The following is a 57145-nucleotide window of genomic DNA, read 5'->3' as shown; positions in this document are numbered from 1 at the left end:
ACCCGACGCACCTTGTCTTCGGTCATGTCCATGCGCTCACCCAACTCTTCCGGGGTAGGCTCACGGCCTTTTTCATGCACCATCTGGCGGCTGATACGATTCAGCTTGTTGATGGTTTCGATCATGTGTACCGGGATACGGATAGTGCGTGCCTGGTCAGCAATCGAGCGGGTAATGGCCTGACGGATCCACCAGGTCGCATACGTGGAGAATTTGTAACCACGGCGGTATTCAAATTTGTCCACCGCCTTCATCAGGCCGATATTGCCTTCCTGAATCAGGTCCAGGAACTGCAGTCCGCGGTTGGTGTATTTCTTGGCAATGGAGATCACCAGACGCAGGTTAGCCTCGACCATTTCCTTTTTGGCGCGCCGTGACTTGGCTTCACCAATGGACATGCCGCGGTTGATCTCTTTGATTTCGGCGACGGTCAGTCCGCTTTCTTCTTCCATGGCCTGCAGCTTGCGCTGAGTGCGTAGTACTTCTTCGGCAACGTCCTGAAGACGCGTGGCCCACGGCTCTTTGCTCTTGGCAAACTGTTCAATCCACTTTTCATCCACTTCGCTGCCGGGGAAGGTGGTGACAAATATCTTGCGTGGCATGCCAGCATTGCGGATACATAGCGTCATAATGCCACGCTCGTGTCGACGGACACGGAAGAGCGCGACACGAGCCTGATTGACCAGGTGATCAAACAGCTTGGGGGTCAGTTTGAATGTTTTAAACAGATCGCCCAGCTTGTCCAGTTCCGCGAGGGATTTTTTGTGTCCACGGCCGTGCTTTTTGAGTGCAGCCTCAGTGGTCTGGTGTTGTTTGCTTAACTCCTCGAAACGCAGGCGGGCTTCTTCAGGATCAGGGCCCGAGGTGGTCTCTTCGTCGTCAGTCACGGCGACGGTATCATCGTCATCATCGGAGGAAGAGTTGCTGTCATCGCTTGAATCATCGCTGTCGGCGGAAGCGCTTGCGGCGGGTACTTCTTCGTCGACTTCCAGGTAGCCGGTAATGATATCGCTCAGGCGGCGCTCTTCGGAGGCGACCAGGCTGTACTCATTCAGTACATGCTCGATGGTGCCGGGGAAGCTGGCCATGGACTTCATCAGTTCGCGAAGGCCTTCTTCGATCCGCTTGGCGATGACAATCTCGCCTTCCCGGGTCAGCAGCTCAACGGTGCCCATTTCGCGCATATACATGCGCACCGGGTCGGTCGTCCGGCCAGCTTCGTTTTCAACAGCAGCCAGTGCGGCAGCGGCTTCGGCGGCGGCCAGCTCATCGGTGCCGCTTTCGCCATCGTCACCGTCGCCTAACAACAGGGCGTCGGCATCCGGTGCTGTTTCGAACACCTTGATGCCCATGTCGTTGATCATCTGGATGATGTCTTCAACCTGATCCGGGTCGGAAATGGTGTCTGGCAGGTGATCGTTGACCTCGGCATAGGTCAGATAACCCTGTTCCTTGCCTTTGGCGATGAGGGCTTTTAAGCCGGATTGAGCTGAGCTCGGGCGCGTATCAGACATAGCTTCCCATTCGGTTTGACTGGTGACGGATTAAAAATAAAAATCAGCCGGGCATTATAGCTCTGCAATAGCAATCATGCCAGACGCAAGCCCTAATTGCTGGCGTCGTTTTTAGCTGACCGTGCATGTGGTTTCAATCGTTCAAGCAGTTGTTTGTGTAAGGCCTGCTTGCGAGCCTCTTGTTGTAATGAATTGATTATAAAAGAAAATTCATGCGATCGGCCTGAGGCCGGGGTTATTTTTTCGGCTTTCAGCAATTGTGTCAGACGTTTGCCGGTCGGGGTGCCATAACAGTGCCCCAAAAGCGCATAGGTGTTTATATTGGGATGGCTGCGAGCAAATTCAAGCAAATCCAGTAACAGAAGGAGATCTGGGTCGTTCAGTTCACGCAAGGCATCAATATCGACCTCCGTGGACAGAGCCAGGTCGGGCTGATGCAGCAGAAGCTCAATAGCAGCCAGCGCGGCGGGTTTCTTCACGCGTTGCTGAGGTGCGGCCGTGCGCAAGGCTACCGCCGGCGGCAGCGGAATGTCGGGCGGTGGCGGCGCCTCTGCTTCTTCGTGACTCACGGATGTCTGGGTAGTTGGCGCGTTTTGCAGCAATTCATTGATGGTTTCGCGCTGGCTGTGAGTAATGCGGCTCAGTTCGTCGAGCATCAATTGCTGAAACAGCCCGCGTGGCAGTTGCTTGATCAATGGAATGGCCTTGCTGAACAGGCGTGCCCGGCCATCCATGCTGGTGGCGTCCAGGTCTTCTTGCAGGTGTTCAAAGAAGTAATCAGACAGCGAGCGGGCAGATGTCAGCCGGTTCAGAAATGCTTCGGCCCCTTCCTTGCGCACCAGCGTATCAGGATCTTCTCCTTCGGGCAGGAACAGGAAGCGAATCTGGCGGCCATCCTCCATGCAGCCCAGCGAGGCCTGCAGTGCGCGCCAGGCGGCTGTTCGACCGGCAGCGTCGCCGTCAAAGCAGAACACCACCTCAGGCACCATGCGAAACAGTCGGGTCAGATGGGTTGTGTTGGTAGCTGTGCCTAGCGTGGCCACGGCAAAATCAATACCGTGCTGAGCCAGCGCCACCACGTCCATGTAGCCTTCGACAATCAGGAATCGATCAGGTTTGCGGCGTGCCTGACGGGCCTCGTAAAGACCATAAAGTTCGCGGCCTTTGTGGTAGACCGGTGTTTCCGGTGAGTTCAGGTACTTGGGTTTGTCGTCACCCAGCACGCGCCCGCCAAAGGCGATCACGCGACCCCGCGCATCGCGGATCGGGAATATGATGCGGTCGCGAAAACGGTCATAGTGACTGTCAGTGTCAGATTTGCGCTTGTCGGTTTCGCGGGCAATGATCAGGCCGGCTTTCTCCTGTGTGCTACGGCTGATCTTGTAGTTTTCCAGGTGCTGCAGCAGGTTTTCCCAGCCAGGTGGCGCCAGGCCGATGCCGAAACGCTTGGCGATCTGACCGGTCAGGCCGCGTGATTTCAGATAATTGACGGCTCGCTCGCGCGACGGGTGCTGGCGCAGTTGCTGTTGATAATACAGACAGGCCTGTTCAAGTGCGGCCAGCAATTCATCGTGCTCGCCTTTGCGTTGGGTGTCACTGCCACCGCGCTGCTCCCTTGGCACATCCAGGCCGAGTTCGGCTGCCAGGCTCTCAACGGCTTCCGGAAAATCCTTGTGATCGAAATCCATCACAAAACCCAGGGCATTGCCGCCGGCGCCGCAGCCAAAGCAATAATAAAACTGCTTTTCAGGTTCGACACTGAAAGAGGGGGTTTTTTCCTGATGAAAAGGGCAGCAGGCCGAATAGTTTTTACCAGTCTTGCGCAGCTTGACCCGCTTGTCGATGACTTCAACGATGTCGACCCGGCTGAGCAGATCGTCGATGAAGTTCTGGGGAATCAGACCTGCCATGTCAGCCCCCGGAAGTCTGTCAGATGTTAGAGAGTCGGCTTTTGATCGTCTGGCTGATGGCGCCCATATCGGCGCGCCCCGCTACCTGAGGTTTAACCGCAGCCATCACCTTGCCCATATCCTGCATGCCTTTGGCATCGGTATCAGACAGTGCCTGCGTGATGATGGCGTCCAGTTCCTGTTCGCTCAGGGCGGCAGGCATAAACTCCTGCAGCACAGCGATTTCGGCCTGCTCGATGTCGGCCAGATCGGTACGGCCGGCCTCTTCGTACTGGCGCAGAGACTCCTTGCGCTGCTTGATCATTTTTTCAAGCAGTGACAACACCCGTGAATCATCTGGCTCGATGCGTTCGTCTACCTCGATCCTTTTGATCTCGGCAAGCGCCATCCGGACAGTGCCCAGGCGGGCCTTGTCTTTGGCGCGCATCGCGTCTTTCATCGCTTCAGTCAGCTGATTTTTCAACGCACTGTCGGCCATAACGGGATTCCGGTAGCAGAGTCTGGTGATTGCCTCTGGCGGTGATCAGTAGAGGCGCTTGGTTCGCTTGTTGTCGCGTGACAGCTTCTTCAGATGACGCTTGACCGCTGCAGCTGCTTTACGCTTGCGGGCAGCAGTGGGCTTTTCATAGAATTCCTTACGACGGACTTCCGCCAGAACGCCAGCTTTCTCGCATGAACGCTTGAAGCGGCGCAGAGCCACATCGAACGGCTCGTTTTCTTTCAGTTTTACCATTGGCATAGTGTGCAGACACCTTTCCATTCAATTTAAAGGGGCGCATATGTTAATGCGACTTCTCCTGAAATGCAAAAGCTAATTGCATTTACAGTGGCTCTGGCTGGCTAATCGGCGAGGGCTGCCGTATTATTCACGTCTTTTTTGATAAATCAATGAGTTTTTATGCGCGTTCTGGGTCTGGAAACCTCCTGTGACGAAACCGGCATTGCCATTTATGACAGTGAGCAGGGTCTGTTGGGCGATGCCCTTTACAGTCAGATCGAGATGCATGCCCGTTATGGCGGGGTGATTCCGGAGCTGGCGTCGCGCGATCATGTGCGCAAAACCCTGCCGATGATCCGGCAGTTGATGGCAGACAAAAACATCAGTGCCGCTTCCATCGATGGAGTGGCCTACACCGCTGGCCCTGGTCTGATCGGCGCATTACTGGTGGGTGCGGCACTGGGTCGTTCACTGGCGCTGGCCTGGAATGTCCCGGCGGTAGGGGTACATCACATGGAGGGGCACTTACTCGCCCCCATGCTCGAAGAACATCCCCCGCAGTTTCCATTTGTAGCGCTGCTGGTATCGGGCGGGCATACTCAACTGGTAGCCGTGAATGGTATTGGCGAGTACACCCTGTTGGGTGAGTCTCTGGATGATGCCGCCGGGGAAGCTTTTGACAAGGTGGCCAAGATGCTGGGCCTGTCTTATCCCGGCGGACCGAGGGTCGCCGCTCTCGCGCAACAGGGGCAGTCAGGACGATTTGAGTTTCCGCGGCCCATGGTCAACCGGCCAGGACTGGATTTCAGTTTCAGCGGTCTGAAAACTTATGTCCGCAATACACTGGCAGAGCTGGCCGCCCGGCCCGATGGCTTGACAGAACAAGACAAAGCAGATGTGGCGCTGGCCTTTGAAGAGGCCGTGGTGCAGACCCTGGTGATTAAGTGCCGCCGGGCGCTGGAGCATACTGGCCTCAAATCCCTTATTATTGCCGGTGGAGTGAGTGCCAACACCCGGCTTCGCGAAGGACTGCAGGCCATGGTTGAATCCCGGCGTGCCAGATTGTTTTATGCTCAGCCAAGGTTTTGCACTGATAACGGCGCCATGATTGCGTATGCCGGTTGCCAGCGCTTGATGGCCGGGCAGCGGGAAGGTCTGGCCATCCGGGCCAGAGCTCGCTGGCCCATGGATAAGCTGCCACCACTGAGCGCATTTAACACCCGGCTTGACCCTTCGCACGGCCTGTCCGTATTTCGCCCTGATACTGAGGCTTCCTGATGGATATTGTTTACATACGCGAGCTGGAAATTCAGACTGTGATTGGCATCTATGATTGGGAACGGAAAATTCGACAAACGGTCAGTCTCGATCTGGATATGGCGACTGATATTCGTGTGGCGGCGCAGACCGAAGATATCAACTTGACACTGGACTACAAAGCCGTCTCCAAGCGGTTGATTGCGTTTATTGAAGAAGCGGAATTCTTACTGATCGAAACCATGGCAGAGCGGGTTGCCGACATTGTGCTGAGTGAGTTTCCGGTGAACTGGTTGCGTCTGCGGTTGGGCAAACCAGGAGCGGTCACCGGTGCAAGGGATGTGGGCGTGATCATTGAGCGTGGCACACGCCCGGCGCAATTGCCGCTCTGAATCTTCGCGACTGCACGGAATCTTTTTTCATGACACAACTGACGCTGAGCCTTGGCAGTAACCAGAATGCCGACTATCACATTCGTCAGGCATTAACCGGATTGCAACGCCTTTTTGGGCCACTGACACTGTCTTCTGTGTTTGAAAGTGAGGCAGTTGGTTTCGATGGTAGTAACTTTCTCAATATGGTGGTCGCCGCTGACACCACTATGCCGTTGAAGGATATCAGTCATTCGATCAAGGCCCTGGAAGATGCCAACGGTCGCCGTCGCGATGTGCCGCGATTTTCAGCACGAACCCTGGACATTGATATTCTGACATTCGGTGATTTGCAGGGAGAACACTGTGGCATGACACTGCCGCGCCCAGAAATTACCCGTAACGCGTTTGTGCTTTGGCCGATGGCGCAAATCTGTGGCGATCGCACAGATCCGCATTCCGGAAAGACCTATCAAGGACTCTGGCAGGCCTACGATAAATCCTGTCAACGTCTTTGGCCCGTTGACTTCAGCTGGCAGGGACAGCAGATATCTGCTGCCACTGCCAGCTAAGTTATTAGACCCTTCAGTCCGGCGCGGCCTCCGCCGAGGTCGGTTCTTCAGGCGTCTGCTTTTTAACTGAGAATACATGCGGGCCAACAACGACCAGAATGGTTGCCAGGCCAGCCAGCAGGCCTGTCCATGGGTCAAACAATGCAAAGGCCATTGCGGTCAGCACCATGGCCCCACGCTCGGTGGTATCGGTCACGGTGGTCAACGCCAGGGTCGCGCAGGCAAAGCCGGTCAGCAACAGCGTCACCGCAAGCGCGATTGGTAACAGCGGTTGCAGCAGTGTGACAATCGGCAGCACGATAAACAGCACCGGAAAGCCGTACACGTAGTAAGCCGAGATGCCATCAAAGATGGAGTCCATCTTGTCACGACCGGAAGCCCAGCGCTTCAGCACGATTACCTGGATACCTGTCCACAATACCCCTTGAGTACCAAAAAACGGCGCCACAACGGCCATCGCGGCATTACGGATACCGGTGGACATGTGCAGGCGATTGCTGTTCACGTCCAGTTTTTCATCCGGGCGCATGGGCTGGGAGTTTTTGATCATCTCCTCGCCAGTCACTACATCCCCAAAAAACAGGATGTAAGTGATAAACGCCAAGGGCAGGGCGGCAAGGAACATAGACATGTCCGGCCAGCCGATCACCAGTGGTGACGCTTTATCCCACAGTGATGCAGCATGCGTCGGCACATCCAGCAAGCCGCTGCGGATGTTGAATTCCATTTCGCCGGTAAAATACCCGACGATACCTGCTACTACGAATGCAGGCAGTAGTCCCAGGCCAGCAATTTTGGCCAGCCAGGGCATCTGTGCGGCCTGGCGCTGAAAGGGCTTGGAGAAGGTCAGGAACATACACAGTGCCAGCGAGCTGACGGCTGCAATCGGGGTCAGATTGAGCGCACTGGCCGCATCATTCGGATCAAAGATACGAATAAACGCGGCCACCGCTGCGCCCAGAATGATGCCGCCTTTCAGGACATTTGGCACCCAGGCCACCAGTTTTGCTCCGAACCCCGTTATGCCCAGAATGATCAACAAGGCGGCAAAATTCAGCGACAGGGCAGTCATTAACTGAAACTGCTCTTCGGGTGAATTGCCTCCTCCCAGCACAAAGGCAAAGATGAAGGGAAGTGCCGGGGTCAGCCAGCCCGGTGCCACCGGGTCACCAAAAAATAACCAGGCACTGGCGATCAGCATGGTGTGGAACATGGCCATGGTGACGGCTTCTTCGAAGCTCAGGCCAAAGGACGCCGTCATAACGGGGACCAGTGCAAGACCGGTGGCACCGGCAACGCAAATTCCCTGCAGAAACTCAGGTAGTGCAAATCGGGCGTGAATGAAGGGAATACGAAATACGAAGGGGCCCCACTTGATACCGGGTTGGACTTCTCCCTCTCGGCGAACTGTCAGCATAATCAGAGTCTCTTGTTTGTTATAGTGTTGTAGATTCTTCGCCCCGATCTTAACCAACTGCCAGGGTCAGGGCAAAGACATTCGTCGTTAAATTGAACGTATTCAGCCTTTGCGGCATGCTGTTAAGATCAGTCATCAGTTTTTTTAGCCGGGATAGCGCTCATGGAACAAGATTCCGAGAAAAATCAACAGCACTCACCAAAGCAGCCGGCGGGTCAGCCGGGGCCGTTCGATTCGCAGACCTGGTTCTGGATGATGCTGGTTTTTATTGTGTACTACCTGTTTTTTGCAGTGTCGCAGCCAGCGCGTGAATCATTAAGCTATTCGGACTTTAAACAGGCTGTACGCCAGGGCGAAGTGTCAGAGGTCACTTTTCGTGGTGATCAGTTGCTGGGCACTTACCGGGGCAGTGATGGCAGTCAGACACGATTTATCAGCGTGCAGCCGGCCTCCGGTGATGAGCAATTGCTGCCTCTTCTGGAGCAGCAGAATGTACTGATCAGCGCTGAATCGGCGGAACAGCCGCTTTGGCTGCAGCTCTTGCTGGGATTTTTGCCCTGGCTGCTGATGATTGCTTTTTTTATCTATCTGAGCCGCATGATGCAGCGACGCATGGGTGGCAGTGGCCGCGATGGGCTGTTCGGGTTTTCGCGTTCAGGCGCCCGTCTGTTTGAGGTAACCGAGAACAGTGTCGGCTATGACGAGGTTGCTGGCGCCGATTCGGCCAAACAGGATCTGCAGGAAATCATCGATTTTCTTAAACAGCCGGAAAAATTCCGCAAAATAGGTGCGCACATGCCGCGTGGCATACTGCTGATGGGGCCACCCGGTACCGGCAAAACCTTGCTGGCCAAAGCGACAGCTCATGAGGCGGGGGTGCCTTTTTTCAGCATCAGCGGTTCCGAGTTTATCGAAATGTTTGTTGGGGTGGGGGCATCCCGGGTTCGTGACATGTTCAAAGAAGCCCGAAAACGGGCTCCAGCCCTTATTTTCATTGATGAGATCGACTCTGTGGGACGTATGCGTGGCACGGGTCTGGGCGGCGGTAACGATGAAAGAGAACAGACGCTTAATCAGGTGTTGGCTGAAATGGATGGTTTTTCGGCTCATGAAGCGGTGGTGGTGCTGGCAGCCACCAACAGACCGGATGTGCTGGACCCGGCCCTGTTAAGACCGGGTCGTTTTGATCGCAAGGTCACGCTGGAGTTGCCTCAGCAGGCCGCCCGCCTGGCCATATTAAAAGTCCATACACGCAAATTGCCACTGGCAGATGATGTGAACCTGGAAGAGATGGCTCGTATGACGGCAGGTTTCTCCGGCGCGGATCTGGCCAACCTGGCTAATGAGGCGGCACTGCTGGCGGCACGCCGTGACGCCGATGAAATTACGGCTGAGGATATGGGCAAGGCGCACGATCGGGTGGTCATGGGCAGTGAACGGCTGGATATGCTGAATCCGTCTGAGCGGCATCGCACCGCCGTGCACGAAAGTGGTCACGCATTGGTGGCCATGATGCTGCCCGATACTGACCCGGTACATAAGATGTCGATCATCCCCCGTGGTCGCGCGCTGGGGGTGACAGAGCAGTTGCCGGATGAGGATCGTCACAACTTCACAGAACCTTATGTCCTGTCAAGATTGTCAGTTTTGCTGGCAGGTCGCGGTGCCGAGCGCCTGATGCTCGGCAATATCAGCAGTGGTGCGGCCAATGATCTTGAACAGGCAACGCGCCTGGCGCGCATGATGGTGGCGCAGTGGGGCATGAGTGACAAGCTCGGGCCGGTACATTTCCATCTGGGTACTGAGCACCCGTTTTTGGGTTATGAGATGACACAGGAGCGCGATTACAGTGAGTTTACGGCCAGACGGATTGACGAGGAGGTCAGGCGTATCATCACTGAGGCTGAGCGGCGCACCGATGAGCTGCTCACGGCCAATAAAGAGGCTTTGCAGCGCCTGATTGATGGATTGCTGGCTAATGAAACGCTGGAGCGGGAAGAAATAAGCCGGTTACTGAAGGCAACCGGCTGAGAGTGTCTGATCAGGCCAGCGCCCGCCCGCCATCGACGCGAATATTCTCGCCAGTCATATAACTGCCTGATGTGGCGATAAAATAGACTGTCTCGGCAATGTCACGTTCAGTGCCCAGTTTGCCTGCGGGAATGCCAGCCAGTATTCTGGCCTGCTCTTCGGCTTGCTGCTGCGGATCGCCGTTGTGCTCTGGCCATAAGATAGCGCCGGGTGATACAGAATTAACACGCACCTCGGGTGCCAGCTCCTGCGCCAGAGAACGGGTCATGGCCATTAGTGCAGCCTTGGCCATGGTGTAGGGGGTAAAGTTCGCCATGCCGCGCTCCACATTGATATCCGTCAGATTGACGATGCTGCCCTGAGCTGTCCTCAGATTCCCGGCCAGTGCCTGACTCAGGAACAGAGGTGCACGCGCATTGCTGTTCATCAGTGCATCCCAGTGCGCCTGTGTGATACTTCCAACCGGCGTCGCGTAGAATGCGCTGGCATTGTTGACCAGCGCGTCAACGCGACCATAACAACCGACTGCATCGCAGGCCAGTGAGATGACCTGTACCGGATCGTTCAGGTCAGCCTGCAGCAACTTTGCACTATCGGCACGCTGCTGATTAAGTTGCTGCTGCAGCGCCCGCGCGTCACTTTCCGATGAGCGATAATGAATGATGACGTTGTAGCCGTTCTCATGAAACACCCTCACAATCTCGGCACCAATGCGGCGGGCCGCCCCGGTTACAAGTACCACGGGTGTTTGGGTCACTCTGTCAGTCATCAATGGCATTCTGTTTTCCTGAGTTGATCAGCTTGCGAATAGCCCGCAGGCGTGCATCCTGAAGACGCTCTCTGATCTGTTCGCCAGCCGCAGCTCCCTTGACCACCGGGTGTTGTTTGAGCAGCTCTGGAACACTGATGGCCTGGGCGACCTCAAATGCTTTGCGAAAAAGATCTGCCTGTGGATACGCTGAATCTTCGAAACCGGTTCTGCCGCGGGCATCAGCCTGGCAGGCCAGCAGAAATTTCTGCAGGCGTTGCGGACGACGAAACACGTCCAGCGCGTTCAGTGTTTTAAGCAGGGTTGACGGTTTCAGACCAAGGGCACTGTGGCAATGAGTGTGATACTGGCAGACCAGCAAAGCCAGGTCCTGGTACTCGTTAGGACTGCGCAGCCGCGTGCAGGCTTGTCTGATCAATTCGACGCCGCGCTGTTCATGGGCAATATGCCGGGGCCATTCGCTCTGTGGCGTCAGTCCCTTGCCGACATCATGCATCAGGCATGCGAAGCGAACCACCGGGTCGTCGCTCAGGCGACAGGCCTGTTGCAATGACAAAAGGGTGTGCAGTCCGGTATCAATTTCCGGATGCCATTGCGCTGGTTGAGGCACGCCAAACAGCGCGTTGACTTCGGGCAACAGAACTTTGAGTGCACCTGCTTCTCGCAGGGTCAGCACAAACGCGTCAGCATCTTTTTCCGACATGGCCGTCTGAATTTCCTGCCAGACGCGCTCTGCTGTCAATGCGGACAACTCGCCGCTGTCGGTCATTTTCGCCATTAACTGACGGGTTTCAGCCGCTATAGTGAAGCCCAGGTGTTTGAATCGTGCCATAAAGCGGGCTACCCGCAACACACGCAAGGGATCCTCACTGAAAGCCGGCGATACGTGCCGCAATTGCTTTTTGGCCAGGTCTTCAACGCCACCCCACGGATCAATCAAGGTGCCATTCTGATCCTGTGCCATGGCGTTGATGGTCAGATCGCGGCGTTGCAGATCCTGCTCCAGCGTGACATCCGGAGCGGCGTAGACGGTGAACCCTTTGTAGCCTGTACCGGACTTCCGTTCAGTACGGGCCAGGGCATATTCTTCATGAGTTTGCGGGTGCAGAAAGACCGGGAAGTCTTTGCCGACAGGCGTATAGCCAAGTTCGATCATCTGCGCTGGCGTGGCACCAACTACCACCCAGTCACGGTCGGCACCGTCCAGGCCCAGTAATGTGTCACGCACGGCACCGCCAACAAGGTAGATTTTCATGCGCTGCAGTCTATCAGACGCTGAACAGTTTGTGATCGTCCAGGCGCATCATGGTCAGTTCCCGTCCCCAGACACAGCCGGTATCCAGTGCGTAGACATGCGGCTTGCTGGTGACACCCTGCAGGGCGGCCCAGTGGCCGAACAGAATATTGGTCTGTGGGGTCAGTTGCTCATACTCGAACCAGGGCCGGAAACCTTCGGGTGCCTTACTGGCACCTTCCTTCATCTCAAAATCCATTTTTCCTTTGGCGTTACAGAAGCGCAGGCGGGTCAGATAGTTGGTGATCAGGCGCAGGCGCCGATAACCGGTGACTTCATCGCGCCAACGGGCCGGTTTGTTGCCGTACATTTTGCTCAGAAACTTGCGGAAATCGGGGCCCTGTAAGGTCAGTTCAACTTCGGCGGCCAGGTTAAGCGTTTTCTGCAGGGTCCATTGGGGCGCAACACCGGCATGCACCATCAAATAATGCTGAATGCCTTTCGATGTTTGCAGGCAGTCGTAGTGCACCAGTGGTTTGTGACGCAGCCAGTCGGCCAGATCACCACAGTCCGGCGCAGTCAGCAGTGCATCGAGCGTATGTCGCCCGATGCTGTCCGGCGCGCAGTCATAATACAGTGCCAGAAAGTGCAGGTCGTGATTGCCCAGCACGATTTCCGTGGCATCGTCGATATCGCGCAGGTAACGCAGGGTATCCAGCGACTTTGGTCCCCGGTTAATCAGATCGCCCACGCACCAGAGTGCATCCCTGCCAGGTTGAAAATCAACGCTTTTGAGGAGTTTTCGCAGCGGCTTGTAGCAGCCCTGTATGTCGCCTATGACGTAAGTGGACATCTATTCCTGAGTATTCTTTCGGGCTTCATAAAACGCATTGCTGAGTCCTGTATAGTCGGCCAGGCTCAGATTCTCGGGTCGCAGGCTCAGGTCGACTGGTAACTCTGTAGCGCCTGTTTCCTTAATCAGGGGTTTTAGCACATTACGCAAAGTTTTGCGGCGCTGTGAGAAAGCATCACGTACAACCCGCTGAAACAGCGCCTCATCCCTGGCAACATGTATTCGATCCCGCAGGGGCCGTAATCTGACTATCGCTGATGTGACTTTCGGTGCAGGCCGAAAGGCGCCGGGTGGCACATCAAACAGATGATCAACCTGGCAATGGTACTGAGCCATAATGCCCAGTCGGCCGTATTGAGGGTCGCCGCTGACTGCTGCCAGGCGCTGCACAACTTCCAGTTGCAGCATGAATAACATGTCGTCAATCAGAGGCGCATAACTGAGCAGATGAAAAATACAGGGCGTGGAAATATTGTATGGCAGGTTGCCGACAATTCGCAGGCTGCGGGGTTCTTCAGACAGAGTGCTGAGGTCGAATTTCAACACATCGCTTTGGTGTAGCCGGAAATTGCTGGCACTGGCAAAGTGGCTGCTCAGCCAGGCTGCCAGGTCACGATCCAGTTCGATAGCATCGACACGGGCACCACTTTCGACCAGAGGTGTTGTCAGTGCGGCCTGGCCTGGGCCGATTTCAACGATATGCTGACCTGCGGCGGGGTTGATGGCGCTGACAATGCGCTGAATGATGTTGGCGTCATGCAAAAAGTTCTGGCCAAAGCGCTTGCGTGCACGATGTTCGGTGGTGATTGATCCGGATGCACTGCTCATTTGCAGGAAACCTCAGCACGCGATTGTTGAGCCTTTACCATTTCACAGGCGGTATTGATCGCGGTGCGCAGGCTACCGTCATCAGCCTGGCCGCTGCCGGCCAGGTCCAGCGCGGTGCCGTGGTCCACTGATGTTCGGATGATGGGTAGCCCCAGGGTGATATTGCTGGCACGGCCGAAACCTTTGTACTTCAGCACCGGTAGTCCCTGATCATGGTACATGGCCAGCACGGCATCGGCGGTGTCCAGATACTTTGGTGTGAACAGGGTGTCGGCAGGCAGTGGTCCGCTCAGACGCATGCCTCGCTGTCGCAGATTGTGCAGCACAGGTTCGATGACGTCGATTTCTTCGCGCCCCAGGTGGCCACCTTCGCCCGCATGTGGATTCAGACCGCAGACCAGAATGTGTGGATCGGCAATATTGAACTTGATTTGCAGATCATGATGCAGAATCTCAATAATGCGGGTCAGACGCGCAGGAGTGATGGCTGCAGCGACATCTTTTAATGGCAGGTGAGTGGTTACCAGCGCGACTCGCAGGCCGTCGGTAGCCAGCATCATGACCGTTAACTCTGATTGGCAGAACTCGGCCAGAAACTCCGTATGGCCGGAAAAGGCAGTGCCTGCATCGTTGATGATGCCCTTGTGAACCGGTGCTGTCACCATGGCATGTGCCTGACCATTCAGACAGCATTGGGCGGCGGTTTGCAGGGTCTGCAGCACGTAGTCGGCATTGGCGGTATTCAGCTTGCCCGGCTCTTCACGCTGCGCCATGTTGACTGGCAGCACATTCAGCGTGCCACTGCGCGCCAGCGCGCCGTGGCCGGGACGCCAGTGATTCAATGTGACAGGCCGGGCAAGCCGGGCCGAGCGGGATTGCAGCAACAATGGGTCTGCGACGGCAATTAATTCCAGATCAGCCGGCAGGCGATCCGGCTGCTGCATGATGCTGATCACCAGATCAGGCCCGATGCCGGCCGGCTCGCCCGGCGTGATGAGCAGTCTCAAAGCCACTTCAGTTGATAAACTTGACGTAGGCTTCGTCGCGAATTTCCAGCAGCCAGTTTTCCAGTTCCAGGTCGAACTTGCGGGCGCGCAAAGCGTTCTGCGCCTGCTGGCGCTGGAAATCGCGGCTCAGATCCTGTTCGCGGCGGCCGGTGACCTCAGCAACGTGCCAGCCAAAGCTGGTCTGGAATGGTTCACTCAACTCACCCACTTCAAGATGCTGCACCTGGGCCGCAAACTCCGGCGGCATGCCGCCGTCACTGACCCAGCCCAGATCGCCCCCGGCGACCACCGACATAGTGTCATCGGAATACTGGCGTGCCAGAATATTGAATTCCTCTCCGTCGCGGATGCGCTGATGGATTTCGTTGATCAACCGCCGCGCCTGTTCCTCAGTGCGGATTTCGTTAGGAGCCACCAGGATATGGCGGGCCTGCGTTTGACTGACCAGGCGATTGGAGTCGCCACGCACATCGGACAATTTGACGATGTGCAGGCCATTGGAGCTGCGCACCGGTTCAGTCACTTCACCGGCCCTCATGTCAGGAACAAATTCGGCAAACAGGCTGGGGAGCTGCTCTGCCTTACGCCAGCCAAGCTCGCCACCGCTGACGGCAAAACCTTGTTGCTGTGCTGATTGCTGAGCAATCATGCGCAATTGTGCAAAGTCGTCACCGGCTGCCGCGCGCTCATATATCTGCTGTGCAAAGTCCTGCTTGGCGGCGGCCAGGCCGGGCGGGTCAGAGGCAGGTATTGGTACCAGTATCTGGTCGACCAGGTAGTCGGGCGACATAGCGGCCCGACCTGCCTCCGAATTCAGATAGTTTTCTATCTCCTGATCAGTGATATTGATGCGACGGTTCACGATGCCGCGCTGAACTTCGTTAATGGCCAGTTCCTTACGGATGCGCTCCCGGGTGCTCAGATATACGCCCTGCGACTCCAGCGCGCTCACATACTGATCAAAACTCATATTGTTGGACTGGGCCAGGTCGGCGATCACCCGGTTCAGGGTGTCATCGTCAAAGCGGATACCGACTCTTTCAGCCATCTGCAGCTGCAGGCTCTCCACAATCAGACTTTCCATCAACTGATTGCGCAGGTCGGCTTCCGGAGGCAGCGGCATACCCGTGTCAGCCGCCCGCTGCCGGATTTCTGCCATGCGCTCGTCAAATTCGCTTTGCAGGATCACACCATCGTCAACGATCGCGATCACCCTGTCGAGCATCTGACGCTCGGCATGCGCCGCAGTGGACAGCAACAGGGTCAGGACCAGGGAAATCAGTCCGGCGCGGCTGCAACGGCTCATGAAATATCGGGTTGTCTTAATCATTAACATCATACTCCTTAAAGCCGGGGATGCTGCGTGTGAGCAGGTTGCTCAGGCCGCCTCCGGTCAGATCGCCCAGTCCCAATAAGGTGAACTGGAAAAAGATGCCGCGATTCTGTCGGCTGTTCTGGTCGAAAAATTCGTATTCGTTAACCCAGTCGCGAGCGACAAGGCGCATGGTAGAGCAACAATTACTGTATTCGACCCCTGCAAAGGTTTCAAGGTTCCGGCTATTGCTGTGATCATAGTTCCAGCGACCGAAAACCCGCCAGTTATCGTTCACTGGCCAGACCACAGACATATCTGTCTGCCGGATAACCGGGTCCAGTAATGGAGGGGCCTGCAGGAAAACATCCGTGCGTTCCCGATATCGATAAGCCAGATTCAGCAGTTTTTCGCCGTTCAGGTTGAAGCGCAGTGCAAAGCTTCCTTCGTCAATATTGCCGTTCTCCTGGTCCCACTGCAGATCGGCGCGTAACTGCCAGTCGGTGGCCAGTTGATACACGCCATCGAGTACCAGGGCTGATCGATCTGTGTCCATGGGCTGCAGCAGAAGCCAGCTTTGCAGGGGACTGTCCAATGACACGCTGCGATCTTCAAAATGGAAAATCTGCCCGGCGCTGAGGCGTGCTCTTTCGCGGCCGTCCTCACTGATAAACCGGGTTGTCACTGCGGCGCTCAGCTGATTGGCGTCCCCGACACGATCCTGCCCACTGAAGCGGTCATAGCGAAACAACTGATTGAAGTTAAAGTTCAGTTGAGCCGTATCGAATGTTGGCAGATGTTGTTGCTCTTGTCTTTCGCTGTACAGGTAATAAAGACGTGGTTCCAGGGTCTGCGTCATCTGCAGGCCATTGGCCGATACCGGTCGCTCAAAGATCAGGCCGCTGTCCAGGCTGAAAACGCCGATGCCGCGATCCGGATTGTCCGGGGTGTCGAGCGCCTGATTGCTTAGCTGCCATTGCGCATAGCGGTAACGTGCGGTTGGCACCACAAAGAAGCCGGGCCGGCGCAGTGGCATACTGATCCAGGGCTCGGCCGAAAAGCGCTCGCCGGTCACCAGGGCGCCCTGATCGACCTGTTGCGCACTCAGAAGCTGGCGGCTCAGTGAGCGATCGAAGCGCACGTGGCTGCTGTCAATGCCGTATTGCAAACCGCTGTCTGTATAAAAATGACCACTCAGGGACAGTTCGGGCAGTCGGTCAAAGGGTTTGTTAATATCAATGGAAGCAACATACTGGTCCAGAATTTCAATGCGCTGTACCCGACTGCCGACCTGCCAGTTGTCGTTCTGCCAGGACAGTATGCCTTCTTTATTCAGGTGCGTGCGGCTTTCCACGTTCAGATCCCGACTGCCCAGGTCCCGAAAATAGTCCGCGTCGCTAACCGCGTTGAAATCGACATAGGTGCGCCAGCCGGCCCCAAGTTGGCCCTCATGTTCAAAGCCGGCAAACCAGCGTTGCGACACAGTCGGCGTATCAGCGCCAGGCACCGAGGCCAGTGCTTCATCATAGGTGTCATCCTTGGGCAGTAAGGCCAGGTTGACTGTGTTCATGGACCAGTCAGCCAGGTATCGGAACTCGCCGCTGAGCATGGCGCCACGCTTGCTGATGATCCGCGGTGTCAGTGTGGCGTCATAATGCGGCGCCAGATCGAAATAGTAAGGCACCGCCAGATCGATGCCGCCATCACGGCTGTTGCTCAGAGACGGAGGCAGTACACCTGAGACTCGCTGATCACCGATGGGGAATTGCAGAGTCCAGGGGTAGTAAAAAAGAGGAATGTCGCTGACCCGCAGAGTGACATCGGTGGCGTAACCGACGCCATTTTCGTTGTCCAGTCGCAGGTTCTGAGCCTGCATGACCCAGAATGGGTCCATGGGTTCGCAGCGACTGAATTGTCCGTTTTCAAGAGTCAGCATGCCGCTGTCGCTGTTGTAGCCCAGGCGCTGGGCGCTGCCATGAATCTGTGTTTCATGCATCACGTAAGCAGCGCTATCAATCTGGTTGTTGCCGTTATCCTGGTCCATAACGGCGCCCTGTCCGGTGACCAGAAAGCCCGGCTCACGAAAAACGACATCGCCGTTCAGGGTCAGAATATTGGTTGTTTCGTCCAGATGCATGCCGTCGCTGGCGATAAGGCTGCGATACCCTTGCTGTACCGTGACGGCACCATCTACATAAAACTGATTGGGCTCTGGCTGGCGAACATTGGTCTGGGTTTCTATCTCGGTGGGGGCCTGATCCGGGTCCAGGTCGATATACTCACCGCTCAGCGGCGGCTCCACAAATAAACCACAGCAGGCGCTGCGCAACTGGTTCAACAGCTCAATGGGCAGTTGATCCCGGCTGACCCAGTCCTGCATGATGCCTTCCTGCTGAGCCCACAGCGGAGCAGCCTGTGCCACTGTCAACAGACCAGTCGCCAGTGCGATCGGTCGAAGCCGTAATGCAACAGCGCGGCGGTGGGCGGGTTTTCGTGACATAGTGGCAGGTGTTCCGGTCGACAATAGAGTAGCAGCGGCGCCCGCATGATAATTCATTGCGGTTTTGATATAAAGCCGGGAGAAACTGGCATAAAGCGGACAATTTATGGAAAACAGCAGGGAATCAGAATTACATCAGCGGCAGCAGGTGCTGCAGGTCTGGGCCAGACAGGCTCTGCGTGAGGCACTGGGTGACGATCCGGGTGCTCTGGAAATGCTTGCGCTGGGTGGCGATGCCAGCTTCCGGCGTTATTTTCGCGCCACGATTCCCGGGCGCAGCGTACTGTTGGTGGATGCGCCGCCACCGCAGGAAGACAATCCGGCGTTTATCCGGGCGGCGGCTGAGTTCCGCGTGGCAGGATTGCACACGCCGGATATTCTGGCGGCCGATGTGGTGCAGGGCTTTATGGTGTTGCAGGACTTTGGTGATCAGTTATATCTGCCGGTTCTGCAGCAGGCCGCCGCGCTTGCTGACATGGCGACAGTTGACACGCTTTATGGTCAGGCGATGAACGCCCTGCTGTTGCTGCAATCGAGCGCCGCGCCGACTCACCTGCCGCCTTATGATCGTCAGCGTCTGGAACAGGAAATGTGCCTGTTTGACCAGTGGTTCTGTGAACAGATGCTGGGCATGTCGCTGAGCACTAATGAGCGCTCCATGCTGACTGAGTTGCGTCATACTCTGTGCGACACGGCTCTGGCGCAGCCGCAGACCCGCGTTCATCGCGACTATCACTCACGCAATCTGATGATCAGGCAGGATGAAGGTGGAAAGTTAATGTCTTCTTCACCTCCGGGCGTGATTGATTTTCAGGACGCGGTGATCGGCGCAGTCACCTACGACCTGGTATCGCTGCTTCGCGACTGTTATATCGTCTGGCCGGAAAGTGACGTGCAGCGCTGGCTGGGCGGGTATCACGCTCAGGCGGTGGATGCCGGCATACTGCCTTCAGACTACTCGCTGGATCAGTTCCGGGTCGATTTTGACCTGATGGGTCTGCAGAGGCACATCAAGGTACTGGGGATTTTCTGTCGCCTGGCGTTGCGCGATGGCAAAAACCGCTACCTGCACGATTTGCCGGTGGTGATGGATTACGTGTGCCGTGTCAGCACGCGTCACCCGGTCATGCAACCCTTTCTGACGTGGTTTGAAACAGGTCCGCTGCCTGCCATGCAGAACAGATTGCGTGAAGCAAGAGTTGTTCTGTCATGAAGGCAATGATTCTGGCAGCCGGCCTGGGGCAGCGGATGCTGCCGTTGACTGAACATACCCCCAAGCCATTGTTACAGGTCGGCGGTCAGAGCCTGATCGAATGGCAGATTCGTCGGCTGGCGGCCGCCGGGATCGACGATATCGTGATTAATCTGCACCATCATGGCTCGCAGATTGAGCAGGCACTGGGGTCTGGTGAGCGTTATGGTGTCAGGCTGGCCTTTTCGCACGAAGCGGAACGGTTGGAAACGGCCGGGGGCATAATCAAGGCGCTGCCGCTGTTGGGGGAGGCTCCCTTTGTGCTCACCAATGCAGACGTCTGGACGGACTATGATTACAGCCGTCTGGCAGAAATAGCGGCGCAGCTGAGTTCCGTTCGACTGGCGCACCTGGTGCTGGTCGCTGATGCGCCTCACAACCCCCGGGGGGATTTTGCTCTGGATTCGCAGGGGCTGCTTCATGCTGATGGCGAGCGCAAACTCACTTATGCAGGCGTCAGCCTGCTGCATCCGGCGCTCTTTACCGGAATGACAGAGGGGTTTCGTCCGCTGGCGCCTTTGCTGCGTCAGGCCATGGATCGGCTGCAGGTTACGGGGGAACATTTTGCCGGGCAGTGGCACGACATCGGCACCCCTGAGCGGCTTCGTGCGCTGGATGAGCGACTTTCCGCAGGCTGACCACGCAATTTATGTCAATTGGCGTTAAAATGCCGCTTTCGAATGATGCGCACCGGCAGGAATGACCCTATGAAAGACTTTCTGATTGCACCCTCAATCCTCTCCGCTGATTTCGCCCGCCTGGGTGATGAAGTGAATAACGTGCTGTCGGCCGGCGCCGATGTGGTTCACTTTGACGTCATGGATAACCATTACGTACCCAATTTGACTATTGGCCCCATGGTCTGCAAGGCGTTGCGTGATTTTGGCGTCACAGCGCCGATTGATGTGCACCTGATGGTCAGTCCGGTTGATCAGATGATCCAGGACTTTGCCAAAGCCGGCGCCAGTATTATCAGTTTTCACCCGGAAGCTTCGCAGCACGTTGATCGCTCCCTGCAATTAATCCGGGATCAGGGTTGCCAGGCCGGGCTGGTGCTGAATCCGGCGACGGGCATTGAATGTCTGGAGTATGTGCTGGATAAGGTGGATCTGATATTGGTGATGTCGGTTAATCCCGGTTTTGGTGGCCAGAAGTTCATTCCCTCAGCACTCAAGAAACTGGCGCAATTGCGCAATATCATTGATGAGAGTGGCTACGATATTCGACTGGAAGTAGACGGTGGCGTCACTGTTGACAATATTGCCGAGATCGCCCGCGCCGGCGCTGACATGTTTGTTGCTGGCTCAGCCATTTTTAACAGCCCTGATTATCGGGCAACCATCAGCGCGATGCGTGAACAGCTATCGCGGGCGGTTTGAGAACAGGGAGAGCAGTATGAGCAGCACGCAAGAATCGGCAGCACAGGTCTCAGCCCGGCATATCAGCGCAGAGCAGTTTGCGGAATTGGCTGCACGGGGATTCAATCGCATTCCGGTCGTGCGTGAGGTGCTGGCTGATTTTGAGACGCCGCTGAGTACCTATTTGAAATTGGCGGGTGGCAAGTACTCTTATCTGTTTGAGTCTGTGCAGGGTGGAGAGAAATGGGGGCGTTACTCCATGATAGGTCTGCCCTGCCGCACGGTGATCAAGGTCAGGGGCAATCAGGTGTGTGTGGAGACCGATGGCCAATTGATCAGTGAGGAGAGTCACCCTGATCCTTTTGTATTCGTTGAGGCGTTCCAGAAAACCTTTAACGTGGCGCCTTTACTGGATGTGCCCGGTTTTGGCGGGGGACTGGTCGGCTACTTCAGCTATGACACAGTACGCTATGTTGAGCCGGGTCTGGGCTCGGCACCGGGCAAAGATGAGATCGGTACGCCAGAGATTGTGCTGATGGTGTCAGAAGAGGTGGTCGTGTTTGACAACCTGCGCGGCACAATCGCGTTGGTTTGTAATGCCGACCCCGCTCAGGATGATGCCTTCGACAAAGTACAGCAACGCCTTAACGAGCTGGAGGCAGCACTGGCCCGCCCCTTGAGTCAGCCCCTGATTGAACAGCAGACCGGTGACGACAATACCTCGCAGGAACAGGATTTCACCTCCAGCTTTCAGCAGGCGCCGTTCGAAAGTGCCGTCAACCGGATCAAGGACTATATCCTGGCCGGCGATGTGATGCAGGTGGTGCTGGCGCAGCGCATGTCCGTGCCGTTTGCCGGTGACCCGATCAACGCCTATCGCGCACTGCGATACCTTAATCCTTCGCCTTATATGGTGTTCTTCAACATGGAAGATCATCACATTGTTAGTGCCTCACCTGAAATACTGGCGCGCGTGGAAGATGGATTGATTACCGTCCGCCCTCTGGCCGGTACCCGCAAGCGCGGCACCACAGAAGAGGAAGACCTGGCGCTTGAGCAGGAACTGCTGGCCGACGCCAAAGAAATTGCCGAACACCTGATGCTGATAGACCTGAGTCGCAACGACTCCGGTCGCGTCTCAAAAACAGGCAGTGTTACAGTGCCGCGCAAAATGTTTGTAGAGCGCTACTCACATGTTATGCACATCGCTTCCATAGTGGAAAGTCAGATGCGCGAAGACAAAACCGCACTCGACGTGCTCAAGGCAACCCTGCCGGTCGGCACACTGAGCGGGGCACCCAAAGTGCGTGCCATGGAAATCATCGATGAACTCGAGCCAGTCAAGCGTGGCGTTTACGGTGGCGCCATGGGTTACATCGGCTGGAACGGCAACATGGATATGGCGATTGCCATCCGCACGGCGGTGATCAAGGATCAGACGCTGTATGTGCAGGCCGGTGCGGGCGTGGTAGCGGATTCTGTGCCGCGTTCAGAGTGGGAAGAAACCATGAACAAGGCGCGCGCCATCTTCCGCGCCGTCGCACTTGCGGAGCGCGGCCTGCGGCTGTGAATCTGGCACTCCTGCAGGGCACTGGGGGCAGATATTTTTTCTCAGGAGCGTCGAGCGCCAGGGAAGGCGCGAGTCGAGCCCTACATGGACGTATTCACGGGCGCCTCCTGAGAAAAACATATCAGCCCCCAGTGCCCGGGCTACAGCGTTCTGCTCACAGCCGCAGGCCGCGCTCCGCAAGTCCTAGTATGAGCGGGGTTGCTGCAGCACTTTTTCGGCGATGAAGTTTTTGATCATCTCCTGGCTGACCGGTGCAATGCGCGGGATCAGCACTTCCCGGAACAGCCGTTCCACGTCGTACTCTTTGGCGTAACCCATGCCGCCGTGAGTTAGCACGGCGCGTTCGCAGGCTTTGAAGGCGGCTTCGGCGGCCAGGTACTTGGCGCTGTTGGCCTGCACGCCGCAGGGCAGGTCGGCGTCGTACAGACTGGCGGCGTTGAGGGTCATCAGCCAGGCGGCTTCCAGGGCCATCCAGCATTCGGCCAGCGGGTGGGCGATGGCCTGGTTCTGACCGATGGGGCGGTCGAACACCACGCGTTCACGAGCATAGCGCGCTGCTTTGTCGATGGCGCACTGGCCAATGCCGACGGCTTCGGCCGCTACCAGGATGCGTTCCGGATTCAGGCCGTGCAGCAGGCAGCGCCAGCCGTCACCTTCCTCGCCGATGCGATTTTCCTCGGGCACAATCAGGTTGTCGATAAACAGAGCGTTTGAATCCACCGCAGCTCGGCCCATTTTGGGAATGCGCCGCACTTCAATGTGCTCGCGGTCCAGAGCTGTGTAAAAAAGGGTCAGGCCATCGGTGGGCTTTTTGCACTCCGCCAGGGGCGTAGTCCGGGTGATCAGCATAATGTGGGTGGCGGTCTGGGCAGTGGTGGTCCACATTTTGCGACCGTTGATCACATAGTGATCGCCTTGTCGTCGGGCCCGGGTTTCCAGTGCTGTGGTGTTGAGCCCGGCATCAGGTTCGGTGACACCGAAGCAGGTGCGCTCAGTGCCATTGATCAGCGGTGGCAGAAAGCGCTGCTTTTGTTCCTCGCTGCCAAACACCACAATCGGGTGCGGACCGAACAGATTCATATGAATCGCAGAGGCGCCACTCATGCCTGCACCTGAGCGAGTGATGCGATGGGCAAGCAAGGCGGCTTCTGTGATGCCCAGTCCGGCACCCCCATAAGTCTCTGGCATGGCTATTCCCAGCCAGCCGGCTTTGGTGATGGCTGACACGAATTCTTCAGGAAAGCGGGCGTCGGCATCACACTGGCGCCAGTAACTGGCGTCAAAGCGGCTGCAGAGTTGGTCGACGGCGGCCACAATGGCCTGCTGCTGCTCGGTCAGTGTGAATTGCATGATCGCGGCATCCTTTCAGAAAATCCCAGTTATACCATTCTCAGCGACTTATGCCAGCCTTAGAAGCGCCGACGAAAATCAGGTATCATAGCGGCCTTTCATTGGCACACCGATCACAGGACTGTCGCCGCTATGAGCAGTAACGACAAAAACACCCCACGCCGCGCGCCATCCGTGCCCAGCGGCAGCAAGTTCCGGAGCGAGCATGGTTTTTCGGCCATCAAGGATGGTGTTAAAAAGTCTGCCAGCCCGGTCGAGCCAGCGCCGGTGCAGCGAAAGCCGCAGTGGCTGCGGGCCCGAGTGCCGGGTGGTGAGCGTTTTGAAGCGGTTAAACAGAATGTGCGTGAGCATCGCCTGAGCACCGTCTGTGAGGAATCACACTGCCCCAATATGGGCGAATGCTGGAACAATGGCACGGCAACCATCATGGTGATGGGCTCGGTGTGCACCCGGGCCTGCAAATTCTGCGCAGTGGATACCGGTAACCCCAATGGCTGGCTGGACAAGGATGAACCGGCGCACGTTGCCGAGTCGGTTGAGTTGATGGGGCTGCGTTACATCGTGCTGACCTCGGTCGACCGGGATGATTTGGACGATGGTGGTGCGGCGCATTATGCGGCCTGCGTGCAGGCGATCAAACAACGCACACCGCAGGTGACTGTGGAAGCGCTGACGCCGGATTTCAGTGGTGATATGGATGCCGTGGCGAAGGTGGTGGATTCAGGTCTGGAGGTGTTCGCGCAGAACGTCGAGACGGTGGAGCGATTGACCCATCCTGTTCGTGATCCGCGTGCGGGTTACAAGCAGACTCTGGATGTGCTCGCTTTTGCCAAGCAGCACCGCCCGCAGGTGCTGACCAAAACCAGTCTGATGCTGGGCCTGGGTGAGACGGATGATGAAATCCTGAAGACCATGGATGAATTGCGCGAGATCGGTGTGGATATTCTGACTCTGGGGCAGTATCTGCAGCCGACCCGCAATCACCTGCCGGTCGTGCGTTTTGTGACACCGGAAGAATTTCGACGGTATCGTGAGATTGGTCTGGAAAAAGGTTTCATGGAGGTTGCCTCCGGACCGCTGGTGCGTTCCAGTTACCGGGCCGACAGAGTGTTTGAGAAAAACAATCTGGGCATTCCGCTGCCTGATGTGCCCGATGTTGCTGCTCCGCTCAACGCGGACCGCATACCGCTCAGGCCGGTGTCGTAGCCGCCTTGATGATGATCTGATTGCGGCCGGCGTGCTTGGCTTCATAGAGCGCGTCGTCTGCTCGCTTAATCGTAGCGTCAATGTGCTCGCCGTTCAGATATTCCGTTACACCCTGGGATACGGTAATCTTTTCACCGTCGGGTAATTCCGCAAAATGTGCGTCTGCTATTGTCTGGCAGATTCGCTGAGCGAACATTGTTGCGGTCTCCAGAGAAGACTCCGGCAATATCATAATGAATTCTTCCCCCCCAAAACGACCCACAAAATCGCCCTTGCGCATACTGCGAGTCAGAATTGCGCCGACCTTACGCAGCACCGCATCCCCGACATCGTGACCCCAAGTGTCGTTGACCCGCTTAAAATAATCGATATCCAGCATGCTGATGCAGAGCTGTTGTCTGTCTGTGCTGCGCCTGTCTATGCGAGAGGTTTCCTGAGCCAGTTGTTCCATAAGTGAGCGCCGGTTGGGCAGGTCAGTGAGCGGGTCGCGGCAGACAAGATCATTGAGTCGCAGGTTCTGTTCGCGGAGCGTGTTCCGAAGCCCGGCGATATAGCTGGTCAGGTAGGAAATGGTCACCAGCACAGCCGTGTAGGCAAACACCAGAATGGTTTCGATGCGCCAGTCGATGCGCTCTGGGGCCCAGACGCTGAGTGCAATCAATAGCAGCAGATAACTGCCCACGATCACCAGGCTGAGCATCAGCATGCCTGTTCGTGACAGGGCAAACATACCGAACACCAGTCCGCTGGTGGCCGTCAGCAGGAAGGCTGTACGTACCTGGGGCTCGGTGACAAAAAACATCACCAGTATGGCTGGCCAGAGGGGAGCAACGATTTGCGCGGCGGTCATGCTGGGGTCGGTAAAACGTAGATTCCTGCCTGTCCTGATCAGTGTTACAAAGCTGGCAGAGGTGAGCGCGATGGCGACCATGTAGATGAGTACGGGCGTCAGAGGCAGCATCTCGAACAGATAAAGTCCAAAGACCACCAGCGCTGTACTGACCTGAAAGGCCACTCCCCATAATGTCCGCCGCAAACGCAATTGTTGCGCTTTTGTCTGCTGATCTTGCTCAGTCACGTATCGAACCTGTTGCGTTGTTGTTATGTTATAGTTCAAAAACTATCAGGACGTGCGGGTTTGACAGTGCGCTTCACGAAAAAATTCATGTCATCAATGATGCTGTTGCAACTGTTGATGACCTCAGTGGTATCGGCACAATCCGGCAATACTACAGAAATTTCCTACCCGCGGGTAGCGGCTGATGTCACCTTTGCCCAGGTCCAGTCCCTGTCTGCCTCACGCCCCGCCCGGCAGATTGCCTATGGTGATGATGCATTGCAGTTCGGGGAGTTGTGGTTGCCGGCGACGTCTGCTGCAGACGATGCGCCACTCGTGGTATTCATTCATGGCGGCTGCTGGCTGAATGCCTACGATATTGGGCACACACATGCGCTCAGCACGGCATTGGCGCAACAGGGGTTTGCGGTGTGGTCACTGGAGTATCGGCGCACAGGTGATCAGGGGGGCGGTTGGCCTGGCACCTTGCAGGACATCAGGGCGGGCCTGTTGGCTATCGACGATCTGTCTGCTTTTGGAGTGGATGCCAGCCGGGTAGTTCTGGCAGGGCATTCCGCTGGTGGCCATCTCGCTTTGCTCGCGGCCGGTGACCAGCCCTTTAAAGCCGTTATCGGACTGGCAGCCATTACCGATGTTATCGAATACGCAGCAGGCAGCAACAGCTGCCAGACCGCCACCAGCCAATTTATGGGCAGTCAGCCAGAAGAACAGGCCGACGAATGGCGGGCTGCCAATCCGGTGCAGCAGAGACTGCATCCGCGCACTTTGCTACTGGCCGGTGATGCTGACGCCATAGTGCCGCTCTCGCAGGCACAGGTTGCAGGAATCAGTACACTGATTCAGCCTGGCGCAGGTCATTTCGACTGGGTACATCCGGGCACGCCGGCATTTAATCTTTTTGTGCAGATGGTCCGGAACGCCTTGAGTCAATGAACACGCCCACTGCGCAACAACTGGATGCGGAAGATCCGCTGGCCGCTAAACGTGATGATTTTCTGCTGCCGGAACAGGGGGTTTATCTGGACGGCAACTCACTGGGCTGCCTGACCCGGCAAGCCAGGCAAAGAGCTCGCGAGGTGGTTGAGCAGCAGTGGGGACAGGATCTGATCAAAAGCTGGAACAGCCATGGCTGGATCGATCTGCCGACACGCTGTGGCGAAAAAATTGCGCCACTGATCGGTGCGGCACCCGGCCAGGTCATCTGCTGTGACTCTATTTCTGTCAACCTGTTCAAGATCGTCAGCGCAGCGCTAAAACTCAGAGCCGGCCGTCGCACTGTGCTGTCGACTGTCAGCAATTTTCCGACTGACCTTTACACGGTGCAGGGGCTTCAGGCCCTGCTGGGTGAGCAGCAATGCCGACTGCAGTTGTGCGCTGACACCGAACTGGAGTCGGCGCTGGGCGATGACGTTGCGGTGCTGCTGATGTCGCATGTGGATTTCCGTACCGGGTATGTGAACGACATGCAGCATTTGACGGCAATGGCACATCAGCTGGGAGCACTGGTGATCTGGGATCTGGCTCATAGTGCCGGTGCCATGCCGGTGATGCTGGATGACTGTCGGGCAGATTTTGCCGTTGGCTGTGGCTACAAATATCTCAATGGCGGCCCCGGCGCGCCGGCATTTATTTATGCTGCAAAACGACATCAGGCTGGTTTGCAGCAGCCTTTGAGTGGCTGGATGGGACACCGGGCGCCGTTTGATTTCGACACGCATTATGCGCCAGCCGCGGGTATGCAGCAGTTTCTGAGCGGAACACCAGCAGTGCTGTCCATGAGCGTGCTGGAAGCCGCCCTGGATGTATTCCGGGGCATAGATCTTTCAGTGTTGCGCAGCAAGTCGCTGGCGCTGACTGATTTGTTTATCAGACAGGTCCGGGCACGTCCTGCCCTTGCTGACCTGCAGCTGATATCTCCGATTGAACATGAGTATCGAGGCTCGCAGCTGGCCTGGCGTCATCCTGATGCATGGGCCATCAGCCAGGCGCTGATCGCCCGTGGCATTATCGGGGACTTTCGCGCCCCGGATATTGTGCGTTTCGGTTTCAGTCCTCTCTATCTCAGATATCAGGATGTTGAGCGCAGTGTCGATGTACTGGAAGATATTGTCTGCACTGGCATGTACAGGCAGTCACAGTTTCAGCTCAGGAAGAAGGTGACCTAGCGGTGAATTTGCGCCGGTAGTGGGCCGTTTGCCAGCCGATGGCAATACCGCCTATCACGCCCGGTGCTACCCACAAAACAACACTCAGACCACTGAAGCTGTTATTCAGCCATGGCTCGAACAGATTGGAGCCACCAAATACAAAGAAAGCCGTGTAAGCACCGATACCTGAGCCAATCAGAGCGCCCAGATGCTCTGTCCACCACTCTTTGGGAAAGCTCAGCTGCTTTTTGAAGATGTAATGCAGGAATCCACCACCCAGCCAGGTTTCCAGTGCACCAAATATCAGTAGCAGCGGATCAGCCCTGATCGCGCCCAGGGCTATCAGCGTGATACCGACCATCAGCAGCGCCGTACACAGCAACACATGTGCCGGGCGCCTTAAAACGTCGCGCTGCTCTTTACAGTTGATCGTCAACCAGCCATGTCGAGTGGTGGTGATGACCAGCACACTGAGTGACCAGAGGAAAAGAGCGGTATCGCGTATGGTGCTGATACGCTGGTTCAGTTGTTCTGTGCTCAGTTCCACCGATGCCGGATGGGTAATCAGGGGAGCGAGCAGGTCCAGCGAGGCCATGACAAGCCCCGAAAAGCCAACTGTGTACATGATGCCCGCAAACCATCGCCCGACTCGTCGGTGATTCAGAGAGCCCTTGCGTGCAAAGACGGGTATCCAGAACAGCAGCAATCCGGCAGCACCTGCCAGCACATGCAGATAAAAAGCGCTTTGATGAATTATCACCATAATATTGCCTCCCGGCGTCCGGAGTTAACTGTATGCTGCAACCAGGCGCAGTGCAATGGCAGTGCCATAAGCCATGCGAACGGGTATGACTTCAGGCCTATGCCTTGGTCACCTTCAGGTGTCATAATGGGCGGCAACAGAAACATGCTTAACAGGACTTTGCATGACTGATGAGACAAAAATTCGGGTCATGATTGCCGAAGACCAGAACCTGGTCCGTCTGGGCATTTGCAGTTTGCTGGAGTTGAGCGAGCGCATCGAGGTGGTCGGACAGGTCGAAGACGGCAGTCAGGTTCTCGATGGTATTCGGGAGTACAAGCCGGATGTCTTGCTGATCGATATACGCATGCCCAAAATGACCGGTATCGATGCATTAAAGGCTATGAGCGAGGCGGGTTGCTCAGTGCCCAGTATTATCCTGACAACCTTTGATGACAGCCAGTTGGTGCTGGAAGGTATTCAGGCCGGCGCCAAGGGCTATCTGCTCAAAGATGTTTCTCTAGGCAGTCTGGTGGATGCGATTGAAACCGTTCATGCGGGCCGGACGCTGGTGCAGCCGGCTATCACTGAGCGGATTCTCAAAGGACTTTCCTCCATGGAACCGCGCTTTGATAACTCCATTGAGCCCGATACGCTGAGTGAAAAAGAAATTGAAGTTCTGCGTCTGATGGCGGGTGGCTTCAGTAACCGCGAAATCTCCCGCACCATTCACAAATCCGAAGGTACCGTGAAAAACCAGGTGTCCTCCATCCTGGAAAAGCTGGGTGTGCGTGACCGTACACAGGCTGTTTTGCGTGCCATCAATCTCGGCCTGCTTTAGACCTCTATCTCAAGCAGACAGTGACTTAAAGGCCGCCAGCGCGTCTTCGCGCGAAGTTTTCAGGTCGACAACAGGTTCAGGGTAGTCCCGGCCGAGCACTATACCGGCCTGCTGCAGCACGTTGGCAGGTGCTGCAAAGGGTGCGTGGATGTATTTGTCAGGCAGTGTTGCCAGTTCCGGCACAAAGCGCCGGATGTATTCCGCTTGCCGGTCAAACTTCTCACTTTGCGTGACCGGATTGAAAACCCTGAAGTACGGTGCTGCATCGGCTCCGCAGCCGGCAATCCACTGCCAGCTGGTGCTGTTGCTGGCCAGATCGGCGTCGACCAGGCAGTCCCAGAACCAGGCTTCGCCGTGGTGCCAATGCTGGCGCAGATTTTTAACCAGAAACGAACCCACCACCATCCGCACCCGGTTATGCATGTAACCGGTCTGCCACAACTCCCGCATGCCGGCATCAACCAGCGGGTAACCGGTCTGTCCCCGTTGCCAGGCCCTTAAGGCCTCTTTATCCTGCTGCCACGGGAAGTTGGCAAATTTTTGCTGAATCGGCTGTTCGGGTAAATCAGGGTTGTGATACAGCAGTGAGTAGGAAAACTCCCGCCAGCCCAGCTCGCTGAGAAAGGTATCCAGCTGTTTGTCCTGATTTTGCGCCAGCGCACTGGCGCAGGCCTGATGCCAGACCTGACGTGGAGAAATCTCACCAAAATGCAAATAGGGAGACAGGCGTGAAACATTGGGGCGCGCAGGGAAATTCCGCCCCTCTTTGTAGTCATCCAGCCCAGTCTCCAGAAATTCCGACAGCCTGGTCTGCGCAGCGTCTTCCCCGGGCTGCCAGGTCTCACGCATTGTGCTATCCCAGGGAATGCTCGGCAACAGCGAGAGTGCCGCGATACCATCCGGGCCTTGCAGATCAGCCAATCTGTGGCCGAGGAACTCTTCGTCGGGGAGCGTCCGGCAATTCATGCTCGCCGGTTTACCCGATGGCTGCGGTGGTTCCCCCGCCCGCTTGCAGCCCTTGCGATAAAAGGGGGTAAATACTTTATAGGGTGTGTTGTCTTCTTTCAGGACCTGCCAGGGCTCCCAAAGCAGTGAGGCATTGAAACTGCGTACTGTGATGCCCTGATCCTGCAGGGCGGTTTTGAGTTGACTGTCGCGTTTAATACGCCAGGGCTCATAGCAGCGGTTCCAGACTACCTGAGCCACGCCCAGCTGTCTGGCCAGAACCGGCAGAATCTCCAGGGCATCACCTGACAGAACCAGCAATTTATGATTCAAAGAATCGGACAGGGTCTGCAGCGAGTGATGTAACCACCAGCGGCTGGCGCCGCCCATCCGCCAGTCTGCGGCATGGACATCATCAAGAATGTAAACCGGTATGATATGACCTTGCTGACAGGCCGCCTGAAGGGCCGGATTGTCGCTCAAGCGCAGATCCTGACGAAACCATACCAGGCTGGTTGCAGAGCTTTCTGAATTCGGGCTGTTGATAAGCAGACTCCTTTTGGTGTGCAGTTCAGATGGTTTTTCTACGTGGAGCAACTCATCTCAGTTCATGCCAGCGCGCCGGAATTCTGCTATCTTGGCATCACTTCATATGCAAAAAAAACACAAGAGGACTAATTGTGAAAATATGGGTGGACGCTGATGCCTGTCCCGTGGTGATCAGGGAAATCCTGTTTCGCGCCGCGGAGCGCACTGCCACGCCAACCTGTCTGGTGTCCAATCACGGTCTGTCCATACCGCCATCAAAGCACGTGACAGCCATCCGGGTGGAAAGCGGTTTTGATGTAGCTGACAATCTGATTGCGGCACGCGTGGAAGCGGGCGACCTGGTCATTACCAGTGATATTCCCCTGGCCGATGAGGTCATCACTAAAGGCGCGCAGGCGCTGAGTGTGCGCGGCGAACTGTATACTGCAAACAATATAAAATCGCGCTTGAACATGCGTGATTTTATGGAAACCATGCGCAGCTCTGGCATTCAGAGCGGCGGCGCGGCACCACTGAATCAGACGGATCGTATGAATTTTGCTAACGCACTGGACAGGATTCTGACCCGATCGGCGCTGGAGATCAGGTCATGAGCACCGCTCCGCCCAACAGTATAAGAAGTATTCTGCACAGGCATCTGACGCCGGAAGCATGGCCCGAACAGGGCATGTCACCCACCAATATCGTAGTCAGTATTCTGATATTGATCGGAGCCATGTCGGCAGTGCTTGATACGGAACCGACACTCACCGAGCGATTTTCCGGCATTTTTTTTGTCATCGAACTGGTTCTGTTTGTATGTTTTTTTACGGAGTATCTGGCGCGGGTCTACGCGGCTGGTGAGGAAGAACGCTATCAAGGGCTGCTTGGCCGGTTAAGGTACTGTGTCAGTTTCTGGGCGATCATTGATCTTTTGGCTTTGCTGCCGTTTTTGTTGACCATCGGTGCCAGCAATGCCTTCATGCTGCGCTTTTTCAGACTGCTGCGCCTGTTGCGTCTGGCGCGTTTGGGGCGGTTCAGCGAAGCCATTAACGCGGTGCTGGCGGCGGTCAGGGAGCGGCGTTATGAATTAATGTTGAGCCTGGGAGCTGCTGGTATGTTGCTGGTAGGTTCAGCGTCCCTGCTTTACCTGGTGGAAGCGGACAATCAGCCAGAGGCATTTGGCAGTATTCCCCGCGCGTTGTGGTGGAGTATTGCCACGCTGACAACTGTGGGATATGGCGATGTCACACCGGTGACGGCGCTGGGGAAATTTTTTGCCGGCATTACGGCGATTGCTGGCATCGGCCTGATAGCCATGCCAACCGGCGTTCTGGCGGCCGCTTTCAGTGACGCCTTCCAGAGACGCAAAGAAGAGCTTGATGAATTGCAGAATTTAGAAGACTAAACTCGAAGACACAGAGATTTTTTATGACTGTTGTAAGTACCCGGCCGAGTAAAATACCTGCCGTGAACCTGCTGTCACCGCGCCACCAGGATAGCTGGACCCATACCCGCGGCGGCGATCCGCGTGGTTTTATCGATGCCGATGCGCTGAAAGAGCTGTGGATACACACCGGCACCGCCTGCAACCTGGCCTGCCCATTCTGCCTGGAAGGCTCCAAACCCGGCGACACGCGCATTCCTGCCATGACACTGGATTTGCTCAAGCCGTTTTTCCAGGAAGCGGTGGATATGGGTGTGCAGCAGTTCTCTTTTACCGGCGGCGAACCCTTTGTCATCAGGGAATTCGTCAGCATTCTGGATTACGCCAGCCAGCACAGACCCTGCTTCGTGTTAACTAACGGCACCCGCGTGGTGATGCAGCGTAAACATCAGATACTGCCGCTGCTGGACAACCCGCACCCCATTCATTTTCGTGTCAGTCTGGATTACCCCGATGCGGTCCGGCATGATGCCGGTCGTGGCGAGGGCAGTTTTGCCGAGTCGCTGGACTGTATCCGCTGGATGCACGAAAGCGGTTTCAAGGTCTCGATTGCCCGCCAGACCGATCCGGGTGAGGACCCTCAGTCCGTCGAAGAGCAGTTCCGGGTGATATTCCGGGCGCACGGCATTCCAGACAGTCTGCTGTTTACCTCCTTCCCCGATCTGGGCACTCCCGGCTCCGAAGATGGCAGCCCGGAAGTCACGGAAAACTGCATGGAGAAATACCCCACCCGCGACAGCCGCGCGCACTTTATGTGTACCTACACCCGCATGCTGATCAACACCGACCGCGGCGTGCGCGTCTACGCCTGCACCCTGGTGGATGATGATCCAGACTACGATCTGGGCGCCACCCTGCGCGAGAGCATGGACACCCGCATCATGTTGCGTCATCCGCGCTGCTTCAGTTGTTACCGGTTTGGAGCGAGTTGCAGCGCGCCGGGTTGATGAATCCATTCATAATAGGTAATTTGGCCTATTGTCAGCCCGCTCCGGACGGCTATACTCCAAGAACAATCAAAATAAGCAGAGGCAGACCGTATGACCTTGTTGACCCAGACCCATCGTAAATTCCTGCATGCAGCCATTTGTGGCTCGGCTTTAGTGGCTGCGAGTCTGAGCAGTGCCAACGACTTTGAAGTTCCGCGGACTTCCTGGGGTGTGCCCGATGTGCAGGGCATGTGGGACTACTCCTCCCGCACCGGCATGGAGCGTTCTCCGGTCTTTGAAGGGGCGTTGGTGATAACACCAGAGCGTATGGCCGAGCTGGTGCCCAACTTTGAACAATGGGCGGCAGCGCTGGAAGCCACCGGTGCGGAAGCGCCCGGCCCTGATAATGTGGGCGCCTACAACAGCTTCTGGATTGATATCCGTGATGGTCTGGGCAGCGTCGACGGCGAGCTGCGAACGTCATTCATCATTTACCCCGAAGATGGTCGCATACCGTGGCGTGAAGACGGCCGTGCCAAGCGCAATGAGCAGCGGGCCCGTATGAGTTATGATCATATCGAAAGAAATGCAGGTCCGGAGGGATTTCCGCTGTCTGAGCGTTGCCTGATCAGTTTCTCCAGTGTCATCCCGTTTACGCCATCGCTGTACAACAACAATATGCAGATTGTGCAGTCACCCACGCACGTGGTGATTATGGCTGAAATGGTTAATGATGCCCGCATCGTGGCCATTGACTCCGAGTTTTCCGAGAACATGCTTCCAAAATGGCATGGCAACTCCATCGGTTATTACGAAGGCGATGAGCTGGTGGTTGTTACCCGAGGTTTTAATCCACTGCAGGTATCAAGAGGCGGCGGTTATACGTCCGAGAACGCGACGATTACAGAACGTTTCCGGATCAGTCGTGAAAACGTACTGAACTACAAGTTCACCATTGATGACCCGGATCTGTATCTGGAGCCCTGGACCGGAGAGCTCGAAATGAAGCAGAGTGAGGGTATTTATGAATACGCCTGCCACGAAGGCAACTACGCCATGCCGGGCATTCTGGCCGGGGCACGGCTGGAGGAAGCGGCGCAGGCAGAGTGAGGGGGTTGGGCCCTGTGCCGGGTGCGTCACATCTCCCGCAATGAATTATAAGCCTTGCTGAGCGCGATGTTTTCATCGCGCTCACCTTTTTGCAGGTCTGCAAACAGGGCTTTGACATCGTCGATATCACAGCGCTCCACCAGATGGGCGAGCAGGCTGGCCACATAGTCATCAGCGCGTTGCCCCATCTCATAGACCTGTAAGGCATCCATCGCGGCATTTGCATCTTCGGCCAGTTTGCCCAGAAATTCATCCGGGTCTGAGGGGAAGGGGATCTGAATCCAGGTTTTTAATACTTTGTAGGGCGCATTCTCTTCATAGCGCTCCAGTGTGTCAGCCAGCTTTTTTTCCCGACTGGTCAGAAATTCCAGCAGCATTCTGGCAAAGGCGTTATCGGCCTGTGCCGCCAGCTCACCATAGAATTCCGACAGGTGCTCATGAAAGCTGATCAGTTCATCCAGCACATGGGCGGCGTTCTCAAAGCTTTGCTGATGGCTCATGAGGCATTACTCCTGTTGTGGGTCGAAGCGCTGCAGTCTGTTGCGCAGGGCTGAGTTTTCAGCTTTCAGCTGATCGCGTTGCTCAATCAACTCCAGTATCAGCGCGATGCCCTGCCAGTTCAAATGTAAATCCTGTTGCAGGCGCCGGGCACGCTGCAGAGTGCTCAGGCAGTGGCCGCTGAACAACCACTGCTCAGGTTGCTGGCCCTGCGGCTCGACAATGCCGTGCTCCACAATCTCGATCAGTGTTTCGTGACTGAGTCCGGTGCTGTCGCAGACTTCCTGAATGGTGATATGTAGTTCCATGTGGGTTAACTCCAGTCCTGACGAGGATTGAAACCAGACTGCCGGTCAGCCAGCTGCTGCCACAGTTTTCGGCTGTCATCGTCTGTTCCGTCGGGCATCACAATCTTCAGTACGGCAAACAGATCACCGTTGCCGTTTTTCATGGGCAGACCGCGACCTTTAATGCGCAGGCGTTGTCCGCTCTGACTGCTGGCCGGGATGGTGAGCTGAATTTTGCCCTGCAGCGTGGGTACGGTCACTTTGCCGCCCAGCGCGGCCTCCCAGGGCGCCAGCGGCAATGTGATGAGTAGATTGTGCGCCTCAACATCAAACAGCGGATGGGGAACCAGCCTGATGCGCAGGTACAGATCACCCGCCGGACCGTTGCCAATGCCGGGTGCGCCCTGAGCTTTCAGGCGAATACGCTCACCGTCTGCGACCCCTTTGGGGATTTTGATCTTCAGGGTTTTTGTAATGTCTTCCAGCCGCTGGCCACTGACATCGTAATGGGGCAGGCTATAGCTGATCTGTTTGGACTCGTCCGACAGAACGTCTTCCAGAAAAATCGGCATATCCACTTCAATGTCCCGGCCGCGGGTGCTGAAAGCGCCGTCACCCTGGTCACCAAAGCCGAATCCAGAGGTGCGCTGTCTGCCGCCTCCGAAAATGGATGAGAAAAAGTCAGAGAAATCCTGCTCGCTGTAGTGGCTGCTGTCGCCACCACTAAATCCTTCAAATCCACCCGATCCGGAGCCGCGACCCCTTTGCCCGCCGAACCTGCGAATTTCATCATATTCAGCGCGCTTCTTTTCATCGCCGAGTACTTCATAGGCTTCGGCGACTTCCTTGAAGCGTTCTGCAGCGTCCTTTTTTTCGCTGACATCGGGATGGTACTTACGGGCGAGTTTGCGGTAAGCGGTTTTGACTGCCTTGAGATCAGCATCTTCAGCGACGTCCAGTATTTTGTAATAATCCTTGAATTCCACGGTGCTCTGTGCGCTCCCGAAGCCTGTTGTCGTCCGGTGCCAGCATAGCGGTTTTTTTGGCGCGAGCTCAAGCGCTGTATAGCATGAGCGTCTTTCCAGCGCTGAAAGACGCAACGCGCTTTATCTTTCATTGGTGGTCTGATTTCATGTTAATCTGGCAGGACATTAAGGCAGCTCCAGTATTCAGCATAGCGGACCATTAATCTATGCTCAGACACGCCACCAAGTTTCAGATCCTTGTCAGCTTTGCGATTGTCATCTGGGTTTCCGGAGATCAGGCCGGGTTCTGGCCATCCCAACTCCTGCAGCGGCTTGAATCGATCACATATGACTATCGTGTGCAGCTGACTCTGGATGGGGAGGTTGATCCGGGACTTGTCATCATCGATATCGATGAGCGCAGTATCGCCGAATTGGGTCAATGGCCCTGGCCAAGGAGTGTGATTGCGGAGTTGATTGACACCCTGTTCGCAGTTCACGGAATGACCCTTTTGGGAGTCGATGTGGTCTTCTCCGAGCCGGAACAGAATCAACTGCGGGACAGTTGGCCTGTTTTACTCGAGCAGTTTCCGGATTTGCCTGAGGAGCCTCCACTAATGACCGGCGACGAGCAACTGGCCAACGTGCTGGCCAGCTGGCCCGTTGTACTGGGGTATTATTTCGCTGGCCTGGATCCGGCTTATCCTGATGTGCTCTCCAGCGTAGGTGTCCTGCCACCGCCGCTGCAATTGCTTGACGATGATTGGCAGCAACTGGATATTCCATGGGTGCGGGCTGAGCGTTTCACCAGTAATTTTGAATTGCTGCAGAATGCGGCCAACTCGGTCGGCTCAGGGGCAGGTTTTTTCGATAACCCTGTGGTTGATGCGGATGGAATGATACGTCGCGCACCCATGGTACAGCAGGCTGCCAATGGGCAGTTATACCCTGCATTGTCCCTGTCCATGTTGTTGGAGCTGTTGGGCAATCCACCTGTACAGGCAATAATTGAGACTGGTGCCGGAGTCAGCCAGCTGGAAGGTTTTGATGTTGGTGGATTTCTTATTCCGACGGACAGTCGTGGAATAGTTCAAGTACCATGGTACGGTCCGGAGCGTCATTTTAATTACGTTTCAGCAGTTGACGTACTGTCAGGTGAAGTCGATTCTGACCTGCTGGCCGGATCAATTGGCATTCTTGGAACATCGGCCCCGGGCCTGAAAGACCTGCGGAGCACACCGGTCGGAGCCGTGTTTCCGGGTGTTGAGATAAATATTTCTCTGCTGGCGGGCATGTTGCACCAGCGTTTCCTCTCTGAACCTGCTTATGCGCGTGCAGCCAGCACTTTGCTGCTGGTCGTTCTCGGCAGCATCATCAGTGTGGCCTTTCCCTATCTGACGGCCTTTAGAGTGCTGGCAGCCGGGCTGATCTTGATGAGTGTCCATATTCTCATCAATACGTGGATGTGGAATGAGGGCCTGCTGCTGGCATTTGCCCCGGTAACTGTTGTACTTATCGGGACGACCGGTTTGCATTTGCTGGGCAATTATTGGCGGGAGAGCCAACGGACTTCCCAGGTGACATCACTGTTCGGCCAGTATGTTCCACCTGAACTGGTTTCAGATATGGTACGCAGCGATTTTGAAACATCGCTTGTTGGCGCGGAGAAAGAATTGACGGTAATGTTCTCGGATATCAGAAATTTCACGGCGTTTTCTGAACAGGTCAGCCCCTCACAGCTTTCTGAAGTTATGAATCGTCTGCTCACGCCACTGACCCGGGCGATTCATGCTAATCGCGGCACCATCGACAAGTACATGGGAGATGCCATTATGGCATTCTGGGGTGCCCCATTGGCAGATGACGCTCACGCTGATCATGCGTTGCAGAGCGCACGAGATATGCAGAATGCTCTCGCTCAATTGAACAGTGAGTTTAAGGACGAGGGGCTGCCAGCACTGGCTATGGGCATCGGCGTGCATACCGGGCCGATGAACGTCGGGAATATGGGCTCTGAATTTCGCATGGCATATACCGTGCTCGGAGACAACGTCAATCTAGGTTCACGAGTCGAAGGGCTTACCAAATCCTATTCACTGGATGTTCTGACAACTGATGCCACGGTTCAACAGGCCCCTGACTGGCTATTTCGCCCGGTTGATAAAGTAAGGGTGAAGGGGCGCCGTCAGCCGGTCATGCTCTATACCCCGTTGTGCCGCCGACAAGAGGCTGGATCGGCACAGAAGGAATTGACGGCCCGCACCCGCGAAGCCTTTGACTTGTATCAGGATCAGAAGTTTGCTCTTTCTCTCGCTCTGTGGAATGCGCTCGCACTCGATTTCCCCGATGACCCTGTGAGCAAAATCTATATCGAGCGCTGCCAGATATTTGCCGACGATGCGCCAGGTGAAGATTGGGAGGGCGTCTGGACGCACACCTCAAAATGAACTGTAACTGCTAATTCAGTGGGGGTAACTCGGTGATTGCTTCCCAGATCAGGCTGCCACGAAAACTTTCATCCAGATTGTTGCGGGCGCTGAGAATTGACATGATGGCGTTCAGCTCTTCACCCACGAATTTTCCAGTCAATTCGCCGCCGAACTCGCTGAAGTCACCAGTGCCGCCGAGCGATAATGCCTGATGATTCCAGAAATGAGTCAGATCCGCAGCACTGGCACTCAGGCTTCCTGACAATGCAGTGTGCGCGAATGTGATATCGACTGAAAATATTTCCTGGTCAAAGTCAACAGAAACCGTGGAGCCGAAGGCTGGTGCGTAAACACTGCCAGTGGTATCTGACACAAGCAGGGATCCACCTGTAATGGCAAAGTTCCGTACGCCGTCGGGTAGCAATGATGGTTCGTAAGTCAGCGTATCGGGACTGGTGATGTAGTGGAATTTTGACTGGTTATCAAGCGCCTCGATGATGTCGCCGGTTTTTTGCTTCAGTGCATATTGTTCGCTGTCCCAATAGCCCCAATAGATATCTTTGTTACCTGCGCTGACTGGCGTGGTCATTTGCGTACCGGGTGCTGTTTGGTAGTCTGTTGCAGCAAAGAACAATTGCTGGTCATTGTCATTCACCCCCCGCAATCCTGCCAGCCATATCTCGCTGGACGTCTGAGACGGACTGCCCAGATAAATATCACTGTACTCAGAGACTATGGTCTGTGTCTGATTCTGGCCGATGGCGAAGGGGCCTGACCAATACAGATCCATGTACGGATCGTAAATCCCGGCGGGGATCTGCGCGCACTCCATCCACAGGGGGGTTGTGCACCAATTGCCAAAAATCATAGTTGAGCCGCCGAAGACACTTTCACCCACAGTCAACCACAGACGAGCCAGCAGGCTTTCCAGCCCGTTGCTGGTATTTCCCGTAAAGCCGCCTCGCAGTTGCCCGGTGGTATCGCCCGGGTCATTGATGCTGCCAGTCAAAGTCAGGCCGCCGGCCATAAAGTCTGACAGGCTGGCCGTACCTGATACGGCGCCTGCCACCTCGTTGTAAGTGATACCCAAGCTGGCCGTTAATGACTGAGTGCCCAAATTCAGTTCTACCTGACTGGTATCTGATATGGACGCTGTCCCGGTATTCATGATAAGCGGCGTGCCTCCGGCTATCTGGAAACGCAGTGCTCCATAAGAATCATGAGATGAGTTTAGAACATCCTGAACGCTGATGAGTGAGTTCAGACCGTTGGTGGCAGCGATATAATGATAGCCGGTTGTTTGCGCGGGCGTGATATCCTGCCCCAGATTATTTCTGACAGCATAATCACCTACCGACCAGTAGCCCCAGAATACCTGCGTATCTGATCCAGAGATATGTTGACTGAGATTTAATGTGGCGGCGCCAGCAGGCTGAGATCCCTGCAATGCGACAAAGTTTTCACCTCCACTGATGAAGGAGGTCAGTACGCGATTGCCGCCCAGTTCCTGCCACTGCACGTTGTTGTCATCGGGCTGTTGATACGACTGCTCTTGATTTGAAACATTAAGCGCCAGGTAAACCGCACCACTCAACGGTGCCATTAACTCCGGTTGTGGTTGAGGTTCTGGCTCAGGCTCAGGTTCTGGCTCAGGCTCAGGTTCTGGCTCAGGCTCAGGTTCTGGCTCTGGTTCTGGTTCTGGTTCTGGCTCTGGCTCTGGTTCAGGCTCAGGCTCAGGTTCAGGTTCAGGTTCTGGCTCTGGTTCTGGCTCTGGCTCTGGTTCTGGCTCTGGTTCTGGCTCTGGTTCTGGTTCTGGCTCTGGCTCTGGTTCAGGCTCAGGTTCAGGTTCAGGTTCAGGTTCAGGTTCTGGCTCTGGTTCTGGCTCTGGCTCTGGTTCTGGCTCTGGCTCTGGTTCAGGCTCAGGCTCAGGTTCCGGATCCGGTTCCGGCTCCGTAGGGCTTACCTCGTCGGTAATGATCTCAATCACGTCGAAGGCCTGGTCTTGTTGAAACTGTGGATCCTCGGTGACGACAAAGCCGAGTTGCTGCAGTATCTCGGTCGCATCCGGCGGTATTTCGGGGACAGGTACCTCCAGGGTCGGCATTGGTTCAGGGCCGCCTGCCCCATCGGCATTGCTGTCTGCGTCGCTCTGGTCAGGTTGACTCGGTGGCGTAGTCCCGTCGCCCTGAGCAGGCAGGAGCAAACTGAGCGAGTCGGGTGAGGCAGGTTGCGGCAAATCCTGCGGAGAGGAGACGAAGAAAAAGCCGCCGGGGCCCACTATCTGCTCCCCGGCTTCTGTAATCATGGCTACCTGACCTGATTCGACGAAAAGCCAGGTCCCACTTAGATCGCCGGGCTCAGGGTTGGCGATATCCGCATGGATTAGCTGCAATCCGGTGCCCCGGATTCCCATAGTTGCGACTGGTGTGTTGTAAGTGACCCTTTCGGGTGTTGACTGGCCTAAAGCGCCACTTACAGCGCGCAGACTTCCACGTATCAGGTCCGTGGTCTGTGCATTGTTTTCACCCGCCTGACTGTAGACGTATTCGGCTATGATCAACTCAGTATCCGGGCGTAACGCCAGCAGGCTGCCATCGCTGAATCGTATCTGTGCACTTGACGCTGGGTATGTCCGGATTCGGTCATTTTCGGTGACATCGTCGCCGCGGTTAGCAGCGCGCGTCGACACGGAGTCGCTGATTTCAACACGACCATGCACGAACAGTATGCGACCTTCAACGATGGCTTCTTGGGCGTGCGCCGGCAGGGTCGTCAATACGGGCAAGCTTAGTGCGGCAATCGCGGCTCTGAGCTTGAAGTTCATGTGTCAGTCTCCCTTGATCTCAGAATAGATACTCAGCCGACAGCTGAAGAACACTCTGATCAATGTCAAAAAAATCCAGATTTGAAGATTGATGGCGATGTTGGCCGCGGAGACTGAAACGCCATTGTGCTGACGGCTCCAGTCGCCACTCGGCGTGGGCGGTTAAACTTGAGTCATGTCGCCGTTTTGCAGTTCCCTGATTGAACGCCGCAAAATCCTGTTCAGAAAATCGCAGGCGTTGGTGTGAGATACCAAAAACCCACTGATGGGGGCTGCCAGCCACTCTTCGATGCGCCTGAATGTCAGCCCTTTGTCTGAGGCTGTTGCCGCCCTGCCGCGCGGCGCCTGAATCAAGCGACTCGCTCTCTACACTTCCGTTAACTCGAAGCTGCCATGTATCGTTGATGGTTCTGTTAAAGACGGTATCGAACAGGTATCCCACATTGTCGTTGTTGGCCAACTGGTAGCGATTGTCCTGAAGACGCAGACGCATTCGGATATCAGAACGGTCGTTCAGGTTGTATTGCCATCCTGCGGCTATTGAGGTGCTGCGCCGATATTGTGAACCATCAAGCCAAAGTTGGCTCAGACTGGCAGTAAGCCGGAATTCGCTGCTTTCGCTTACAGGCGTTACCAGCGTCAATGAACTCTGGATTGTGCTGGCATCAAAACGGTCAGCTTGATCTTCGATATTGAATCTGGCCTGGGCGGAGGTAACCCACTCCGTTCGTTGAGATTCTGAGAGACCTCGCAGCTCCCGGAAATGGAGTGCCCTGACTTGAGAGTATGATGTTGCTTCCCGGTCAAGTATCGCAAGACCCTGCAATGGAGTATCTGCGAATAAATCGAAACTGTCCGGATAGTTCAGGTAGTTGCTATCGTATCCGGCGTCAACGGCCAGCATAGAAAAAGCACTACGGGTGGTTGCGTCGGCACTGGTAAGACGAGTATTCAGAGCGCTTCGATATCTGGCGATGGCATCGCGGGCGGCTGGCGGAGGATTCATCTGTTCAACAATGTCCAGCTGTTGTGCAGCTTCTCCAAGCCGGTTCTGCAATAAATATACACCTGCCAGTTCCAGTCGGGCTCCGGCATGGTTACCTCGTATCATGATGACCCGCTCCAGTGCGGTGATGGCCTGGTCAAGTTGATCTGCCCGGACAGCCGCAACGCCAAGCCAGTAGTCGTAAGCAACATCTCCGGCCGCTTCAAGCTCCCAGCTGATCAGACGTTGATAGGAAGACTGCGGGTCGCTGCCCAGCTCCTCGCGGGCCAGCTCCAGATCTCTTTGCCAGGGCGTGGCCTGAGCCTCAGCGGCGCCTGCTTCCAGTATGAGGACAACTGCCAGGCACAAGCCAGGCCACGGTCTCGCCGCGCCAGCAAGGTGCATTGTCAGTTTCTCAGAACTCATAGACATCTCCACTATGGACGATCTCTATCGGGGCGTCAAAATTGCTTAGCTGCTGCCGGATCACGGCTGCCTGGCTGGGTTTAAGATGAGTAATCAGTATGCGTGAAGGAGATGGTTCAAGCTGTTCAATGATAGACATGACGTATGCGGGTGTCAGATGAGCCGACTGGTCGGCCAGCAGCTGGAACTCGTCTGCCAGAGCACACTCCAGCAGAAGACAGGTGATAGGGCCGAAGTTGCGGATAGCGGTTATCAGCTCGGTGGATAAACTGCTGTCGGCACAATATACGAAGCGGCCGGTAGGGCTTTCTATGGCATAGCCCTGAGTTGGCACGACATGCGGCACCATGAACGGCGTTATCGTCAATTCACCCAATTGTGTGGCGACCCCTGGCGACCGTTCATGGTAACGCAGCGACGGTTTATCCGGGCTGGGTAATTGACTGAAATCCGGCCAGATGGACCAATTGAAAATGTGTGTTTTCAGCGCGAGGATGACGTCTGCAGATGCGTAAACGTTAAGCGTATCCGTAAGGTTGCCATAAAGGTTGTCAATCAACAGTGGCAGACAGCAGATATGGTCCAGATGTGAGTGTGTAATAAATACATTCCTGATGGCACCCAGCTCTTGTTGGGAAAGCGTCCCAAGCCCGGTCCCGGCATCAATCAGGGTGTGACCATCAAGCAGCAGGCAGGTGGTGTATTCGTCCTTGCCGAGGCCTCCGCTGCAACCCAGTATTCGAATCCGGCTCATTATTCTGGTCTCATTGTTGTGCGCTGCTGCTGTTTTGCCCAGTCGACGATTTCCTGTGGTATCTGATCAATCTGCTGTTGCGACAGGTATGCTCTGGCGTAATCAAGGTAGACCTGCTTGTCGATAAACAGAGCAAACAGGTCCGGGTCCAGATGGTTTTGCTCTACCATCCTCATTAAAATACTCAGGGCCTGCGACAGTGGCATGGGTTTTTTATAACTTCGCTCAGGCGCAGTCAGCGCTTCGAATACGTCAGCGATGCCCATCATGCGTGCGGGCACTGACATTTGCTCGCGTCGCAACCCTTTTGGATAGCCTTTCCCGTCCATGCGTTCATGATGCCCGCCAGCGTACTCCGGAACATTTCGCAGATGGCGCGGGAAAGGTAACTGCTCCAGCATGTTTATGGTATGTACCATATGATCTTGCATGATCTGCCGTTCGGCTTCGCTCAGGGTCCCTTTGCGTATGCTCAAAAACGCGATTTCTTCGTCCGTCAGCAGTGGTCTGCGTACGCCTCGTATATCTGTATATGACATCTGCCCGGTCTCGCGGATCTTCGCGACTTCCTCATCACTCATGAACTCGCCGCCGGTATTACTTGTCTTGAGGAAGGTCAGCATTTGCTGCAACTGTTGTTGCTCGTCAGCAGAGATGACAAGATCTTCTTCAGTCAATTGCTCGCCACGCCTCAGCTTCCGGGAAAGGCGCACCAGAATCCAGTCGCGGGCGATGATTTCAATCCGTTCCGCAATAATGTTGATGCCATCAGTAATCAGTTCGAGCTTGGTTGATTTTTCAACCACATGATGTGGAGTCACAATCTTTCCGCAGTCATGCAGCCAGGCTGCAGTGCTCAGTTCGTAATAGTCAGACTCGGTCATGACAAAGTCTTCTATGCCGGGAAAGGCTGCGCCGTCCGCCGCTTTGGCTATCATCATTGTCAGATCCGGGACTCGGCGGCAATGCGCGCCTGTCTGAGCTGACTTGGCATCAATGGCATTGGCAATAACACGTGTAAAACTGTCGAATAGATTATGCAGGTCCTGAATCAATTCGGCGTTGGTAAGCGCGATGGCGCCCTGGGACGCAAGAGATTCAGCAAGATCCTGATCCTGTTCTGAAAAGTGGGTAGTGTTGCCCTTGTCGTCAATCTTGTTGATTAGTTGAATGGCCGCAATGATGTCGCCTTCGTGATTACGCATGGGGACGGTAAGAAACGAAGTGGAGCGATAATTGTTCAGGGTATCGAATTGACGCGTACCAGAGAAGTCGAAACCCGGTTCATTGTAGGCATTGGCAATGTTCACAGTTTTGCCTTCCAGAACAGCGCAGGCTGCGACCATGCGCATGTTCGGTGTGCCGTCCGGTAGCCGCAGCGGAATGGGCGAAAATCGATCCGGTATCGGTGCATCCGGCCCTCCGAGACTGATGGCCAGCGCTTCGTTTTGCACCAGTGCAAAGGTGAGGTGCGTCCTTTCAGCATCAAGCCGATAGAGTGTCCCCCCATCGGCACCGGTCAGTTCACGCGCGCCTCGCAGGATCTGATGGAGTAATTCATCTATATTCCGCTCGGCAGACAGGGCAATACCGATGGTATTGAGTCGTTTAACGAGATTCAGCAGACTTTGATCAGATTTCATTAGCAGTAGTCAGTGGTGCTCGCGAATTCTTTATCGTGAGCTTACAACGGTTTATGGAATATACAAATGACAGAGTGAGACTTTCTTGTGAATTATTTGTCTGCCGTTTTTCCCAATAGCAGGATTTACGTGGGTGTCATTGATTTGCTTTGGGTACGCCGGGGCAGCATCAGGGAAATCAGAGTAGTGGCCACCAGCATTGCTGCGGAGATCCACAGGCATGCGGCCAACCCGTCAGTACCCTGACCTGCCAGTTGGAATACCCAACCGGAAAGAACGGTCCCCAGCAAGCGGCCCATGGCGTTGGCCATATAGTAAAAGCCAACGTCCAGTGATACGCCGTCACTATTCGCATAACTGACGATCAAGTAACTGTGTAGCGAAGAGTTGACGGCAAAAATGACACCGAATACAAGCAAGCCGCTAATCACAACAATAGCCGGACTGAGCTCCATGGACAGGCCCGTAGCAATCATGGCCGGAATCAATGCCAGCACAGCCACCCAGGCTGTGGCCGAATGGCCGCTGGGTAGTCTGCTGTTGGAGCTGCCGGTAATGCGCGGCGCAAACGCCTGTACAGCGCCGTAGGCAATGATCCACGATGCCATAAAAGCGCCGGTCTGACCGGATTGCCAGCTCAGTGTTTGTGACAGAAACACCGGCAGGGCCACCACAAACCAGACATCACGGGCACCGAACAGCAGCATGCGCGCCGCCGACAAGATGTTGATGGCCTGGCTCTTGGAAAGAATATCGCGGAATTTGGGTTTGTTGCTGGCCTTGCCCAGATCCTTTTTTAACAACACCAGGCTGCTAAGCCAGACCAGGGTCAGGGTGGCCGCCATGGCGGCCACCGCACCGGCAAAACCCAGCCACATCAGCAAGACGCCGCCGAGGAAAAAACCGGCCCCTTTCAGGGCGTTTTTTGAGCCGGTCAGAATGGCCACCCACTTGTAAAGGGTGCTATGGGCATCGACCGGTACCAGCAGTTTGATCGAGCTCTTGGCGCTCATTTTATTCAGGTCTTTGGCGATACCGGACAGCGCCTGGGCTGCCATGACCCAGGGCACAGTCAGCATGGCTGCAGGTACCAGCAGCATGCTCAGGGCGATAATCTGCAGTGCCAGGCCGATATTCATGGTGCGGTTAAGTCCCAGATGGGCACCCAGCCAGCCGCCGACAAGATTGGTGATGACGCCAAAAATTTCGTAGAACAGAAACAGCAGGGCAATATCCAGCGGCGAGTAACCCAGGCTGTGAAAGTGCAACACGACCAACATGCGCAGGGCGCCGTCAGTCAGCGTAAAAGCCCAGTAGTTGCCGGTGACCACCAGATACTGGCGGACGGCCGGGGAGAGCTGGTTCAGCATGTCCGTTATTCCTGAATGCTGCGTCCGACTTTCAGCGCCAGCTCAGCAGTGCGGTTGGCATAACCCCATTCATTATCGTACCAGGCGTAGATTTTCACTTGTGTGTCATTAACGACCATGGTGGATAAGGCATCGACAATGCTGGAGCGGGGGTCAGTTTTATAGTCAATGGACACCAGCGGACGCTCCTCGTAGCCCAGGATACCCTCAAGCGGACCGGATTCGGAGGCGTCTTTCAGCAATTGATTGACCTGTTCCGCCGATGTGGCTGTTTCCACCTCAAACACGCAATCGGTCAGTGAAGCATTGGCCAGCGGCACACGCACGGCATGTCCATTGAGCCGACCTTTTAATTCGGGAAAGATGTGTGCGATGGCGGTTGCTGACCCTGTGGTAGTCGGGATCAGACTCTCGCCACAGGAGCGGGCGCGGCGCAGATCTTTGTGCGGCGCATCGATAATGGTCTGCGTATTAGTGATGCTGTGGATGGTTGTCATGCTGCCGTGACGGATGCCCAGGTGTTCATGGATGACTTTGACAACGGGTGCCAGACAGTTGGTTGTGCAGGATGCCGCGGTGACGATGGGATGGCTGGCCGGATCGTAAAGGTGGTCGTTGACACCCATCACGACGTTTAATACGCCCGTTTCCTTAATGGGTGCCGTTACCACCACGCGTTTGACGCCCTGTGCCAGGTAGCCTTTCAGCATCTCGACTGTTTTCATCTTGCCGCTGGCTTCGATGACCAGGTCGCAGCCGGACCAGTCGGTCTCTTCGATGCGCGTATTTCGGCTCACGCTGATTGGCTTGTCGCCCACGACAATATTGTCGCCTTCTGCCCTGGCCTCATGCTGCCAGCGGCCGTGTACCGAGTCAAACGTCAGCAGGTGAGCCAGGGTGGTCGCGTCACCGCCAGGGTCGTTGATATGCACAAATTCAATGTCCGTCCAGTCCCAGGCGGCCCGCAGCGCCAACCGCCCGATTCGGCCGAAGCCATTGATGCCAACGCGAATGCTCATAGTCTGCTCCTGAGGGCGGGTATGCGTGTGAGCCCGGATTATCGCAATTGAGCCGGTCCCGGCACAAGGCTGTGGACCTCAAACTCTTTAGCCGTGCTACAATCGCCCGGCTGCTATTGAAGGAACTGCCATGCCCAGAATTCTGATGATCGACAACTATGACTCGTTCACCTACAACATTGTCCAGTATCTGGGCGAGCTGGGGGCCGAGGTGCAGGTGCATCGCAATGATGCAATCAGCCTGACAGAGATCGAATCAATGGCACCCGATAAAATCGTCATTTCACCGGGGCCGTGCACGCCGTCAGAGGCCGGAATATCCATTGATGTGATCAAAACCTTTGCGGGCAAAATCCCGCTGCTGGGCGTGTGTCTGGGTCATCAGGCCATCGGACAGGCCTATGGTGGCGATATTATTCGCGCCCGCGAAGTCATGCATGGCAAATTGTCGCCCGTCTATCACAATAACGCCGGGGTATTTTCTGATTTGCCCAGCCCATTTACGGCGACCCGCTACCACTCTCTTGTCATCGACAGCAATTCACTGCCGGACTGTCTGGAAGTGACAGCCTGGACGCAGCTGCCCGACGGCAGCCGGGATGAGATCATGGGCGTGAAACACAAGACGCTGGCGGTTGAGGGTGTACAGTTTCATCCAGAATCCATACTGAGTGAGTTTGGTCATCAGTTGCTCAACAATTTTCTGCAGGATAAGTGATATGGATATAAAAGCCGCCATCCGTCATCTGGTATCCGGTCAGGATCTGACTGCAGGGCAGGCCTCTGATCTGATCCGCGAGATGATGACGGGCATGTGCACCGATGCGCAAATTGCTGCGTTTCTGGTGGCACTGCAAATGAAGGGTATTCGTACTGCCGAGCTGCTCGGCGCCGCTCGCACCATGCGCGAACTGGCAACGCCGGTGAAGTTGCCGCCGGACGCTCATCTAGTTGATACCTGTGGCACCGGCGGAACCGGCACCGACACTTTTAATATTTCTACTTCGGCAGCCATGGTGGCGGCCTGCGCTGGGGCGCGTGTTGCCAAGCATGGGAATCGCGGCGCAACCAGTAAAAGCGGCAGTGCTGATCTGCTGGAGGCAGCAGGTGTCAATCTGGCTATCACTCCGGAGCAGGTGGCTGAGTGTATACAGGAGCTGGGAGTGGGGTTCATGTTTGCACCCGGCCATCACAGTGCCATGAAACACGTGATCGGGCCGCGCCGCGAGATTGGCGTGCGGACCATTTTTAATATGCTGGGGCCGCTCACCAACCCGGCCGGTGCGCCGAACCAGGTGATGGGCGTTTTTGATGCTCAGTGGATAGAGCCGGTGCTTGAAGTGTTGCGCGATCTGGGCAGTCGGCATGTGCTGGTGCTAGCCGCAGAGGATGGATTGGACGAAATCAGTATCTCGGCCAGCACACAGATCGGCGAGCTGCGCGACGGACACCTGGTGCGTTACAGCGTGTCACCGGCTGATTTTGGCATGGTGCAGCGAGACAGCTATGCGCCGCTGCAAGTAGATTCGCCTGCTGAAAGCCTGGCTCTGGTCAAACAGGCCCTGACCTACGAAAACGAGATGGCCGGCGATATCGTGGCCTTGAATGCCGGGGCGGCCATTTACGCGGCTAACCTGTGCGATGATCTGCCGGCAGGTGTCAACCGGGCCCGTGACATTCTGCACAGCGGCGCAGCCCTGCAGAAGCTGGAACAATTGGCCGCCTTTACCGAGAGATTCAAAGCGTGAATACAAGCACCATCCTGGAAAAAATCCTGACGCACAAGCAGTTCGAGATTCAGCGCAACAGCCAGGCTGTCTCAATGGCGATGCAGGACAAGCTGGCGCGTGATCTGGTGGCTGAGCGCCGTGGCTTTATCCGCGCAATGCGAGAGCGCATGCATGCTCAACAGGCCGCTGTGATTGCCGAGATTAAAAAAGCCTCGCCCAGCAAAGGTCTGATTCGTGAAGACTTCGATCCCGCCACCCTGGCGCGCCAGTATGCTGAGGGCGGAGCGACCTGTCTGTCTGTGCTGACCGACGAACAGTACTTTCAGGGTAGCAATGCCTACCTGCAGCAGGCCAGGGCAGCCTGTGAACTGCCGGTGATACGCAAGGATTTCATCATTGATCCGTACCAGATTGCCGAGGCGGGTGCCATTGGCGCGGACTGCATACTGCTGATTGTGGCGGCGCTGAATCCGGTGCGCCTGCGTGAGCTGGCTGCCTGTGCGGCGGATTATCAGCTCGATGTGCTGGTTGAGGTGCACAATGAAACCGAACTGGATATTGCCCTGGCAGGCGGTTTCGACCTGATTGGCATCAACAATCGTAACCTGCATGATTTCCATACCGACCTGGAAATCACCTTCCGCCTGGCTGAGCTGGTGCCTGACGACAAACTGATCGTGACCGAAAGTGGCATCAGCACAGCCGCCGACGTCAAGCGTATGATGTCTCGCGGTATATACGGTTTTCTGATTGGCGAAACCTTTATGCGCGCGCCCGACCCAGGCGCCAAACTGCGCGAACTATTCAGCTGATCTTTATCTAAACATACAGCCCTGCCAGCCGATAGATTATCTGATCAGGTAAATCCTATTGGCTGTGCGACCGGGCTGTAAATGCTGCTTACCAACCTGTTGTGGATCTTTGCTTTGCTGCTGCTCATGTGGGCCGGCCTGCTGCTGGCTAAATGGGCCCTGCAGCAGCAATCAGAGCATTATTGGCGACTACGGCAACTGGCAGCGCTGGAAGACAGGCGCAGGCAGATGTATGAGGCGGGTCGAGCCTTGCAACAAATGGATACTGACCCCGAAATCTTGCGACCGCTGTTCGAGTCGTTGGCGAGGGATATCAGGCATATTCAGACTCTGGATCCCGGTCGACAGGATCTGGACAGGCAATTGAAAGAAGCCGAAGTTGCCAGTAAACAACAGGGTGCAGGTGGTGGTGCAGGCAGTGCGGCTGTGGCTACCGAGCAGGAACTGGTGGTCGCGCAGCGTCATATTCAACGTGCCATGCAGATTTTTGTGGACCTGTATAAAGCTGAGAAAATCAGTGCCAGTCAGTTCGAGAATGCCCGTGAGAGCTTGCGAACGCTGGGTCTGCGCGTCGCAGTGAATTCCAGCCTGTTAATGGCCCAGCGCGCGTTGGATATGGAGGATGGGGTGAGGGCGATGGCATGCTTCCGCCGTGCGGAAAGTCTTCTGAGTATGCGCGGATTATCGGCGTCGGAGAGGCAGGAAAAAATAAACTACATCCAGACTGAGCGCGAGCGGCTGTTTGCAAGCAAGGGTCGAGGTCTGTTAATGCTGGCGTCCGCTGAGTAAGCAAACAGCTTCAGCGCGTGCCGTATACCACAATATTCTGACCGTGCACTGAGATCAGCTGCTGCTCTTCAAGCGTTTTCAGAACCCGCCCGGCCATTTCCCGTGAGCAATTGACCAGTCTGCCCAGTTCCTGACGGGTAATTTTTATCTGCATGCCATCAGGATGCGTCATGGCGACTGGTTCTTTACTCAGTTCGATCAGCGTGCGGGCGATACGTCCTGTCACATCGTAAAATGCCAGATCGCCCAATTTGCGGGTGGTATTACGCAGTCTGTTGGCCATCTGCTTGCCAATGGTCAGCAGGATTTCCGGATGCTCGTGCAGGTAGTCATTGAATCGATCGTAGCTTATTTCGGCAATCTCGCTGTCTGATTTGGCGCGACAAAAGGCGCTGCGGGCCTTGCCGGTATCAAACAGACCCATTTCACCAAAAAAATCGCCCGGATTCAGGTAGGCGATAATAACTTCCTTGCCTTCTTCCTCTTCAAGATAGACAGAAATACTGCCCTTCAATAAGTAATACAGGGTTGTCGGCTCATCGCCGGCATAAATAATTGTCTGTCCACGCTCATACTGGCGGATCTGACAGTTGGACAGGAAATTTTGCAGGTCTTCAATGTGAGGCGTAATGGCCATCAGCGCCATGACCGTGTTCTCCCGGTTATTGTCAATGTGGTTCTTCCCTTAACGCACGATGATTGTAACGCAAGGGATGGGGTGACTGCTAACTCTGCAGCCCGCACTGTGTTAATCTTGCGTGCTGTTTCACAGTGCGCCGTCAATTGCAGGAGAGTTTATGAAAGCAACTGTTCGCTGGGTCAAAGATGTCATGTTTCTTGGAGAGTCAGGCAGCGGGCATACTGTTGTCATGGATGGGCCGGAAGCCAGCGGTGGTCACAATCTGGGACTGCGCCCCATGGAGATGCTACTGATTGGCACTGGCGGTTGCTCGTCCTTTGATGTGGTCAGTATTCTGCGCAAGGCACGACAGGACATTACAGATTGTGAAGTGGACATGCAGGCAACACGTGCCGATGCGGTACCGGCAGTATTTGAAAGCATTCACATGCACTTTAAGGTCAGCGGCAGAAATCTCAGCGAGAAGCAGGTGGAGCGCGCAGTAGCCCTGTCGGCTGATAAATATTGCTCGGCTTCGATCATGTTGTCATCAGCGGGTGTCAAAATCAGTCACACCTTTGAAATCATCGAAAGCTGAGTCAAGTTGTCAGGCGTACAGCAACTCCAGGTCAATAGTTTTCAGCAGCAGCTGCAAGCTCAGGCTGGCTATCTCCTGATCCGGGAAATGCTGGCTGAGCGATTCGCACAGCATGGCAAAAGTCTGCCCCTCGCGAATTCCGGTGAGGAACAGCATCATGGCCGGGTTGATCCGCTGAAACTGCATGCGGTGATTAACCCGCCGGATCAGGTAGTGAGCCTGATCGGCATCGCTGATGCGCTCGGCAGCAAACTCGGTCTCTCCGGGGCGGGCATCCGGCCGTGCCAGGTGTAACTGCATCTGGCTCCAGTACTTCTCAAGGTCGAATTGACTACTCATCAGTGCCCAGTCTGATTTGACCCGCCAGCGTGTGTCCGGCCACTGTTCAGGTGTCAGGGCCTGCAGTTGGGCCCGTGTCCAGGCAGGCTCATCCGCCTGGTCAAACAAATGAATCAGCAGGTTTTCCAGTTCAATAATGTCCAGCAGGGCTGGCAGACGGCCAAATTGCGCGTGCTGGCGGGCAAAACTCGGCAGCTGTTCACCCAGCAGGCTCATGGGGCCGGGACGGGGTGGATGCTGAGCCAGATAGTCCAGCCATAGCCGGGAGTAAACATCATGCCCCAGTGTGTGGTAGGTCACCGGGTATAGTTCGGATGAGATCTGGATGAGGCGCTGGTGATAGGCATTGTTGTAGATGCCCAGGGCGTCGACTTTGCTTAGCGCACGATGTGGCAGAAAGTGATCGTCGATCTGCTGGGAACTGTCCTGGAGATTCTGCGGCCGGGTAATCCAGTTCCAGAACGCCTGTTGTTCGTCTCTCCAGTTCATGCTGTTTGCAGGGCGTAAGTCTGAAGCTGGCGCGCCTGCTCCAATTCAGCCATCAATTCCGGAAAGGGGGGTATACGGTCGTCGCGCTCCAGCAAAGTTGCTGTGGGCCCGAAACGACGACAGGCAAAGGCATACAGATCCCAGACTGCATCACAAACCGGATGGTCATGTGTATCAATGATATGGCTGTCATTGTTGGTGTGGCCGGCCAGGTGAAACTGTTGCACACAGTTGGTATCCAGTGCCGAAATCTCGGCATAGGGATCGTGGCCCAGGTTAAAGCTGCTTACATACACGTTATTAACGTCGAGCAATATCTTGCAGCCGGTGTTGTTAACCAGTGCATTAATGAATTCAGCCTCGCTGATTTCGCTGGATCGGAACTGCAGATAAACCGACGGGTTCTCAAGAACCACGTGTTGCTCCAATACGTCCTGAATCTGATTTACTTTGTCGCTGACCTGCTGCAGGGTTTCTGCGTTGTACGCGATGGGCAGAAGATCGTGAGATGTCTTGCCATGCAGTCCAGTCCAACAGATATGGTCAGACACCCAGGCCGGTTCGCATTCTCTGATCAAAGCCCTGAGTTGCTTGAGATAATCGAAATCAGGCGGTTCGGCCGAACCGATATTAAAGGACAGTCCGTGCAGCACCACCGGGTAGTGCTCACGGATTTGTCTGAGAATGGCTCTTGGTCGACCGCCGGGAGCCAGATAGTTTTCGGTAATAAGCTCGAACCAGTCGACGGCTGGCTTATTCGCCAGCACATAATCATAATGCGGGCTGCGCAGCCCCAGACCGAATCCGAGCATGGCTGGTTGATCGCTTACAGCGAGGACAGTACCGTGCCGCCCAGCTTTTCGCACAGTGAGGCAGATAACTCGTCACTGTCACTGTAAACGCCGACAAACCCGATGCCGTGGCAGGTGTTTTGACCGGCGCAGGTGAAGACATCGTTACAGTAGGCTACTTTGACGGCATCGGCTGCCAGGTCTGTATCCGGCTTGGCACTCAGAGCTTTTGCCTGACTGCCGCCCAACACCTGACACATGACAGAGGAGAAGTTCTCGTTGCCAGTGCTGATGGCAACAAAATTGGCGCTGTCCACATCCTGGCAGACGGCAATTTTAACGGGGTTGTCGGGGTTGTTATCCAGCGTGTCAAAGGCCGCCATGGCGGTGCCGGACATCATCAGTGCCGCTGCCGCTGTGGCCAATGTAAAACCGTCAGATTTTTTTACAGAATTCATGCCTTTAATCTCCCAACTCATTGTCACTGATGACTTGTGGCTATCATTATGCGCGCATGGCACCTGAATAACAGCTGAATATTGTTACGAATGGCAACCGGAGCCGGATTATCTCATGCAGGGCTTGTGTTTCAAGCGCCTGCGTCAAATTGACGCAGGCGGTTTGAGTTGATCCAATCGCGCCCGCAGGCGGTCAATTCTCAGTCTCAGCGATTCAGTGCGCGCTGTTAAGTCATGCACTTCAGCCCGGGTTGGCAGCAGATCGCTCTCATGTTGCAGATAGTCGGCGGTATCCTGTCGCAGGCTGATTATGCCCTGCTGCACGGCAGCCGCGGAAGACTTCATGGCCTGGCTGACAAGCTGAAAGGCCGGGTTGCTGAAAAAATCACTCCAGTCCAGCTCCAGGCGGCTGATAGACCGGTGCAGGGCCTGAACCAGATGCACATCGCCGTGTAATTGCAGTTGCGGATGATGCAGCGCGGCCGCGGGATCTTCGCTGGTCAGCAGTCCCATCAGCGCTGCTGCCGGGCCCGTTATGCTGGCAGCGGGGGGCTGATCAGACACACTTAGCAGGCGCAGTCCCTGTTGGGTGAATTGCAGACCAATTTCAAAGCCTGGCAGGCTGGTGCATTGCAGGGCGACGATTTTATCCGGTGCCTGTCCGTAAAGTGTGTTCAGCAGATGCGGATCTTTGCGTAGCGCAAGATTCAGTAGTTGCTCGGCAGGGCGCAACAGGGCGAATTTCAGCAGGCTGGCCACGATTACTTGTGCCCAATATGCACAGCGCTGATGCCGCCGATCAGGTTGTGATACCGGCAGTCAGAAAAGCCGGCTCCCTGCATCATGTCTTTAAGCGTTTCCTGATCCGGATGCACCCTGATGGATTCAACCAGATACTTGTAACTGTCACTGTCGCCGGTCACTGCTTTGCCAGCCACTGGCCACAGGGCGGACCAGGCGTCATAGGCTTTGCTGAGCGCCGGATTGACCGGCTTGGAGAACTCCAGTACCAGCACACGTCCGCCGGGTTTCAGGGTGCGGTACATCGATCGCAGTGCGGCATCTTTATCGGTAACATTGCGCAATCCGTACGCGATGCAGATACAGTCGAAACTTTCGTCAGCAAAGGGTAACTGTTCAGCGTTCACCTGGGCGATACTGACGTTGCCGGTAATGCCTTTGTCGATCAGCCGGTCACGGCCGACCTTGAGCATGGAGTCATTAATATCGGCCAGCACAACGCGCCCGTCCGGGCCAACCAGCGGCGAGAATTGCATGGAAAAATCGCCGGTGCCGCCGGCCAGATCCAGGACACTGTGTCCGCGTCGAACGCCGCTAAGTTCCACGGTGAAACGTTTGATAACACGGTGGGTGCCCATGGAGATGATGTCATTCATCAGGTCGTAGCGCCGCGCCACGGAGTGGAAAACCTGACCGACACGCCGGGTTTTCTCCGCCGGACTGACGGACTGGTAGCCGAAATGCGTGGTGGTTTGCGCGTTATCGCTGGAATTGGTGCTGCTGGAGTCGTTCATAATCAATCCGTTTTAGCCGGATCGACAATCTTAATCACTTGTGCGTCATCACGCAATCGGCCCGCCGCCGCCAAGCGCTGCAGATAGTCCTGCCAAAGGTCGTTCTGTTTATTGCCAAGTTCGTACAGATAGTCCCAGGTATAGATGCCGCTGCTGTGGTCATCGTCAAACACGAGTTTAATGCCATAGTGGCCGACGGGACTCACACCGCACAGCCGGACATGACGTTTGCCGTATTGCAGCACCTCCTGACCTGTGCCGTGACCTTTTACCTCGGCTGAAGGTGAGTATACCCGCAAGTATTCGGCAGGCAGGTTGAAGCAGCGTCCGTCTGCATAAGTCAGCTCCAGCAGGTTGCTGAGCTTGCGCAGACGGATGTCGGTCGGTCGAGTGTCCATTTACAGAATGAAGCGGCTCAGGTCTTCATTACGTGCCAGGTCGCCCAGTTGTTTCTCAACATAGTCGGCATCAATGAGCAGCTCGGTGTTGTCGCCGGCACCAAGATCAGCCGCTGTAAATGAGACTTCTTCCAGCAGTCGCTCCATGACGGTGTGCAATCGGCGGGCACCGATGTTCTCGGTGCGCTCGTTGACTTCCCAGGCGGTTTCAGCGAGGCGCGTAATGCCGTCTTCCGTGAAACGAATCTTGAGGTTTTCTGTTGCCAGCAACGCGCGATACTGCTCGGTCAGTGAGGCGTTAGGCTCAGTCAGAATGCGTTTGAAATCTTCGGCGTTCAACGCATCCAGCTCCACACGAATCGGCAGCCTGCCTTGCAGCTCGGGTATCAGGTCGGATGGTTTGGACAAGTGAAAGGCACCTGATGCGATAAACAGGATATGGTCTGTATTCACGCTGCCGTACTTGGTGGTGACCGTAGAGCCTTCAATCAGTGGCAGCAGATCGCGCTGAACGCCTTCGCGGGATACGCCGCTGTTGCCCGTATCGCTACGCTCGGTGACCTTGTCGATTTCATCAATAAACACAATGCC

55 protein-coding genes (2 of these 55 only partly in view) are annotated in these 57145 nt (G+C 55.7%); 22 read left to right on the top strand and 33 right to left on the bottom strand.

What is annotated here, in order from left to right:
• The 4 genes from rpoD to rpsU form a co-directional block, all read right to left on the bottom strand.
• Nucleotides 1-1514 carry the 5' portion of an RNA polymerase sigma factor RpoD gene (rpoD, locus tag PS2015_RS13800; protein ID WP_058022773.1) on the bottom strand. It extends 352 nt beyond the left edge of the window, so the window shows 1514 of its 1866 coding nt (coding positions 1-1514); it begins with the start codon at nt 1512-1514; its stop codon lies off the left edge, out of view.
• A 92-nt stretch (nt 1515-1606) separates the two neighbouring features.
• Complete coding sequence (gene dnaG, locus PS2015_RS13795) at nt 1607-3424, bottom strand: DNA primase (protein WP_058022772.1); 1818 nt, start codon at nt 3422-3424, stop codon at nt 1607-1609.
• A gap of 19 nt (nt 3425-3443) precedes the next feature.
• The gene (locus tag PS2015_RS13790) at nt 3444-3902 is read right to left on the bottom strand and encodes a GatB/YqeY domain-containing protein (protein ID WP_058022771.1); all 459 of its coding nucleotides are present in this window, start codon (nt 3900-3902) and stop codon (nt 3444-3446) included.
• Nucleotides 3903-3947: 45 nt separating this feature from the next.
• Nucleotides 3948-4163 carry a 30S ribosomal protein S21 gene (gene rpsU / locus PS2015_RS13785; RefSeq protein ID WP_058023391.1) on the bottom strand — a complete coding sequence of 72 codons (216 nt, stop codon included), beginning with the start codon at nt 4161-4163 and terminating at the stop codon, nt 3948-3950.
• Nucleotides 4164-4322: 159 nt separating this feature from the next.
• On the opposite strand from rpsU, the gene tsaD reads away from it, so the two are divergent.
• Genes tsaD through folK form a run of 3 tightly spaced genes read left to right on the top strand, consistent with a single transcriptional unit; the run spans nt 4323 to nt 6342 of the window.
• Nucleotides 4323-5420 (top strand): tRNA (adenosine(37)-N6)-threonylcarbamoyltransferase complex transferase subunit TsaD, encoded by a 1098-nt coding sequence (gene tsaD / locus PS2015_RS13780; RefSeq protein WP_082628146.1) that lies wholly within the window; start codon nt 4323-4325, stop codon nt 5418-5420.
• Nucleotides 5420-5791: a dihydroneopterin aldolase gene (gene folB / locus PS2015_RS13775; protein WP_058022770.1), complete on the top strand. Its 372-nt coding sequence runs from the start codon at nt 5420-5422 to the stop codon at nt 5789-5791. Before tsaD ends, folB begins: the two co-directional genes overlap by 1 nt.
• 29 nt (nt 5792-5820) lie before the next feature.
• Complete coding sequence (folK, locus tag PS2015_RS13770; RefSeq protein WP_058022769.1) at nt 5821-6342, top strand: 2-amino-4-hydroxy-6-hydroxymethyldihydropteridine diphosphokinase; 522 nt, start codon at nt 5821-5823, stop codon at nt 6340-6342.
• A gap of 13 nt (nt 6343-6355) precedes the next feature.
• On the opposite strand, the gene PS2015_RS13765 is transcribed toward folK, so the two are convergent.
• Nucleotides 6356-7759 carry a xanthine permease gene (locus tag PS2015_RS13765; protein ID WP_156412751.1) on the bottom strand — a complete coding sequence of 468 codons (1404 nt, stop codon included), beginning with the start codon at nt 7757-7759 and terminating at the stop codon, nt 6356-6358.
• 162 nt (nt 7760-7921) lie between these two features.
• Between PS2015_RS13765 and ftsH the strand changes: the two genes are divergently transcribed.
• On the top strand, nt 7922-9790 hold the full coding sequence (gene ftsH / locus PS2015_RS13760) for an ATP-dependent zinc metalloprotease FtsH (protein ID WP_058022768.1): 1869 nt from the start codon (nt 7922-7924) through the stop codon (nt 9788-9790).
• A gap of 10 nt (nt 9791-9800) precedes the next feature.
• On the opposite strand, the gene PS2015_RS13755 is transcribed toward ftsH, so the two are convergent.
• Genes PS2015_RS13755 through PS2015_RS13725 form a run of 7 tightly spaced genes read right to left on the bottom strand, consistent with a single transcriptional unit; the run spans nt 9801 to nt 18293 of the window.
• Nucleotides 9801-10568, bottom strand: a complete 768-nt coding sequence (locus PS2015_RS13755; RefSeq protein WP_237113335.1) for a pteridine reductase — start codon at nt 10566-10568, stop codon at nt 9801-9803.
• On the bottom strand, nt 10552-11814 hold the full coding sequence (locus PS2015_RS13750; protein ID WP_058022767.1) for a multifunctional CCA addition/repair protein: 1263 nt from the start codon (nt 11812-11814) through the stop codon (nt 10552-10554). Before PS2015_RS13750 ends, PS2015_RS13755 begins: the two co-directional genes overlap by 17 nt.
• 13 nt (nt 11815-11827) lie before the next feature.
• On the bottom strand, nt 11828-12646 hold the full coding sequence (locus PS2015_RS13745) for a symmetrical bis(5'-nucleosyl)-tetraphosphatase (protein WP_058022766.1): 819 nt from the start codon (nt 12644-12646) through the stop codon (nt 11828-11830).
• Nucleotides 12647-13474, bottom strand: a complete 828-nt coding sequence (gene rsmA, locus PS2015_RS13740) for a 16S rRNA (adenine(1518)-N(6)/adenine(1519)-N(6))-dimethyltransferase RsmA (protein WP_058022765.1) — start codon at nt 13472-13474, stop codon at nt 12647-12649.
• The gene (gene pdxA / locus PS2015_RS13735) at nt 13471-14481 is read right to left on the bottom strand and encodes a 4-hydroxythreonine-4-phosphate dehydrogenase PdxA (RefSeq protein WP_335338241.1); all 1011 of its coding nucleotides are present in this window, start codon (nt 14479-14481) and stop codon (nt 13471-13473) included. Before pdxA ends, rsmA begins: the two co-directional genes overlap by 4 nt.
• 7 nt (nt 14482-14488) lie before the next feature.
• Entirely contained in the window at nt 14489-15811 is a 1323-nt protein-coding gene (locus PS2015_RS13730; protein WP_058022763.1) for a peptidylprolyl isomerase, read from the bottom strand.
• Nucleotides 15804-18293, bottom strand: coding sequence for an LPS-assembly protein LptD (locus tag PS2015_RS13725; RefSeq protein WP_058022762.1), 2490 nt, complete (start codon nt 18291-18293; stop codon nt 15804-15806). Before PS2015_RS13725 ends, PS2015_RS13730 begins: the two co-directional genes overlap by 8 nt.
• 106 nt (nt 18294-18399) lie before the next feature.
• On the opposite strand from PS2015_RS13725, the gene PS2015_RS13720 reads away from it, so the two are divergent.
• The 4 genes from PS2015_RS13720 to trpE all read left to right on the top strand — a co-directional run bounded on the left by PS2015_RS13720 (nt 18400) and on the right by trpE (nt 22473).
• Nucleotides 18400-19506 (top strand): aminoglycoside phosphotransferase family protein, encoded by a 1107-nt coding sequence (locus PS2015_RS13720; RefSeq protein WP_058022761.1) that lies wholly within the window; start codon nt 18400-18402, stop codon nt 19504-19506.
• Nucleotides 19503-20183, top strand: a complete 681-nt coding sequence (gene murU, locus PS2015_RS13715; protein WP_058022760.1) for an N-acetylmuramate alpha-1-phosphate uridylyltransferase MurU — start codon at nt 19503-19505, stop codon at nt 20181-20183. Before PS2015_RS13720 ends, murU begins: the two co-directional genes overlap by 4 nt.
• A 69-nt stretch (nt 20184-20252) precedes the next feature.
• The gene (gene rpe / locus PS2015_RS13710; protein ID WP_058022759.1) at nt 20253-20924 is read left to right on the top strand and encodes a ribulose-phosphate 3-epimerase; all 672 of its coding nucleotides are present in this window, start codon (nt 20253-20255) and stop codon (nt 20922-20924) included.
• A gap of 61 nt (nt 20925-20985) precedes the next feature.
• On the top strand, nt 20986-22473 hold the full coding sequence (gene trpE, locus PS2015_RS13705; protein ID WP_058023385.1) for an anthranilate synthase component I: 1488 nt from the start codon (nt 20986-20988) through the stop codon (nt 22471-22473).
• A gap of 183 nt (nt 22474-22656) precedes the next feature.
• On the opposite strand, the gene PS2015_RS13700 is transcribed toward trpE, so the two are convergent.
• Nucleotides 22657-23823 carry an acyl-CoA dehydrogenase family protein gene (locus PS2015_RS13700; protein WP_058022758.1) on the bottom strand — a complete coding sequence of 389 codons (1167 nt, stop codon included), beginning with the start codon at nt 23821-23823 and terminating at the stop codon, nt 22657-22659.
• Nucleotides 23824-23955: 132 nt separating this feature from the next.
• On the opposite strand from PS2015_RS13700, the gene lipA reads away from it, so the two are divergent.
• Entirely contained in the window at nt 23956-25029 is a 1074-nt protein-coding gene (lipA, locus tag PS2015_RS13695; RefSeq protein ID WP_058022757.1) for a lipoyl synthase, read from the top strand.
• Here the strand turns inward: lipA and PS2015_RS13690 are convergent.
• Nucleotides 25013-26107 (bottom strand): GGDEF domain-containing protein, encoded by a 1095-nt coding sequence (locus PS2015_RS13690; RefSeq protein ID WP_058022756.1) that lies wholly within the window; start codon nt 26105-26107, stop codon nt 25013-25015. The two genes, lipA and PS2015_RS13690, sit on opposite strands and share 17 nt — an antisense overlap.
• Before the next feature lie 87 nt (nt 26108-26194).
• Between PS2015_RS13690 and PS2015_RS13685 the strand changes: the two genes are divergently transcribed.
• Both PS2015_RS13685 and kynU read left to right on the top strand, forming a co-directional pair.
• Nucleotides 26195-27040: an alpha/beta hydrolase gene (locus tag PS2015_RS13685; RefSeq protein ID WP_156412750.1), complete on the top strand. Its 846-nt coding sequence runs from the start codon at nt 26195-26197 to the stop codon at nt 27038-27040.
• Entirely contained in the window at nt 27037-28272 is a 1236-nt protein-coding gene (gene kynU, locus PS2015_RS13680) for a kynureninase (RefSeq protein ID WP_058022754.1), read from the top strand. The genes PS2015_RS13685 and kynU overlap by 4 nt, the downstream gene beginning before the upstream one ends.
• Here kynU and PS2015_RS13675 read toward each other — a convergent pair.
• Nucleotides 28253-29017: a DUF2306 domain-containing protein gene (locus PS2015_RS13675; protein WP_058022753.1), complete on the bottom strand. Its 765-nt coding sequence runs from the start codon at nt 29015-29017 to the stop codon at nt 28253-28255. The two genes, kynU and PS2015_RS13675, sit on opposite strands and share 20 nt — an antisense overlap.
• 163 nt (nt 29018-29180) lie before the next feature.
• Between PS2015_RS13675 and PS2015_RS13670 the strand changes: the two genes are divergently transcribed.
• Nucleotides 29181-29837, top strand: coding sequence for a response regulator (locus PS2015_RS13670; protein WP_058022752.1), 657 nt, complete (start codon nt 29181-29183; stop codon nt 29835-29837).
• A gap of 9 nt (nt 29838-29846) precedes the next feature.
• On the opposite strand, the gene PS2015_RS13665 is transcribed toward PS2015_RS13670, so the two are convergent.
• Complete coding sequence (locus PS2015_RS13665; RefSeq protein ID WP_335338240.1) at nt 29847-31379, bottom strand: cryptochrome/photolyase family protein; 1533 nt, start codon at nt 31377-31379, stop codon at nt 29847-29849.
• A gap of 83 nt (nt 31380-31462) precedes the next feature.
• Here PS2015_RS13665 and PS2015_RS13660 point away from each other — a divergent pair, with 83 nt between their 5' ends.
• The 4 genes from PS2015_RS13660 to PS2015_RS13645 all read left to right on the top strand — a co-directional run bounded on the left by PS2015_RS13660 (nt 31463) and on the right by PS2015_RS13645 (nt 34796).
• Nucleotides 31463-31924, top strand: a complete 462-nt coding sequence (locus tag PS2015_RS13660) for a YaiI/YqxD family protein (protein ID WP_058022751.1) — start codon at nt 31463-31465, stop codon at nt 31922-31924.
• A complete protein-coding gene (locus PS2015_RS13655; protein ID WP_058022750.1) occupies nt 31921-32718 on the top strand; it encodes a potassium channel family protein in 798 nt (265 codons plus the stop codon). Before PS2015_RS13660 ends, PS2015_RS13655 begins: the two co-directional genes overlap by 4 nt.
• 23 nt (nt 32719-32741) lie before the next feature.
• On the top strand, nt 32742-33704 hold the full coding sequence (locus tag PS2015_RS13650; protein ID WP_058022749.1) for a radical SAM protein: 963 nt from the start codon (nt 32742-32744) through the stop codon (nt 33702-33704).
• Nucleotides 33705-33797: 93 nt separating this feature from the next.
• Nucleotides 33798-34796, top strand: coding sequence for a hypothetical protein (locus PS2015_RS13645; protein ID WP_058022748.1), 999 nt, complete (start codon nt 33798-33800; stop codon nt 34794-34796).
• Between the two features lie 26 nt (nt 34797-34822).
• Here the strand turns inward: PS2015_RS13645 and PS2015_RS13640 are convergent, their stop codons facing one another.
• Genes PS2015_RS13640 through cbpA form a run of 3 tightly spaced genes read right to left on the bottom strand, consistent with a single transcriptional unit; the run spans nt 34823 to nt 36567 of the window.
• The gene (locus PS2015_RS13640; RefSeq protein WP_058022747.1) at nt 34823-35296 is read right to left on the bottom strand and encodes a hypothetical protein; all 474 of its coding nucleotides are present in this window, start codon (nt 35294-35296) and stop codon (nt 34823-34825) included.
• 6 nt (nt 35297-35302) lie between these two features.
• Nucleotides 35303-35602: a chaperone modulator CbpM gene (locus PS2015_RS13635; protein ID WP_058022746.1), complete on the bottom strand. Its 300-nt coding sequence runs from the start codon at nt 35600-35602 to the stop codon at nt 35303-35305.
• Between the two features lie 5 nt (nt 35603-35607).
• Nucleotides 35608-36567 carry a curved DNA-binding protein gene (cbpA, locus tag PS2015_RS13630; protein ID WP_058022745.1) on the bottom strand — a complete coding sequence of 320 codons (960 nt, stop codon included), beginning with the start codon at nt 36565-36567 and terminating at the stop codon, nt 35608-35610.
• 206 nt (nt 36568-36773) lie between these two features.
• Here cbpA and PS2015_RS13625 point away from each other — a divergent pair, with 206 nt between their 5' ends.
• Nucleotides 36774-38993, top strand: coding sequence for a CHASE2 domain-containing protein (locus PS2015_RS13625; protein WP_058022744.1), 2220 nt, complete (start codon nt 36774-36776; stop codon nt 38991-38993).
• A gap of 10 nt (nt 38994-39003) precedes the next feature.
• On the opposite strand, the gene PS2015_RS15495 is transcribed toward PS2015_RS13625, so the two are convergent.
• The 6 genes from PS2015_RS15495 to PS2015_RS13585 all read right to left on the bottom strand — a co-directional run bounded on the left by PS2015_RS15495 (nt 39004) and on the right by PS2015_RS13585 (nt 47996).
• A complete protein-coding gene (locus tag PS2015_RS15495) occupies nt 39004-41799 on the bottom strand; it encodes a FecR family protein (RefSeq protein ID WP_082628143.1) in 2796 nt (931 codons plus the stop codon).
• Nucleotides 41800-41818: 19 nt separating this feature from the next.
• On the bottom strand, nt 41819-43210 hold the full coding sequence (locus tag PS2015_RS13605; protein ID WP_058022740.1) for a tetratricopeptide repeat protein: 1392 nt from the start codon (nt 43208-43210) through the stop codon (nt 41819-41821).
• Nucleotides 43200-43964: a 3',5'-cyclic-nucleotide phosphodiesterase gene (locus tag PS2015_RS13600; protein WP_058022739.1), complete on the bottom strand. Its 765-nt coding sequence runs from the start codon at nt 43962-43964 to the stop codon at nt 43200-43202. The genes PS2015_RS13605 and PS2015_RS13600 overlap by 11 nt, the downstream gene beginning before the upstream one ends.
• A complete protein-coding gene (locus PS2015_RS13595; protein WP_058022738.1) occupies nt 43964-45607 on the bottom strand; it encodes an HD family phosphohydrolase in 1644 nt (547 codons plus the stop codon). The genes PS2015_RS13600 and PS2015_RS13595 overlap by 1 nt, the downstream gene beginning before the upstream one ends.
• 125 nt (nt 45608-45732) lie before the next feature.
• Nucleotides 45733-46977: an organoarsenical effux MFS transporter ArsJ gene (gene arsJ / locus PS2015_RS13590; protein ID WP_058022737.1), complete on the bottom strand. Its 1245-nt coding sequence runs from the start codon at nt 46975-46977 to the stop codon at nt 45733-45735.
• Nucleotides 46978-46982: 5 nt separating this feature from the next.
• A complete protein-coding gene (locus PS2015_RS13585) occupies nt 46983-47996 on the bottom strand; it encodes an ArsJ-associated glyceraldehyde-3-phosphate dehydrogenase (protein ID WP_058022736.1) in 1014 nt (337 codons plus the stop codon).
• Nucleotides 47997-48126: 130 nt separating this feature from the next.
• Here PS2015_RS13585 and PS2015_RS13580 point away from each other — a divergent pair, with 130 nt between their 5' ends.
• From PS2015_RS13580 to PS2015_RS13565, 4 genes are all read left to right on the top strand, one after another.
• Nucleotides 48127-48714, top strand: a complete 588-nt coding sequence (locus tag PS2015_RS13580; RefSeq protein WP_058022735.1) for an anthranilate synthase component II — start codon at nt 48127-48129, stop codon at nt 48712-48714.
• Nucleotide 48715: 1 nt separating this feature from the next.
• Complete coding sequence (gene trpD, locus PS2015_RS13575; RefSeq protein WP_058022734.1) at nt 48716-49744, top strand: anthranilate phosphoribosyltransferase; 1029 nt, start codon at nt 48716-48718, stop codon at nt 49742-49744.
• A complete protein-coding gene (trpC, locus tag PS2015_RS13570; RefSeq protein ID WP_058022733.1) occupies nt 49741-50538 on the top strand; it encodes an indole-3-glycerol phosphate synthase TrpC in 798 nt (265 codons plus the stop codon). Before trpD ends, trpC begins: the two co-directional genes overlap by 4 nt.
• Nucleotides 50539-50619: 81 nt before the next feature.
• Nucleotides 50620-51327 (top strand): hypothetical protein, encoded by a 708-nt coding sequence (locus PS2015_RS13565; RefSeq protein WP_058022732.1) that lies wholly within the window; start codon nt 50620-50622, stop codon nt 51325-51327.
• Nucleotides 51328-51337: 10 nt separating this feature from the next.
• Here the strand turns inward: PS2015_RS13565 and crp are convergent, their stop codons facing one another.
• Complete coding sequence (gene crp / locus PS2015_RS13560) at nt 51338-51973, bottom strand: cAMP-activated global transcriptional regulator CRP (protein ID WP_058022731.1); 636 nt, start codon at nt 51971-51973, stop codon at nt 51338-51340.
• Between the two features lie 151 nt (nt 51974-52124).
• Here crp and PS2015_RS13555 point away from each other — a divergent pair, with 151 nt between their 5' ends.
• Nucleotides 52125-52544, top strand: a complete 420-nt coding sequence (locus PS2015_RS13555) for an OsmC family protein (RefSeq protein ID WP_058022730.1) — start codon at nt 52125-52127, stop codon at nt 52542-52544.
• 9 nt (nt 52545-52553) lie between these two features.
• Here PS2015_RS13555 and PS2015_RS13550 read toward each other — a convergent pair whose 3' ends face one another.
• From PS2015_RS13550 to hslU, 7 genes are all read right to left on the bottom strand, one after another.
• A complete protein-coding gene (locus PS2015_RS13550; protein ID WP_058022729.1) occupies nt 52554-53372 on the bottom strand; it encodes an HvfC/BufC family peptide modification chaperone in 819 nt (272 codons plus the stop codon).
• Nucleotides 53369-54184 carry an MNIO family bufferin maturase gene (gene bufB / locus PS2015_RS13545; protein WP_058022728.1) on the bottom strand — a complete coding sequence of 272 codons (816 nt, stop codon included), beginning with the start codon at nt 54182-54184 and terminating at the stop codon, nt 53369-53371. The genes PS2015_RS13550 and bufB overlap by 4 nt, the downstream gene beginning before the upstream one ends.
• Nucleotides 54185-54198: 14 nt before the next feature.
• Nucleotides 54199-54621, bottom strand: a complete 423-nt coding sequence (locus PS2015_RS13540; protein WP_156412748.1) for a hypothetical protein — start codon at nt 54619-54621, stop codon at nt 54199-54201.
• 144 nt (nt 54622-54765) lie between these two features.
• Nucleotides 54766-55380 (bottom strand): ubiquinone biosynthesis accessory factor UbiJ, encoded by a 615-nt coding sequence (locus tag PS2015_RS13535; protein ID WP_058022726.1) that lies wholly within the window; start codon nt 55378-55380, stop codon nt 54766-54768.
• A gap of 2 nt (nt 55381-55382) precedes the next feature.
• Nucleotides 55383-56156, bottom strand: a complete 774-nt coding sequence (ubiE, locus tag PS2015_RS13530; RefSeq protein WP_058022725.1) for a bifunctional demethylmenaquinone methyltransferase/2-methoxy-6-polyprenyl-1,4-benzoquinol methylase UbiE — start codon at nt 56154-56156, stop codon at nt 55383-55385.
• 2 nt (nt 56157-56158) lie between these two features.
• Nucleotides 56159-56554, bottom strand: coding sequence for a gamma-butyrobetaine hydroxylase family protein (locus tag PS2015_RS13525; RefSeq protein ID WP_058022724.1), 396 nt, complete (start codon nt 56552-56554; stop codon nt 56159-56161).
• Nucleotides 56555-57145 carry the final stretch of an ATP-dependent protease ATPase subunit HslU gene (hslU, locus tag PS2015_RS13520; protein ID WP_058022723.1) on the bottom strand. It continues 750 nt past the right edge of the window, so only the last 591 of its 1341 coding nucleotides appear in the window; its start codon lies beyond the right edge, outside the window; it ends in the stop codon at nt 56555-56557.

It is taken from the genome of Pseudohongiella spirulinae (assembly GCF_001444425.1).
Taxonomy (GTDB): Bacteria; Pseudomonadota; Gammaproteobacteria; order Pseudomonadales; family Pseudohongiellaceae; genus Pseudohongiella; species Pseudohongiella spirulinae.
This window is presented reverse-complemented; position numbering and strand designations above follow the sequence as displayed.

Bases quoted from the DNA above. Each gene is read 5' to 3' on its own strand.
- dnaG (WP_058022772.1), bottom strand. From the start codon at position 3,424: ATGGCAGGTCTGATTCCCCAGAACTTCATCGACGATCTGCTCAGCCGG.
- PS2015_RS13790 (WP_058022771.1), bottom strand. From the start codon at position 3,902: ATGGCCGACAGTGCGTTGAAAAATCAGCTGACTGAAGCGATGAAAGAC.
- rpsU (WP_058023391.1), bottom strand. From the start codon at position 4,163: ATGCCAATGGTAAAACTGAAAGAAAACGAGCCGTTCGATGTGGCTCTG.
- tsaD (WP_082628146.1), top strand. From the start codon at position 4,323: ATGCGCGTTCTGGGTCTGGAAACCTCCTGTGACGAAACCGGCATTGCC.
- folB (WP_058022770.1), top strand. From the start codon at position 5,420: ATGGATATTGTTTACATACGCGAGCTGGAAATTCAGACTGTGATTGGC.
- folK (WP_058022769.1), top strand. From the start codon at position 5,821: ATGACACAACTGACGCTGAGCCTTGGCAGTAACCAGAATGCCGACTAT.
- PS2015_RS13765 (WP_156412751.1), bottom strand. From the start codon at position 7,759: ATGCTGACAGTTCGCCGAGAGGGAGAAGTCCAACCCGGTATCAAGTGG.
- ftsH (WP_058022768.1), top strand. From the start codon at position 7,922: ATGGAACAAGATTCCGAGAAAAATCAACAGCACTCACCAAAGCAGCCG.
- PS2015_RS13755 (WP_237113335.1), bottom strand. From the start codon at position 10,568: ATGCCATTGATGACTGACAGAGTGACCCAAACACCCGTGGTACTTGTA.
- PS2015_RS13750 (WP_058022767.1), bottom strand. From the start codon at position 11,814: ATGAAAATCTACCTTGTTGGCGGTGCCGTGCGTGACACATTACTGGGC.
- PS2015_RS13745 (WP_058022766.1), bottom strand. From the start codon at position 12,646: ATGTCCACTTACGTCATAGGCGACATACAGGGCTGCTACAAGCCGCTG.
- rsmA (WP_058022765.1), bottom strand. From the start codon at position 13,474: ATGAGCAGTGCATCCGGATCAATCACCACCGAACATCGTGCACGCAAG.
- PS2015_RS13730 (WP_058022763.1), bottom strand. From the start codon at position 15,811: ATGATTAAGACAACCCGATATTTCATGAGCCGTTGCAGCCGCGCCGGA.
- PS2015_RS13725 (WP_058022762.1), bottom strand. From the start codon at position 18,293: ATGTCACGAAAACCCGCCCACCGCCGCGCTGTTGCATTACGGCTTCGA.
- PS2015_RS13720 (WP_058022761.1), top strand. From the start codon at position 18,400: ATGGAAAACAGCAGGGAATCAGAATTACATCAGCGGCAGCAGGTGCTG.
- murU (WP_058022760.1), top strand. From the start codon at position 19,503: ATGAAGGCAATGATTCTGGCAGCCGGCCTGGGGCAGCGGATGCTGCCG.
- rpe (WP_058022759.1), top strand. From the start codon at position 20,253: ATGAAAGACTTTCTGATTGCACCCTCAATCCTCTCCGCTGATTTCGCC.
- PS2015_RS13700 (WP_058022758.1), bottom strand. From the start codon at position 23,823: ATGCAATTCACACTGACCGAGCAGCAGCAGGCCATTGTGGCCGCCGTC.
- lipA (WP_058022757.1), top strand. From the start codon at position 23,956: ATGAGCAGTAACGACAAAAACACCCCACGCCGCGCGCCATCCGTGCCC.
- PS2015_RS13685 (WP_156412750.1), top strand. From the start codon at position 26,195: ATGTCATCAATGATGCTGTTGCAACTGTTGATGACCTCAGTGGTATCG.
- kynU (WP_058022754.1), top strand. From the start codon at position 27,037: ATGAACACGCCCACTGCGCAACAACTGGATGCGGAAGATCCGCTGGCC.
- PS2015_RS13675 (WP_058022753.1), bottom strand. From the start codon at position 29,017: ATGGTGATAATTCATCAAAGCGCTTTTTATCTGCATGTGCTGGCAGGT.
- PS2015_RS13670 (WP_058022752.1), top strand. From the start codon at position 29,181: ATGACTGATGAGACAAAAATTCGGGTCATGATTGCCGAAGACCAGAAC.
- PS2015_RS13655 (WP_058022750.1), top strand. From the start codon at position 31,921: ATGAGCACCGCTCCGCCCAACAGTATAAGAAGTATTCTGCACAGGCAT.
- PS2015_RS13650 (WP_058022749.1), top strand. From the start codon at position 32,742: ATGACTGTTGTAAGTACCCGGCCGAGTAAAATACCTGCCGTGAACCTG.
- PS2015_RS13645 (WP_058022748.1), top strand. From the start codon at position 33,798: ATGACCTTGTTGACCCAGACCCATCGTAAATTCCTGCATGCAGCCATT.
- PS2015_RS13640 (WP_058022747.1), bottom strand. From the start codon at position 35,296: ATGAGCCATCAGCAAAGCTTTGAGAACGCCGCCCATGTGCTGGATGAA.
- PS2015_RS13635 (WP_058022746.1), bottom strand. From the start codon at position 35,602: ATGGAACTACATATCACCATTCAGGAAGTCTGCGACAGCACCGGACTC.
- PS2015_RS13625 (WP_058022744.1), top strand. From the start codon at position 36,774: ATGCTCAGACACGCCACCAAGTTTCAGATCCTTGTCAGCTTTGCGATT.
- PS2015_RS15495 (WP_082628143.1), bottom strand. From the start codon at position 41,799: ATGAACTTCAAGCTCAGAGCCGCGATTGCCGCACTAAGCTTGCCCGTA.
- PS2015_RS13605 (WP_058022740.1), bottom strand. From the start codon at position 43,210: ATGAGTTCTGAGAAACTGACAATGCACCTTGCTGGCGCGGCGAGACCG.
- PS2015_RS13600 (WP_058022739.1), bottom strand. From the start codon at position 43,964: ATGAGCCGGATTCGAATACTGGGTTGCAGCGGAGGCCTCGGCAAGGAC.
- PS2015_RS13595 (WP_058022738.1), bottom strand. From the start codon at position 45,607: ATGAAATCTGATCAAAGTCTGCTGAATCTCGTTAAACGACTCAATACC.
- arsJ (WP_058022737.1), bottom strand. From the start codon at position 46,977: ATGCTGAACCAGCTCTCCCCGGCCGTCCGCCAGTATCTGGTGGTCACC.
- PS2015_RS13585 (WP_058022736.1), bottom strand. From the start codon at position 47,996: ATGAGCATTCGCGTTGGCATCAATGGCTTCGGCCGAATCGGGCGGTTG.
- PS2015_RS13580 (WP_058022735.1), top strand. From the start codon at position 48,127: ATGCCCAGAATTCTGATGATCGACAACTATGACTCGTTCACCTACAAC.
- trpD (WP_058022734.1), top strand. From the start codon at position 48,716: ATGGATATAAAAGCCGCCATCCGTCATCTGGTATCCGGTCAGGATCTG.
- PS2015_RS13565 (WP_058022732.1), top strand. From the start codon at position 50,620: ATGCTGCTTACCAACCTGTTGTGGATCTTTGCTTTGCTGCTGCTCATG.
- crp (WP_058022731.1), bottom strand. From the start codon at position 51,973: ATGGCGCTGATGGCCATTACGCCTCACATTGAAGACCTGCAAAATTTC.
- PS2015_RS13555 (WP_058022730.1), top strand. From the start codon at position 52,125: ATGAAAGCAACTGTTCGCTGGGTCAAAGATGTCATGTTTCTTGGAGAG.
- PS2015_RS13550 (WP_058022729.1), bottom strand. From the start codon at position 53,372: ATGAACTGGAGAGACGAACAACAGGCGTTCTGGAACTGGATTACCCGG.
- bufB (WP_058022728.1), bottom strand. From the start codon at position 54,184: ATGCTCGGATTCGGTCTGGGGCTGCGCAGCCCGCATTATGATTATGTG.
- PS2015_RS13540 (WP_156412748.1), bottom strand. From the start codon at position 54,621: ATGAATTCTGTAAAAAAATCTGACGGTTTTACATTGGCCACAGCGGCA.
- ubiE (WP_058022725.1), bottom strand. From the start codon at position 56,156: ATGAACGACTCCAGCAGCACCAATTCCAGCGATAACGCGCAAACCACC.
- PS2015_RS13525 (WP_058022724.1), bottom strand. From the start codon at position 56,554: ATGGACACTCGACCGACCGACATCCGTCTGCGCAAGCTCAGCAACCTG.